Origin of the sequence: Campylobacter corcagiensis, assembly GCF_013201645.1 — a bacterium.
Classification (GTDB): Bacteria; Campylobacterota; Campylobacteria; order Campylobacterales; family Campylobacteraceae; genus Campylobacter_B; species Campylobacter_B corcagiensis.
Window position 1 is genome coordinate 803430 of sequence record NZ_CP053842.1, and the last position, 57671, is coordinate 861100.

The 57671-nt window shown below is 31.7% G+C and carries 49 protein-coding genes and 1 tRNA gene (2 of these 50 cut by a window edge); 24 read left to right on the forward strand and 26 right to left on the reverse strand.

Annotated features, from left to right (window positions below):
- The 4 genes in view from CCORG_RS04255 to CCORG_RS04270 are tightly spaced (each overlapping or abutting the next) and all read left to right on the forward strand, a layout consistent with a single transcriptional unit that may run on beyond the window.
- Positions 1-630, forward strand: partial view of an ABC transporter permease gene (locus CCORG_RS04255; protein WP_025803492.1) — the 3' portion only. 501 nt of this gene lie to the left of the window's left edge; 630 of the gene's 1131 nt are visible here — the last part of the coding sequence; its start codon lies beyond the left edge, outside the window; its stop codon occupies positions 628-630.
- Positions 631-1296, forward strand: coding sequence for an ABC transporter ATP-binding protein (locus CCORG_RS04260; protein ID WP_025803491.1), 666 nt, complete (start codon positions 631-633; stop codon positions 1294-1296).
- Positions 1280-1768 carry a TlpA family protein disulfide reductase gene (locus CCORG_RS04265; RefSeq protein WP_025803490.1) on the forward strand — a complete coding sequence of 163 codons (489 nt, stop codon included), beginning with the start codon at positions 1280-1282 and terminating at the stop codon, positions 1766-1768. Before CCORG_RS04260 ends, CCORG_RS04265 begins: the two co-directional genes overlap by 17 nt.
- Entirely contained in the window at positions 1729-2181 is a 453-nt protein-coding gene (locus tag CCORG_RS04270; protein WP_025803489.1) for a TlpA family protein disulfide reductase, read from the forward strand. The genes CCORG_RS04265 and CCORG_RS04270 overlap by 40 nt, the downstream gene beginning before the upstream one ends.
- A gap of 58 nt (positions 2182-2239) precedes the next feature.
- Here the strand turns inward: CCORG_RS04270 and CCORG_RS04275 are convergent, their stop codons facing one another.
- The 6 genes from CCORG_RS04275 to coaD are packed head-to-tail and all read right to left on the reverse strand — an operon-like array spanning position 2240 to position 8292.
- On the reverse strand, positions 2240-3415 hold the full coding sequence (locus CCORG_RS04275; RefSeq protein ID WP_034971553.1) for a pyridoxal phosphate-dependent aminotransferase: 1176 nt from the start codon (positions 3413-3415) through the stop codon (positions 2240-2242).
- Positions 3416-3466: 51 nt separating this feature from the next.
- A complete protein-coding gene (gene cysE, locus CCORG_RS04280; RefSeq protein WP_025803487.1) occupies positions 3467-4177 on the reverse strand; it encodes a serine O-acetyltransferase in 711 nt (236 codons plus the stop codon).
- A gap of 10 nt (positions 4178-4187) precedes the next feature.
- Positions 4188-6023 carry a biosynthetic arginine decarboxylase gene (gene speA / locus CCORG_RS04285; RefSeq protein ID WP_025803486.1) on the reverse strand — a complete coding sequence of 612 codons (1836 nt, stop codon included), beginning with the start codon at positions 6021-6023 and terminating at the stop codon, positions 4188-4190.
- Positions 6013-7248 carry a histidine--tRNA ligase gene (hisS, locus tag CCORG_RS04290; protein ID WP_025803485.1) on the reverse strand — a complete coding sequence of 412 codons (1236 nt, stop codon included), beginning with the start codon at positions 7246-7248 and terminating at the stop codon, positions 6013-6015. Before hisS ends, speA begins: the two co-directional genes overlap by 11 nt.
- Complete coding sequence (gene tmk, locus CCORG_RS04295) at positions 7245-7820, reverse strand: dTMP kinase (RefSeq protein WP_025803484.1); 576 nt, start codon at positions 7818-7820, stop codon at positions 7245-7247. Before tmk ends, hisS begins: the two co-directional genes overlap by 4 nt.
- The gene (gene coaD, locus CCORG_RS04300; protein WP_025803483.1) at positions 7804-8292 is read right to left on the reverse strand and encodes a pantetheine-phosphate adenylyltransferase; all 489 of its coding nucleotides are present in this window, start codon (positions 8290-8292) and stop codon (positions 7804-7806) included. The genes tmk and coaD overlap by 17 nt, the downstream gene beginning before the upstream one ends.
- A gap of 126 nt (positions 8293-8418) precedes the next feature.
- On the opposite strand from coaD, the gene CCORG_RS04305 reads away from it, so the two are divergent.
- The 3 genes from CCORG_RS04305 to CCORG_RS04315 are packed head-to-tail and all read left to right on the forward strand — an operon-like array spanning position 8419 to position 14702.
- On the forward strand, positions 8419-10506 hold the full coding sequence (locus CCORG_RS04305; RefSeq protein ID WP_025803482.1) for a type I restriction-modification system subunit M: 2088 nt from the start codon (positions 8419-8421) through the stop codon (positions 10504-10506).
- On the forward strand, positions 10507-11790 hold the full coding sequence (locus CCORG_RS04310) for a restriction endonuclease subunit S (protein ID WP_025803481.1): 1284 nt from the start codon (positions 10507-10509) through the stop codon (positions 11788-11790).
- Entirely contained in the window at positions 11787-14702 is a 2916-nt protein-coding gene (locus CCORG_RS04315) for a type I restriction endonuclease subunit R (RefSeq protein WP_034971550.1), read from the forward strand. The genes CCORG_RS04310 and CCORG_RS04315 overlap by 4 nt, the downstream gene beginning before the upstream one ends.
- Before the next feature lie 65 nt (positions 14703-14767).
- Here the strand turns inward: CCORG_RS04315 and CCORG_RS04320 are convergent, their stop codons facing one another.
- From CCORG_RS04320 to murA, 4 genes are all read right to left on the reverse strand, one after another.
- A complete protein-coding gene (locus CCORG_RS04320; protein WP_025803479.1) occupies positions 14768-15316 on the reverse strand; it encodes a UbiX family flavin prenyltransferase in 549 nt (182 codons plus the stop codon).
- A gap of 37 nt (positions 15317-15353) precedes the next feature.
- Positions 15354-15428, reverse strand: a tRNA-Gly gene (locus CCORG_RS04325).
- A 32-nt stretch (positions 15429-15460) separates the two neighbouring features.
- Positions 15461-16642 carry a molybdopterin molybdotransferase MoeA gene (locus CCORG_RS04330; protein ID WP_025803478.1) on the reverse strand — a complete coding sequence of 394 codons (1182 nt, stop codon included), beginning with the start codon at positions 16640-16642 and terminating at the stop codon, positions 15461-15463.
- A gap of 5 nt (positions 16643-16647) precedes the next feature.
- A complete protein-coding gene (gene murA, locus CCORG_RS04335) occupies positions 16648-17913 on the reverse strand; it encodes a UDP-N-acetylglucosamine 1-carboxyvinyltransferase (protein ID WP_025803477.1) in 1266 nt (421 codons plus the stop codon).
- A gap of 120 nt (positions 17914-18033) precedes the next feature.
- Here murA and CCORG_RS04340 point away from each other — a divergent pair, with 120 nt between their 5' ends.
- Positions 18034-18681: an NlpC/P60 family protein gene (locus CCORG_RS04340; RefSeq protein ID WP_034971548.1), complete on the forward strand. Its 648-nt coding sequence runs from the start codon at positions 18034-18036 to the stop codon at positions 18679-18681.
- Between the two features lie 5 nt (positions 18682-18686).
- The gene (locus tag CCORG_RS04345) at positions 18687-19238 is read left to right on the forward strand and encodes a rhomboid family intramembrane serine protease (RefSeq protein ID WP_025803475.1); all 552 of its coding nucleotides are present in this window, start codon (positions 18687-18689) and stop codon (positions 19236-19238) included.
- Between the two features lie 97 nt (positions 19239-19335).
- Here CCORG_RS04345 and CCORG_RS04350 read toward each other — a convergent pair whose 3' ends face one another.
- From CCORG_RS04350 to pbpC, 4 genes are all read right to left on the reverse strand, one after another.
- Complete coding sequence (locus CCORG_RS04350; protein WP_025803474.1) at positions 19336-20175, reverse strand: SEL1-like repeat protein; 840 nt, start codon at positions 20173-20175, stop codon at positions 19336-19338.
- A gap of 113 nt (positions 20176-20288) precedes the next feature.
- Positions 20289-22907, reverse strand: a complete 2619-nt coding sequence (locus CCORG_RS04355) for a valine--tRNA ligase (protein WP_025803473.1) — start codon at positions 22905-22907, stop codon at positions 20289-20291.
- Between the two features lie 73 nt (positions 22908-22980).
- Complete coding sequence (locus CCORG_RS04360) at positions 22981-27909, reverse strand: alpha-2-macroglobulin family protein (protein ID WP_025803472.1); 4929 nt, start codon at positions 27907-27909, stop codon at positions 22981-22983.
- The gene (pbpC, locus tag CCORG_RS04365; RefSeq protein WP_025803471.1) at positions 27909-30062 is read right to left on the reverse strand and encodes a penicillin-binding protein 1C; all 2154 of its coding nucleotides are present in this window, start codon (positions 30060-30062) and stop codon (positions 27909-27911) included. The genes CCORG_RS04360 and pbpC overlap by 1 nt, the downstream gene beginning before the upstream one ends.
- Before the next feature lie 133 nt (positions 30063-30195).
- On the opposite strand from pbpC, the gene CCORG_RS04370 reads away from it, so the two are divergent.
- The 9 genes from CCORG_RS04370 (at position 30196) to CCORG_RS04410 (ending at position 41243) form a co-directional block, all read left to right on the forward strand.
- Positions 30196-32220 (forward strand): ATP-dependent helicase, encoded by a 2025-nt coding sequence (locus CCORG_RS04370; protein WP_025803470.1) that lies wholly within the window; start codon positions 30196-30198, stop codon positions 32218-32220.
- A gap of 78 nt (positions 32221-32298) precedes the next feature.
- Entirely contained in the window at positions 32299-33690 is a 1392-nt protein-coding gene (fumC, locus tag CCORG_RS04375) for a class II fumarate hydratase (RefSeq protein ID WP_025803469.1), read from the forward strand.
- Between the two features lie 129 nt (positions 33691-33819).
- On the forward strand, positions 33820-35097 hold the full coding sequence (locus tag CCORG_RS04380; RefSeq protein WP_025803468.1) for a M20 family metallo-hydrolase: 1278 nt from the start codon (positions 33820-33822) through the stop codon (positions 35095-35097).
- A 180-nt stretch (positions 35098-35277) separates the two neighbouring features.
- A complete protein-coding gene (locus CCORG_RS04385; protein WP_025803467.1) occupies positions 35278-36594 on the forward strand; it encodes an amidohydrolase in 1317 nt (438 codons plus the stop codon).
- 9 nt (positions 36595-36603) lie between these two features.
- Complete coding sequence (gene pepE, locus CCORG_RS04390; RefSeq protein ID WP_025803466.1) at positions 36604-37305, forward strand: dipeptidase PepE; 702 nt, start codon at positions 36604-36606, stop codon at positions 37303-37305.
- Between the two features lie 9 nt (positions 37306-37314).
- Complete coding sequence (gene dcuC, locus CCORG_RS04395; RefSeq protein WP_025803465.1) at positions 37315-38670, forward strand: C4-dicarboxylate transporter DcuC; 1356 nt, start codon at positions 37315-37317, stop codon at positions 38668-38670.
- A gap of 61 nt (positions 38671-38731) precedes the next feature.
- Complete coding sequence (locus CCORG_RS04400; protein WP_025803464.1) at positions 38732-39520, forward strand: ferritin-like domain-containing protein; 789 nt, start codon at positions 38732-38734, stop codon at positions 39518-39520.
- Positions 39517-39993, forward strand: coding sequence for a SixA phosphatase family protein (locus tag CCORG_RS04405; protein WP_025803463.1), 477 nt, complete (start codon positions 39517-39519; stop codon positions 39991-39993). Before CCORG_RS04400 ends, CCORG_RS04405 begins: the two co-directional genes overlap by 4 nt.
- Positions 39994-39995: 2 nt before the next feature.
- Positions 39996-41243, forward strand: a complete 1248-nt coding sequence (locus tag CCORG_RS04410; protein ID WP_025803462.1) for an MFS transporter — start codon at positions 39996-39998, stop codon at positions 41241-41243.
- A 766-nt stretch (positions 41244-42009) separates the two neighbouring features.
- On the opposite strand, the gene hypA is transcribed toward CCORG_RS04410, so the two are convergent.
- The 12 genes from hypA to CCORG_RS04470 are packed head-to-tail and all read right to left on the reverse strand — an operon-like array spanning position 42010 to position 53509.
- Positions 42010-42351 carry a hydrogenase maturation nickel metallochaperone HypA gene (hypA, locus tag CCORG_RS04415; RefSeq protein WP_025803461.1) on the reverse strand — a complete coding sequence of 114 codons (342 nt, stop codon included), beginning with the start codon at positions 42349-42351 and terminating at the stop codon, positions 42010-42012.
- Between the two features lie 10 nt (positions 42352-42361).
- Entirely contained in the window at positions 42362-43357 is a 996-nt protein-coding gene (hypE, locus tag CCORG_RS04420; protein ID WP_025803460.1) for a hydrogenase expression/formation protein HypE, read from the reverse strand.
- A gap of 1 nt (position 43358) precedes the next feature.
- The gene (hypD, locus tag CCORG_RS04425; protein WP_025803459.1) at positions 43359-44447 is read right to left on the reverse strand and encodes a hydrogenase formation protein HypD; all 1089 of its coding nucleotides are present in this window, start codon (positions 44445-44447) and stop codon (positions 43359-43361) included.
- Positions 44448-44453: 6 nt separating this feature from the next.
- Positions 44454-44747: a HypC/HybG/HupF family hydrogenase formation chaperone gene (locus tag CCORG_RS04430; RefSeq protein WP_025803458.1), complete on the reverse strand. Its 294-nt coding sequence runs from the start codon at positions 44745-44747 to the stop codon at positions 44454-44456.
- Positions 44747-45442: a hydrogenase nickel incorporation protein HypB gene (hypB, locus tag CCORG_RS04435; RefSeq protein ID WP_025803457.1), complete on the reverse strand. Its 696-nt coding sequence runs from the start codon at positions 45440-45442 to the stop codon at positions 44747-44749. The genes CCORG_RS04430 and hypB overlap by 1 nt, the downstream gene beginning before the upstream one ends.
- A 30-nt stretch (positions 45443-45472) precedes the next feature.
- Entirely contained in the window at positions 45473-45874 is a 402-nt protein-coding gene (gene nikR / locus CCORG_RS04440) for a nickel-responsive transcriptional regulator NikR (RefSeq protein ID WP_025803456.1), read from the reverse strand.
- Positions 45867-48053: a carbamoyltransferase HypF gene (gene hypF / locus CCORG_RS04445; RefSeq protein ID WP_152534264.1), complete on the reverse strand. Its 2187-nt coding sequence runs from the start codon at positions 48051-48053 to the stop codon at positions 45867-45869. Before hypF ends, nikR begins: the two co-directional genes overlap by 8 nt.
- Positions 48043-49440, reverse strand: coding sequence for a hypothetical protein (locus CCORG_RS04450; RefSeq protein ID WP_025803454.1), 1398 nt, complete (start codon positions 49438-49440; stop codon positions 48043-48045). Before CCORG_RS04450 ends, hypF begins: the two co-directional genes overlap by 11 nt.
- The gene (locus CCORG_RS04455) at positions 49437-49976 is read right to left on the reverse strand and encodes a HyaD/HybD family hydrogenase maturation endopeptidase (protein ID WP_025803453.1); all 540 of its coding nucleotides are present in this window, start codon (positions 49974-49976) and stop codon (positions 49437-49439) included. Before CCORG_RS04455 ends, CCORG_RS04450 begins: the two co-directional genes overlap by 4 nt.
- Complete coding sequence (gene cybH, locus CCORG_RS04460) at positions 49976-50641, reverse strand: Ni/Fe-hydrogenase, b-type cytochrome subunit (protein WP_025803452.1); 666 nt, start codon at positions 50639-50641, stop codon at positions 49976-49978. The genes CCORG_RS04455 and cybH overlap by 1 nt, the downstream gene beginning before the upstream one ends.
- A gap of 10 nt (positions 50642-50651) precedes the next feature.
- Positions 50652-52364, reverse strand: a complete 1713-nt coding sequence (locus CCORG_RS04465) for a nickel-dependent hydrogenase large subunit (protein ID WP_025803451.1) — start codon at positions 52362-52364, stop codon at positions 50652-50654.
- 11 nt (positions 52365-52375) lie between these two features.
- Positions 52376-53509: a hydrogenase small subunit gene (locus tag CCORG_RS04470; RefSeq protein ID WP_025803450.1), complete on the reverse strand. Its 1134-nt coding sequence runs from the start codon at positions 53507-53509 to the stop codon at positions 52376-52378.
- A 251-nt stretch (positions 53510-53760) separates the two neighbouring features.
- Between CCORG_RS04470 and CCORG_RS04475 the strand changes: the two genes are divergently transcribed.
- The 6 genes in view from CCORG_RS04475 to CCORG_RS04500 are tightly spaced (each overlapping or abutting the next) and all read left to right on the forward strand, a layout consistent with a single transcriptional unit that may run on beyond the window.
- The gene (locus CCORG_RS04475; RefSeq protein WP_025803449.1) at positions 53761-54456 is read left to right on the forward strand and encodes a TVP38/TMEM64 family protein; all 696 of its coding nucleotides are present in this window, start codon (positions 53761-53763) and stop codon (positions 54454-54456) included.
- Positions 54422-55048: a TVP38/TMEM64 family protein gene (locus CCORG_RS04480; protein ID WP_025803448.1), complete on the forward strand. Its 627-nt coding sequence runs from the start codon at positions 54422-54424 to the stop codon at positions 55046-55048. Before CCORG_RS04475 ends, CCORG_RS04480 begins: the two co-directional genes overlap by 35 nt.
- Positions 55045-55680 (forward strand): YdjY domain-containing protein, encoded by a 636-nt coding sequence (locus tag CCORG_RS04485; RefSeq protein WP_025803447.1) that lies wholly within the window; start codon positions 55045-55047, stop codon positions 55678-55680. The genes CCORG_RS04480 and CCORG_RS04485 overlap by 4 nt, the downstream gene beginning before the upstream one ends.
- The gene (locus tag CCORG_RS04490) at positions 55677-56045 is read left to right on the forward strand and encodes a hypothetical protein (RefSeq protein ID WP_025803446.1); all 369 of its coding nucleotides are present in this window, start codon (positions 55677-55679) and stop codon (positions 56043-56045) included. The genes CCORG_RS04485 and CCORG_RS04490 overlap by 4 nt, the downstream gene beginning before the upstream one ends.
- Positions 56032-57432 carry an SLC5/6 family protein gene (locus CCORG_RS04495; protein ID WP_025803445.1) on the forward strand — a complete coding sequence of 467 codons (1401 nt, stop codon included), beginning with the start codon at positions 56032-56034 and terminating at the stop codon, positions 57430-57432. The genes CCORG_RS04490 and CCORG_RS04495 overlap by 14 nt, the downstream gene beginning before the upstream one ends.
- Positions 57429-57671, forward strand: the 5' end (the start) of a protein-coding gene (locus tag CCORG_RS04500) for a hypothetical protein (RefSeq protein WP_025803444.1). 585 nt of this gene lie beyond the right edge of the window; the window shows 243 of its 828 coding nt (coding positions 1-243); its start codon is at positions 57429-57431; its stop codon lies off the right edge, out of view. The genes CCORG_RS04495 and CCORG_RS04500 overlap by 4 nt, the downstream gene beginning before the upstream one ends.

Consider the following 57671-nt stretch of genomic DNA (forward strand, 5'->3'; position numbering starts at 1 on the left):
ATATCAAAAAATGTCATCGTAAAAGGGATATTTTATGGTGGCGATGAAAGCGATGAGCTTATGTTTGTTAATATTTCTTTAGCTCAAGAGCTAGAAGGAAAAAATATCATAAACTACGCAAATGCGGTTATAAATTTAGACTTTGATGCGATTTTAAATTTAAGTAAAAATTTAAGTAGTGATGAAATAAACGCAAAGCCGATCGCACAAATTTCGCTCTCAGAAGGTGCAGTACTTGAGAAAATAAAAGGGCTTATGGCTTTAATTGGCGTTGTAATTTTGATAATTAGCTCAACTAGCGTTAATACAACTCTTAGTTCTATAATTTTTTCTAGAAAAAAAGAAATTGCTTTAAATTTAGCTCTTGGTGCAACAAAAAAAGATATTATTAAGCTTTTTGGAAGTGAAATTGCAATTATTACTATTTTTAGTGCGATTCTTGGGGCATTTAGTGGGTATATTTTGGCTCAAATTTTAGGAATGATGATTTTTAAAGCAAGTATTGATTTTAGAGTTTTATCGGTTGTAATTGCTGTTTTAATCTCTTTGTTTTGTTCATTTGTGGCTGCTTTTTATCCAATAAAAAAAGCTATTAAAATTAATCTTGCAGATACACTTAGAGGAGAATAAATGGATAGTGTAATAAGTTTAAAAAACATTCATAAAGGTTTTAAAGATGTTTGTGCATTAGATAGCATTAGTTTTGAAGTGCCTAAAAATCAGTGGCTAAGTATAATGGGGCCAAGTGGGAGTGGAAAAACAACGCTAATAAATATCTTATCTTTAATGGATAATCCAACAAGTGGTGAGTATTTTTTACTAGGCAAAAATGTTGCCGATCTGTCTCAAAAAGAGCATTTAAAGATTAGAAGAGAAACAATTGGGCTTATTTTTCAACAATTTCATTTAATTCCATATTTAAGTGTTTTAGAAAATGTGATGCTTGCTCAGTATTATCACTCAAGCGTTGATTTAGAGGATGCTAAAGCGATGCTTGATATGGTTGGGTTAAGCCATAGATTTAGCCATCTTCCAAACCAGCTTAGTGGCGGCGAACAACAAAGAGTGTGCATAGCAAGGGCTTTGATAAATAATCCTGAGATTTTAATAGCTGATGAGCCAACTGGAAATTTAGACGAAAAAAATGAAGGTGTTGTATTAGAGCTTTTTCAAAAAATTAAGCAAAATGGCAAAACTATAATTTTAATCACACATAACCCAAAACTAGGCAAAAATGGCGATAGAATGATAACTTTATCACATGGAAAACTAATAAATGATGAAAAAATTTCTTAGAATTTTTATAAATTTACTAATATTTGGAGTGGTTTTTTTAGGCTGTAAGGAAGAATTTAAAGCTGAAATTGGTAGCATTGCTCCTGAAATTTCAGCTACAAATTTAAATGGCGAAAAGGTAAAAATTCAAAATGATAAAATTTCTATCATCGTATTTTGGCAATATGGCTGCTTAGGTTGTACTCAAATACTTCCAAATTTAGATGAGTTTTTAAAAGAAAATCCAGGCATTTTCAGAGTCTATGCGATAAATTCACTAAATGATGAAAAAATTATTAAAGATTATTTAAATGAAATGAGTTTTTCATCTATTTTAGTTTTAAAAGATGATTTAAAAATTAGCCTTGATAGATATGGCGTTACAACGCTTCCTAGCATTTTTATAGTTGATAAAAACGGCATTTTAAAAGATAAAATTTATGGAGATATAGGTTGGAAATATTTAAAAGCAAAATTATCATATTTTTTATAATACTATTTTTTTGTGGCTGTGATGATGGAATTTTAGCTATAAACTCAGAAAAGCCACTTTATTTTAGCACTCAAAATGGAAATTTAAAGCTAAATGGTAGCGATAAATTTGGACTTATTTTTATCACAAAAGAGTGCGGGGCTTGTAAAGAACAACTTATTTATTTAAAAGAGATAAATTTTAAATTTATAGCAGTTCTTGGTGATGCAAAAGATATGAGTGATGCTTTAAATGTCGCAAAAGAAATTAATTTTCCTGTTGTTTTTGATAAAGATAGCGTTATGTTTTTATCTAACGCAGTTGGCTGTATAAGTGGCGTTCCAGCGACTTTTTTATTTAACGATGATCTTAGTAAAAAATTCCTTGGTCTTACGCCAAAAAGTGTGATTGAAAAAGAGATTAAAAAACTATAAAATTCAAATTTTATATGGTTAAGTTAAAAAAGCTAGGGCGAAAATCGCCCTTTAAAATTTAGTAGTTTTTAACAAAGTCAGCTATTCTTGAAACTGCCTTTTTTATGCTATCAAGATCGGTTGCATATGAAGCTCTAAAATACCCATCCATTCCAAAACCAACGCCTGGAACAGTTGCGACATTTGCTTCTTGTAACATTCTTTGGCAAAATCTAAGTGAATCAGGGTCTACTTTTTTACAGTTTATAAAAAGATAAAATGCCCCATCAGGAGGGTTTGTAACGCTTAAGCCATCTATCTCACTTATAGCTTTAACAGCCCAGTCACGGCGTTTTTGATATTCAAGTCTCATCATCTCGATATCTCCATCAGTTTCGCCAAGAAGTGACGGTATAGCGCCAGCTTGAGTTATTGAGCAGATATTTGAAGTGCTTTGACTACTTAGTGCTTTGCATGCTTTTATAAGATCGTCATTTGCACTTGCCATATATCCAAATCTCCAGCCTGGCATCGCTCCGCACTTGCTAAGTCCGTTTATAGTTATAGTTCTTTTAAACAAATCCTGGCTTATGCTTGCAGTTGCTACAAATTTGCCCGTGAAATTTACCTTTTCATAAATTTCATCACTTGCGATCATTATGTTTGTTCCTTTTAAAATTTCACCAATAGCTTCAAGTTCAGCTTTTGAGTATATCGCTCCAGTTGGATTTGATGGAGAATTTAGCATTAAAAGCTTTGTTTTTGGTGTGATTGCATTTTTTAGCTGTTCTGGAGTGATTTTAAAATTCGTACTTTCATCTGTTTTTAAAATAATAGGTTTTCCGCCTGCATAAAGGACGATTTGAGGGTAGGTTACCCAATAAGGAGCTGGTATGATAACTTCATCGCCTGAGTCAATTAAAGCTTGAGTTATGTTAAAAAGCGAGTGTTTTGCGCCAACATTAGTTAAAATTTGGTTTGTTTTATACTCTAAGTTGTTCTCTTTTTTAAGTTTTGTTTGTATTGCTTTTAGCACTTCAGGTGTGCCTGTGACTGCTGTATATTTTGAACCGCCGTGATTCATAGCATAAATGGCTGCATCTTTTATAGCCTTTGGTGTATCAAAGTCAGGCTCTCCAGCACTTAGGCTTATGACATCAATGCCGTTGGCCTTCATCTCTTTTGCTTTTGCGGTAATAACTAATGTTATAGACTCTTCTAGTGACTTAACTCTTTTTGAAAGTTTTATTTCCATTTTTTCTCCTTAAAATTTGGTAATCTTACTATTTTTTATATAAAATTAAGTTTAACTATTTATGGATTTTATAAAATCTTGATAACATTTTGCTAGCTCTTCGTCTTTGTTTATTATGTTTTTATCTTCGTTTTTTACAGCATTTTCTAAAATTTCAATTCTTTTTAAACAATATGCAAAAAGCTCTTTATTTATATCTGGAAGTTTGTTATGAGCAAGTCTTTCTTTGTTTGTGTTTGGCTCTTTTGCTCCTAAAATTCTAGCTGGTATTCCAACTGCAGTTGAGTCATCAGGAACATCTTTTACCACGACAGAATTTGCACCAATTTTAGAGTTTTCTCCTATTGTGATATTGCCTAAAACCTTTGCACCAGCTCCTACAACTACGCCATTTTTGATAGTAGGGTGGCGTTTTCCTTTATCTAAGCTAACTCCGCCTAAAGTTACGCCTTGATAAAGAAGTACATTATCGCCTATTTCAGTTGTTTCTCCTATAACAATGCCTGTTGCGTGATCAAAAAATACATGTCTGCCAACTTTTGCTGCTGGATGAAGATCTACTCCTGTTAAAAATCTTGAAATTCCTGATATTGCTCTGCCAATTCTTTTAAAATTTTTACTGTAAAAAAAGTGTGCAAAGCGGTGATTTACCACAGCCCAAACTCCTGGATAGTTAAAAAATAGCTCTATCCAACTATGAAAGGCTGGATCTTGCCTTTTTGGTTCATTTAAATCTTCCTTAACAATACTCCAAAATCCCATAATACCACCCTTATTTTAGATAACAGTTATCATTTAAGAAAAGATATAGCTCTCCTAAAATGTGCTTTTTTTGCTTTTCATCAACTAAATTTGACTCTTCAATTCTAGAATTTAGTATCTCTTGAATATCACTAACATTATAATCCATATCCTCTAAGATATCAAGTACGCTTTGAGCTTCTATGATATCTTTTATCTCATATCCGCCATTTTCATTTAAAGTTATGGTAGCTTCTGTTGGATGAGTAAAGAGATTATGATCCATTCCAAGGACTTCTTGATAAGCACCAACTAAGAAAAATCCTAAAAAATAATCCTCTTTTTCAACATCAATATCGTGTAAAAATAGTGGATTTGTTCTCTCATCAAAACCTATCTCGCCATCACTATCACAGGTAATATCCCAAATAGAAGCAGACCTAGTAGGGCGTTCATCAAGTCTATCAAGTGGAACTATAGGAAAGTGCTGCTTTAGTCCCCAAAAATCAGGTAAAGATTGAAACATTGAGAAATTTACTAAATACCTTTCTTGAACTTCGTTTTGAATTTTTAAAATATCTCCAAAATTTTGCTTATTTCCAAGCATCGGAATACTTTTTTTCATTATCAAATGTACCAAAATTTCACCATTTGAGCGATCGGTTAAATCAACATATCCAAGATCAAATAGCGTTAAAACACTCTCCATATGAGCAATTGCATCGTGAAGATACTCTAAAGCATTTGCCGGTTTTAAATTTTTATACAAATCATAAAGCTCATCTATAATAGGTGGATTTTTCTCTTTTAGTAAAAGCTTGCTTTCAGCGTATTCTTGTGAGAAAAGCTCTATAACAGGAGCTATTAAAACAGCGTGACTTGCTGCTACATATCTACCACTTTCTATAAAGATATTTGGTTCGCTAACTTTTTTGTGATTTGCTATGCTTTTAAGTAAAAAAGTAACATCATTTGCATACTCTCTAAGGGTGTAATTTCGCTCTGAGTTTTCCTTTGTTTGAGAGTATTCTACAGCTAAACCACCACCTAAATTTATGGCTTTTAGGTTATTTGCTCCCATTTTTACAAGTTCAGCGTAGATATTTCCAGCTTCAGTTAATGCTTTTTTAAGTGGGTGAATTTCATTTATTTGTGAGCCAATATGAAAGTGGATCATAGTAAATTTATCGAGTAAATTTGCCTCTTTTAGTAAATTTATAGCTTCGATTAGCTCTGTTGAAGTTAGTCCAAATTTGGAATTTATTCCACCACTTTTTTGCCAAATTCCACTACCTGAACTATGAAGTCTTATTCTTAGTCCGATATTTGGCTTTGGAGTAAAACGCTCTTTTGCAGTTTCTATTATGGCTTCAAGTTCGCTTAAACCTTCAATGGTTAAAGTGATATCATGACCCATTTCAGATGCGATAAATCCTATATTAATAAGCTCTTTATCCTTAAAGCCATTTACTGTTATCGGTGCTCCTAGATTGTTATAAGCCATCGCTAAAAGTAGCTCTGCTTTTGATCCAGCTTCAAGTCCATAATTAAAGGGCTTACCAAGTTCGACTAGGTTTTTAACAAATCCTGGGTATTGATTTACTTTTAGTGGAAAAACAGCTTGAAAATTTCCACTATAATCAAATTCTTTCTTAGCTCTTTCAAAATTTGTGTAAATTTCAACGATTTGTTTTTTTATAAGATGAGGAAAACGAAGCAACAAAGGACCCATATATCCATCATTTCTAAGATCTTTTACGATATCAATAAGGGCTGGTTTAAAGTCTGTATTAAGGCAAATTTTGCCATCTTCAACCATAAAATTTGAGTTTCCCCAGATACTAAAACCATAAGAATTATTTAACATCTAATACTTCCTTTAACTCTTTAATTTTTATCTTTTTATCACTGCTTGTTGTTAGATTTTTATACCAAATTTCACCGTTTTTGTGCTCTTCTTCGCCTATACATAGAAAAATTTCAGCATTTAAATTATCAGCTGATTTTAGATGTTTTGCTGGATTTTTAGCTTCATAACTTATTTCAACTTTAAAATTTTTCCTTAATTTTAGTCCCAAAGAGTAAATTTCATCTATAAATTTATCATCTAACGCACAAAGATAAATTCCATCTCTAGGGTTTTTAAACTCTTTTGTTTTAATTATCTCCATAAGACGCTCAACACCTAAAGCAAAACCAACGCCATAAGTTGGCTTTCCACCTAAATACTCCACAAGCTTATCATATCTGCCACCGCCTAAAACCGCACTTTGAGAGCCTATCTCATCACTTACAAACTCAAAAGCGGTTTTACAGTAGTAATCAAGCCCACGAACAAGCTTAGGATCAACTTCAAAATTTATGCCATTTGATTTTAAAATTTCACCTAGCTTTTTAAACTCAGCTTCGCAAACATCGTTTAAATTTTCAGTTATTAATGGCGCAGTTTTTAGTAAATTTTGGCAATGTTCATTTTTACAATCAAGCACTCTTATTGGGTTTGTTTCAATTCTTCTAACGCAGTCATCGCAAAGACCGCTTTTTATATCATTTAGAAAATTTACTAGTTTTTGGCGATATTTTGGCATACATTCGCTATCGCCTAAAGAGTTTATTTTAAGTGTTGATTTTACTCCAAGACGGCGTAGAATTTCAGCTCCTATTAAGATAACGCTAGCATCTTCATAAACGCTTTCTTCGCCAAAACACTCTATGCCAAATTGATGAAATTCTCTTAAGCGTCCTTTTTGTGGGCGTTCGTAGCGAAACATTGAGCCATGATAAAAATACCTTCTTACCCCACCAGCTCTATCAAATTTATGCTCTATAAAAGCCCTTACAACCCCAGCAGTTCCTTCTGGTCTTAAACAAACTGAAGTGCCACTTTTATCTAAAAATTCATACATCTCTTTGCCGACGATATCACTACTTTCGCCAACGCTTCTTCTAAAGAGTGAAGTCTCTTCTAGCTTTGGGGTTTCTATAAAAGTGTAGCCAAAATTTAAAGCCACATTTTCGCAAGTTTTTATAATATGTTTATATAAATATCCATCATCAATGATATCTTTCATTCCTCTTAAAGCTTGTATCATTTTATAAACTCCTTTATTTTTTCATTTATAGCTAAAATTTCATCATCTGCTTTTACTGTAAGAACTTTGAATTTTAGATTTTTAAGAATCATCTCCATATAGTCTTGAACTCTTAAAAGATACTCCATACCCCTAGCTTCAATGCTATCTTTTTCTCTAGTGCTAAGGCGTGAGATCAAAGTGTCTTTATCGATTTTGAAAAAGATAAATTTATCACCAAAGTTGCCTTTTAAAGCAAATTTATTAAACATCAAAAGCTCTTCGATATCAAGATTTGGTTCATTTGCCATAGCATAAGCCATGCCTGAGATAAAGCCTCTATCACTTAAGATAAGGTTTTTTGAATTTGGAGCGATTACTTTTTCATAATGCTGGGCACGATCTGCTAAAAATAGTAAAATTTCAGCTCTAAATGATATATCACTACCATTTAAAACTATCTGCCTAATCTTTTTTCCAAATTCTGTTCCACCTGGCTCTTTTGTAATAATTGCATCTGGATAAGCTTTTTTTAAAAGCTCGATTTGTGTGCTTTTGCCAACACCATCAATTCCTTCAAATGTGACTAGCATTTATCTCCTTTAAATACCCTAAAATTTCCTTTGGCACAAGGTGTGATACATCACCACTGTGATAAGCTATAGATCTTACAACTGAGCTACTAATAAATGCGTTTTGCAAAGTTGGCATAAGATAAACAGTTTCAAATTTATCCCAAAGCGAAGAGTTTGCATAGCCCATTTGAAGTTCGTATTCAAAGTCGCTTACCGCTCTTAAACCTCTAATAACCGTTGCGATATTTTCTTTTTTTGCGAAATCAACCAGTAAAGTGTCAAAGCTTTTTACCTCTACATCGCCTAAATTTGAAGTAGCAAGACTTACCATCTCAAGCCTTTTATCTATGCTAAAAAAGGGCTTTTTAGCGTCATTTAACGCAATAGCAACTACAACTTTATCAAAAAATCTCAAAGCTCTTTTTATAACATCAATGTGACCATTTGTAATTGGATCAAAAGTTCCTGGATAAATACACGCTTTTCTCAAAATTTTGCTTACCTTTTTAATATAGTTAATAAAATGTAAGATTATACTATTATTCGTATAAATTTTTAGTAAAAACATAAATTTTTTAAGTTCCATATAGTATAATTAACCAAAAAAAGGTTATGTATGGATAGTTTAAAAAATATAAATCTCACCTACGAAGAAACACCTATAAATGTCACTTCAACAGTAAATTTCATCTGGTCTATTGCAAATAAACTTCGCGGTATTTATCAAAGCGATAAATATAAAGAAGTTATCATTCCTATGACGATTATTAGGCGTTTTGAGTGTGCTTTATCCATAACAAAAGATGAAGTTATAAAAGCTTACGATAAAAACAACTCACTTCCAGCTGCTATGCTTTGTAAGTTTTCTAAATTTGACTTTTATAATACAAGTAAATTTAACCTTGAAAATTTACTAAATGACCCAGACCAAATAGCACAAAATTTTAAAAGCTATATAAAGTCATTTTCGCCAAATGTAAAAGATATCATTAAAAATCTTGAGTTTGAAAAACAAATCGATAAAATGGCTAATCACGATATACTTTATCCAATTATCCAAGCTTTTAGCGAACTTGATTTAGACCCAAAAACAATTGATAATATGACTATGGGCTATATCTTTGAAGAGTTAATTAGAAAATTTTCAGAAAACGCTGAAGCAGGAGATCACTACACAGGTAGAGATATCATAAAGCTAATGGTTAGTGTGCTTTTATCTGAAAATTGTGAAGATGTTTTTGAGGAAAATAAAATCATAACTATACTAGACCAAGCAGCTGGAACGGGCGGTATGCTTAGTGTTGCGGCTGATTTTATCAAGCATCATAATCCATCGGCTTATATAAAGCTTTTCTCTCAAGAAAAAAACCCTGAGTCATACGCGATGTGTTTAGCTGAGATGTTAATAAGAGGGCAAGATGCTGATAATATAATGCTTGTTGATACTATGAAAAAAGACTGCTTTGAAGATCAAAAAATGAGATTTGTCATAGAAAATCCTCCATTTGGAACTCCGTGGGGCGGAAAAGATGCATCAGTAGGAAGCGAAGAAGCAGTTAGAAAAGAAGCTAATAAACCAAACTCACGCTTTTTCGCAGGACTTCCAGCAACTAGTGATTCTCAGCTTTTATTTATCCAATCAGCCATTCATAAACTAGATGATAACTTAGGTAGAGCTGCTATCATACAAAATGGCTCATCGCTTTTTAGCGGTGGAACTAGCTCAGGCGAGTCGCAAATTCGTAGGTATCTTTTAGAAAATGATCTTATCGAAGCAATTATTGCTTTAAATACAGATATGTTTTATAACACCGGAATTTCAACCTTTATCTGGATACTATCTAAAAATAAAAGAAAAATCAGAAAAGGTAAAATCCAACTCATCAACGCCGCTCATCTATCTCACAAACTAAGAAAAAGCCTAGGAAACAAAAAAAACGAAATCACAAAAGACGATAGAGAAGCTATAACCAAGCTTTATAAAGATTTTAAAGAAAATAAGCATTGTAAAATTTATGATAATACAGACTTTATCTATAAAGAGTATGCTATCTATCAGCCACTTCAAAGAAGTTATGCTATAAATGATGAAAGAGTAGAAAATTTACTACAAACAAATGCTTTATCAACTATCTTTGATAAGGCTAAATTTGATGAGTTAAACTCGCTTGAAAAGTTAAGTTCAAATGATAAAAAAACACTTACAAAATTTCAAAAAAATGAAAATTTATATAATGAAATTTTAAATACTCTAAACTCAAATAAAAGCGATAAAATTTATCTGCATATTGATGAGTTTAAGCCTGTTATAGAAAGCTTTTTGCCAGATGTTGATAAAAAGCTTATTGATAAAATTTGCGAGGGTTTATCTAAAATGGATAAAAACGCTAAAATTCAAAAAGATAAAAAAGGAAATATCATCTACGATAAATCCACCAAAGACACTGAAATCATACCTTTTAAGGCTAAAATAAATGAGTATATGAAAAACGAAGTTTTACCGCATATTCCTGATGCGAAGGCGTTTTTTGAAGAGAATTTAAACGCTAAAAAGCAAGTTTTAAAAACAGGCGCGGAGATACCTTTTACAAAGTGTTTTTATGAGTATGAAAAGCCTAAAAGCTCACAAATTTTAAAAGATGAGTTTATAAACCTTGAAAAATCTATAAATTCAGTCGTGGCTGAACTATTTGGAGAGTTTTAAATGAGGGATTTAAAAGATAGCGGTATCGAGTGGATCGGCGAAATTCCTAAGGAGTGGGAAATTTCAAAGATAAAATATGTAGGCGAATTTCGTAACGGCTTAACATACTCGCCAAATGATGTTACAGATAAAGAAAATGGAATTTTAGTTTTACGCTCATCAAATATACAAAATGGAAAAATTGATTTAAATGACAATGTTTATGTTTCAACTAAAATTAACTCAAATTTAATTGTAAAAAAAGGTGATATTTTAATTTGCTCTTGTAATGGTAGTAAGCAGTTGGTAGGAAAAAATGCAATAATAAATACTGACAAAATTGTAACTTTTGGTTCTTTCATGATGATATTTAGGACAAAAAATCCTAAATTTATGTACTATGTTTTAAATTCAGGGATTTTTACATATTATTTAGAAACTTTTTCAACTACAACAATAAACCAACTAACGAGTAAAAATTTTGGAAATATGAATTTTCCATTTCCGCCTTTGGAAAGTCAGATTAAAATCACTAATTTTTTAGATAAAAAGTGTAAGAAAATAGATCTTATAAAAGATAAAATTTTAACTCAAATATCAAATTTAAAAGAGTTTAAAAAATCTATCATAACAAAAGCTGTAACAAAAGGGCTTGATAAAAACGCTAAATTTAAAGATAGCGGTATCGAGTGGATCGGCGAAATTCCTAGCCATTGGAAAATTTCAAAAGTTAAATATACTGGCGAATATCGTAATGGTTTAACTTACTCACCAAATGATATGACAGATGAGAATAATGGAATTTTAGTTTTACGCTCATCAAATATACAAAATGGAAAAATTGATTTAAAAGATAATGTTTATGTTTCAACACAAATCAAATCAAATTTAATGATAAAAAAAGGCGATATTTTGATTTGTTCCAGAAATGGAAGTAAAAATTTAATAGGAAAAAATACAATAATAAATAGTAATATAACAGCTACTTTTGGTGCTTTTATGATGATATATAGAACAAAAAATAGTAAATTTATGTATTATGTTTTAAATTCAGATATTTTTTCATACTATTTAGAAACCTTTTTAACTTCAACAATAAATCAATTAACAACTACAAATTTTGGAAATATTAAATTTCCATTTCCACCCCTTAACGAACAGCAAGAAATCGCAAATTATTTAGATAAAAAGTGTGAGAAAATTGATGAGATTATAGAGTTAAAAAACAAAGAGTTAGAAATTTTAGATGAGTATAAAAAATCCTTAATTTATGAGTATGTCACAGGCAAAAAGGAAGTAAAATGATAAAAACTAGGATAGATGAAAGATATGAGTTTCAAAGTGAAATTTTAGACTATTTAAAAAAGCATAATGGATATTTTATAAGAAAAAATAAAAACTATGATAAAAACTTCGCTATGGATTTTAAAGTGCTTTTTAAATTTTTAGAAATTACTCAAAAAGATGAGTTAATAAAACTTAAAAAAATTCATGAAAAAGATCTTGCAAAAACTATAATCAAAAGCATAAATAAAAGCATATCTTCATCAAATTTACTTAGGACTTTAAAAAATGGAGTTGAAATTTCAGGTATAAAGCTAAATTTACTCTATACAAAACCAGCTTCAAATTTAAACTCCGATTTAGTTGAAAAATACGATCAAAATATCTTTTCTGTGATAGAAGAGGTTAAAATTTCAGATAAAGAAAGAGTTGATTTAGTTTTGTTTTTAAACGGTTTTGCGATCATGTGTATAGAGCTTAAAACTCTACCTAATACCTACGAAGATGCTATAAATCAGTATAAAACTCAAAGAGATATAAATAATAGAATTTTTGCTAATAAAACTGGCGTTTTGGTGGCTTTTGCTATGGATAGAAATGAGTGCTATATGACTACAAAGCTAGATAAAGAAAAGACCATTTTTTTGCCTTTTAATATGGGCAAAGGAAAGGGCATAGATCAGGGTGGCGGAAATCCTATCTTTAAAGATAGAGCAAGTGTGTCATATATGTGGGAAGATGTCTTTAAAAAAGAGTCTGTGATAGAGTTGATTAGTAAATTTATAATGGATGATAAAAATTTAGTATTTCCTAGGTTTCATCAAAGAGATGTTATTAAAAAAATCATAGCTGATGTGCTTAAAAATAAAACTTCTAAAAACTATCTTATACAACATAGTGCTGGAAGTGGAAAGACCAAAACCATAGCTTGGCTATCTCACAGACTTGCAACACTTCATAATGAAAATGATAAAGTGATATTTAATAAAGTCGTAGTTGTAACTGATAGAGTTGTAGTTGATAGACAACTTCAAAACGCCATAGAAGCCCTTGGTTTAAAAGCGGGTTTTGTAGAAACTATGGATGATAGTAAAAACTCAAGCGATTTAGCTGCGGCTTTAAACTCAAATACTAAAATAATAGTCACAACTATACAGAAATTTCCTTATATTTTAGATAGTATCAAAAAACTAAAAGATCAAAATTTCGCTGTTATTATAGATGAGGCACACTCATCAACAAGCGGTAAAAATATGAGTGCTTTAAATGTAGCTTTGGGTGGTGGCGACGCACAAGATCAACTAGAAAAAGAAATCTTATCATTTGGTAAGCAAGATAATGTTTCTATGTTTGCCTTTACAGCTACGCCAAAAAACTCAACGATAGAGCTTTTTGGTAATATAAATAAAAATGGTCAAAAAGAGGCTTTTCATCTATACTCTATGAAACAAGCCATAGAAGAGGGCTTTATACTTGATGTGCTTAGTAATTATATGACTTATAAGACATATTTTGATCTAGTTAAGACAGTAGCAAATGATCCAAAATGTAGTAAAACTAGTGTGAAAACTCTAGCAAAAAAACTTGTAGCACTTAATGAAAATAATATATCTGATAGAGTAGAGATAATAGTAGAGCATTTTAGGCAAAATGTTATGAGTGAATTAGGCGGTGATGCAAAAGCTATGATAATAACCTCATCAAGAGAAGCAGCTGTGAAATACTATAAAATTTTAAATGAGTATCTTACTAAAAATGGCTACTTTGATATGAAAACTTTGGTGGCTTTTTCAGGTAGTGTGATGGTTGATGGCACTGAATACAGCGAAACTATGCTTAACGCTATAAGTGAAAATTTACTAACAGCTAAGTTTGATGAAAAAGCATATAAATTCCTAGTAGTGGCAAATAAATACCAAACAGGATTTGACCAGCCAAAACTATGTGCTATGTATGTAGCAAAAAAGCTAGATGGGGTAAATGCAGTTCAAACTCTATCAAGGCTAAATAGAATTTATAAACCATATGATAAGAAAACTTTTGTGGTGGATTTTGAAAATAGTTATGACGATATAAAAGATGCTTTTTCTAGGTATTATACAACTACGATTTTATCAAGCTTTATTACAAAAAAAGCTATTTATGATCTTGAAGCTAGGATAGATGGATATTATATCTTTGATATGTTTGATATAGAAAAGTTAAATAATATAATTTATGATAAAACTCAATACAAAGAAGGAAATTTAAGCTTAAATGCTAAAAAAGCCATAGAAGCGATTTGCCAAAGAACAAAAAGGGCTTTTGATAGATTGGATATTGATGAAAAAAGGAATTTTGTAAAACTGCTAAGGGCTTTTGTTAAAATTTATGAATTTTTATCTTTAAATTTGCCTTTTGATGATGAAAAAATCCATAAAAAATATAAATTTATAACTACTATTTTGCCATATCTAATCACCAAAAAATCAAATAATAACTTTAAAATAGATGATAAGGTAAAAGCTATAAATTTTAGACAGGAAAAAACAGGCGAGTATAGTAGTAGGCTAAAATCAGATCCTTTAATAAGCCCAGTAAGTGTTACTACTTCTGGAAGTAGAGATGATAAAGAAGAAAGACTATCAGTTATAATAGATGAGATAAATATACTAAATGGTGGAAAATTAGATAAAGATTTAGCTATAAAATCAGTATATGGCGTAGTAAAAAGGGTTAAAAACTCACAAGAATTAAAAAATAGTGCTAATAATAACTCATTTGATGATTTTAAGCTTTTATATAGTAGTGTTATAGAAGAGGATTTAACAAATAATTATTATAAAAACGAAGAGTTTAATAGCGTGCTTTTAAATAATGAAGAGATGAAAAATAAAATTTTTAACATCTTTGCTAGTGATATCTATCAAGGTTTTAGAAATAGCGTGGTTTAAAATAGCTTTTATAAATAGCGTGGTTTTTAAATAGGTTTTAAAATATAGTAATTTAAACTAGTGATTTAACTCCACTTTTTATAAATTTCGTTTTTTATCTCAAGTAGGTCAAGCCACTTTCCAAGTATGAAATTTTCTATCTCATTAACACTTTTAAATCCTGCATAACTTCCTAAAATAGGCGGTGCGATAATAACTCCATAGCTTGATAACTCATGCATCTGTTTTAAAGAAATTGTTGATAATGGCATCTCTCTAACGCCTAAAATAAGCTTTTTTTGCTCTTTTAAAGAAACTGCTGCAGCTCTTGAGATTAAACTGTCACAAATGCCTGAGTGAATTTTAGCTAAGGTGTTGATACTACAAGGTGCGATAATTGTTTTATCTATGTCAAATGAGCCTGAGGCTGGACCTTCGTAGATATTTTCATCGTTAAAAAATATAGCGTTTGGATAGAGTTTTTCATCAAATTTCAGGCCATTTTCTTTTTCTAAAACAACTTTTGCATTTTTGCTTATTATTACAAAAAGTTCGTTTTCTTTAGCAATATGTGGAATTAGCTTTAAGCCTAAATTCACTAAACTAGCACCCGTTATGCAAAGTAAAATTCTCATTTTAAATTCTTTATAAGAGATAAATTTGGAGTTAAAGTGGAGCGGGAAACGAGATTCGAACTCGCGACCCCAACCTTGGCAAGGTTGTGCTCTACCCCTGAGCTATTCCCGCAACTAAAATAAAACTGTGATTTTATCATAAAGTTACACCTTTGTCAATAAAATTTCTAAAATTTGCTCGTTCTCAAGCTTGGTTTGGTTAAATTTTGATACAAGCATGGCGTTTGATTCTACTAATGGTCTTATCATTCCAGAGCCAAATTTAGTGTTTGTAGGTATAAATTCACCATTTTCATAAATTCCATAAACAATATTTGATCTATTTGGTTTTAACTGTAATGAACCTTTTAAATTTGCTCTTACTTTTTGATATAAAAAGTCCTTTTTTCCTAAAGCCCTAAATAGTACAGGTATGGTTATAAGATATGTCATTAAAAAAGCCGCCATTGGGTTTCCAGGTAGCACAAATGCAAGTTTTGAGCCTTTTTTATAGCACTTTGTTGGTCCACCGCCTGGGACGATTTTTATACCATTTAATGTCTGAGTAAAATCCAAACTACTAAGTGCTCTGTGCATAAAGTCTGCTTCGCCTTTGCTTGCACCGCCGCTTGTGATGATGACGTCAAAATTTTCGCTAGCATCTTTTAGTCTTTGTAAAGTTTGGTTGAAATCATCTTTTATAATGCCAATGTATTGGCTTTTGAAGCCAAATTTAGCTAAAACTGCTGAAATTCCAGTAGCGTTTGCGTTATAAATTTCACTCTCATCAGCTTCTTCCCATGGCTCTTTTATCTCATCGCCTGTTGAAAAAATCGCAATGCTAGGCTTTTTTGCTACTTCTATTTTCGTAATTCCTTGACTTGCTAGATACATGGCTAAAGCCGGTGTTAAAATTTCACCTTTTTTAAGTAAAATTTCACCTTTTTTTATCTCTTCTCCAGCATATCTTAGAGCGTTAAACTGCTTAGTATCGTTGTCAGGCACTAAAAATTCACCATCAAATTTAGCATCTTCTAGCCTTACAATAGTATCAGCGCCTTTTGGAAATATCGCTCCTGTCATTATTTTATAACACTGCCCACTTTTTATCTCATATACACTTTTATCTCCAGCTAAAATGGTGCCTAGTATTTTAAGTTTTTTACCTCTATCAGCGTAGTTATAAGCGTATCCATCAAGAGCTGTATTATCAAAACAAGGAAGACTTTTTTGAGCTATGATATCACTACTTAAAATTTCACCCAAACACTCATCTAAATTAACAGTAGTTGTTGTTAAAAAAGGCTCAAGCATATTAGAAATTTCATCCAATCCAACTTCATTCATATATCTCACTCATCACCCCTTAATATATCAGCACCAAGTGCCTTTAACTTTCCTTCTAAATTCTCATAACCTCTATCAAGATGATAAATTCTATGAACTTTTGTTGCGCCATTTGCCACTAAAGCAGCTAAAACCAGAGCCGAACTAGCCCTTAAATCAGTCGCCATAACATCAGCTCCATTTAAATTTTTTATGCCTTTTATGGTTGCGACATTTCCATTTAGCTTTATATCAGCACCCATTCTATTTAGCTCACTAGCGTGCATGAAGCGGTTTTCAAAAAGCCTTTCGTCTATCAAGCTTGTGCCATTTGCTACTGTGCAAATCGCCATAAATTGCGCTTGCATATCGGTTGGAAAACCAGGATATTCGCTTGTGATGATCTCTACTGGTTTTATTTTATCAGCTGGTAAAATCGTGATCTTATCACCTGAAATTTCAAACTCAAAGCCCATTTCTTGAAGTTTAGCAATAACTGCACCTAAGTGTTTTGGCTCGCAGTTTGTGATAGAAATTTTAGAATTTGTTATAGCTCCTGCGCATAGATAAGTACCTGCTTCTATTCTATCGGGGATAACTTTGATGCTATTTATGTCTAAAAGCTTGCCATTTGTTCCATGTATTACAAGCTCATCAGTACCAATACCATCTATTTTTACTCCATTACTATCTAAAATTTTACACAAAGCAACCACTTCTGGCTCTTTTGCAGCGTTTATTATGGTTGTTTTGCCATGAGCTAAAGATGCAGCCATGACTATATTTTCAGTTCCAGTAACTGTGATTTTATCAAAGCTTATCATAGCTCCTTTTAGTCCGTCTTTGGCATTAGCTATAACATAACCATCTTTTATTTCTATAGTTGCACCCATTTTTTCTAAAGCACTAAGATGTAAGTCAATTGGTCTAGCACCTATTGCGCACCCTCCAGGAAGAGATACTTCACAATGCCCAAACCTAGCAAGAAGCGGACCTAAAACAAGTATAGAAGCTCTCATTTTTCTAACGATATCATATGTAGCTTTGGTAGAATTTATGCAAGATGCGTTTATTTTGGCACAATGATTATCTTTAAATTCACAAGTTGCCCCTAAATTTTCTAAAAGTTTTATTAATGTTTTTATATCAACGACATTTGGTAAATTTGAAATTTCAACGCTATTTTTGCTTAAAATTGTAGCGGCTATTAATGGTAGGGCTGCGTTTTTTGCCCCTGAAATTTCTACATTTCCACTTAGTTTTTTACCACCTTTTATCTCTAAATACTGCACTTTTTTATCCTTAAATTTGCATTTAAACAAGAATTATACTAAAAATTTACTTACAAAGGGGTAATAGCGTTTACTAAAATTTAGTAAAATCCTAGCTTAGTTTGAAATTTAGGAATTTAGATGATTTATAAGGTTTTTTTAAAATTTACTATTTTTGCTATCATTTTAACAGGGTGTTCAACAAAGCAAAGTAACACTCCAAAAGCACCTGATTTTATGTTGAGTGATAATTATTTTGGCGAAATAGTTGAGTTTGATTATAATGAGAGTATTGGCGATCTTTTAAATAGTGTTTATAAATACGAAGGAAGTGGGGCAGGTGGGGATTGCTCTGGTTTTATAACTTTGCTTAACTCTAAAAATGATGAGATATACTTTAACCCAAATGAACTTCACAAACATATGACAAGCTATAGAAAAAGTGAAGGGATTTATAACCTTTACGCGGCAAATAAAGGTATATTTTATAAAGATCCAAAACCTGGTGATTTGATATTTTTCTACAATACCACAAGCAACACAAAAAACTCTAAGAAAAAGCATATTACTCACATTGGTGTAATTAGAGATGTGTATAAGGATGGCAGGGTGAGTTTTGTGCATAATACTAGAGGTAAAAACAAAATTGATTTTATGAATTTAAACCGTAAAAATGTAAATAAAACTGGCTCGATAACCCAAAATAGCTATATCGTAAGATGTCAAAGAGGTGATTCAAGATGTTTAACATCAAATAAATTTGCAGGTTATGGAAGAGTGGCTAGGTAGGATTTATGGTTTTAAATAAGAATTTATTTGTAACAGCTACCTTGATAGCTCTTAATTTTGTGGTCTTTTTTTTATCAGAATTTGTAGTAAATAAAGATGTATTTTTTGCATACTTTGGGCTTAATTATTTTATATTTAATGGCTTTTATTGGCAGGTTTTTACTACGATGTTTTTGCATGCAAATTTCTTACATATCGCTATGAATATGGCGGTTTTGTATCAGTTTGGCTCTATTTTAGAAAGATATCTTGGAGGTGTGAGATTTGCTCTTGTTTACATTATAGGCGGAATTATAACATCAGCTTTTAGCGTAATATACACATATATAATGATAACATATAACTCAACAGTTATAAATTTAGTAGGGGCAAGTGGAGCTATATCGGTACTTTTAGGGCTACTTGCTTATCTTGATCCACATAGTAGAAAAGGGCTAATAGCTGCTATTTTGATAATGAGTTTTGTGCCGATGCTTGCAGGTATAAAAATAGGCTGGTATGCTCACTTGATAGGCTTTGGTGTTGGGTATCTGTATGGAAAAATTTTTAAAAGATAGATTTGATAGTTGAGTTTTTAAGAAAAATACAAAAGACAGATAAAACTCTATCTTTTGTTTAAAATATTTATTTAAAAATCATAGCTTAAGATTAAATTTAATACCCCTGTTTGTTTAATTTAGCGTAATAATCGCAACCAATCTGTAATCCCAGATCGCAAGCCTTTTTAAAATACTCTTTTGCTGCGCTATAGTTTTGCCTTACACCTTTGGCGTTGTAGTATAAAACTCCAAGGTTAAAGCAGCCTTGTGGAGTTTTATTATCACAAGCTAATTTATAATATTTTAATGCTTCATCATAATTTTGCTGTATGCCTTGAGTATTTTCATATAAACTACCAAGGTTAAAGCATGCTCCAAAGTGCCCATTATCACAAGATAGTTTGTAATATTTAGCCGCTTTTTCATAATCTTGCTCTACACCTTTACCCATATCGTATAAAACTCCAAGATTAAAGCAGCCCGTTGCATTTTTGCCGTCGCAAGATAGTTTATAATACTTAAATGCCTCTTTGAAATCTTGCTTTATACCTTTGGCATTATCGTATAAAACTCCAAGATTAAAGCAGCCTTCTATATGCCCACCATCGCAAGATATTTTATAATATTTCGCTGCTTTTTTGCGATCTTGCTCTATACCTTGACCTTTTGAATAAAAAACACCGACATTATAACAACCACTTGCATGTCCGCCATCGCAAGCTAATTTATAATGTTTAAATGCCTCTTTGAAATCTTGCTCTACGCCTTTACCTGTATCGTATAAAATGCCAAGATTGAAACAATAGCTTGCATTTCCATCATCGCAAGAAAGTTTAGAGTATTTAAACGCGTTTTCAAAGTCACCTTTTGCAAAAGCTTCATCGGCTTTGATAAAATTATCATTGCCAAAAAGAGCACAAGTTACAAAACATGCAAAAATAATAGCTTTTTTCATTTCTTATCCTTTTGAATAAATTTGCTATTTTTTAAATTTACTTACAACTCTCCATATTAAATGTTACTTTTAGCATCTTTTATACTTTTGTAAAATTATAGTTTGATAAGCTTTCATTTTTCTAAATTTTTTATCTCACTTTCAACCTTGCTAAGTTGAGTTTTGGCACTTTCTAACCCTTCACGGTTTGTTTGGACGACATTTTCTGGGGCATTTTTAATGAAATTTTCATTATTTAGCATCGCACTAAGCTTTAAAATTTCTTTTTCAAGCTTTGATTTTTGAGCGTTAAGTCTTTTTAAAATTTCGCTTAAATCAACCCCACTTAAAGGCACAAAAACGCTTAAATTTTCACTCACATCAGCAACTGAATCGGCCACTTTTTCACTTACAAATTTTACATCATCGCATTTTGCAAGAAGTTTTATAAATTTAAGCTCGTTTTCTAAATCCAAATTTTCATTAAGCTTTATATAAGCAAGTGGAATTTTTGAATTTCCTAGATCAATTGTTGCTTTTGCCCGTCTAATGGCGATTATGCTTTCTATTATTATGTTAAATTTGCTTTCTATATTTTCGTTTTGCTCTTTGGTTTTTGGATACTTTTTTATCATAATTGAAGCGTTATTTTCTAAATTTGTGCCATTTAACTCATGCCATAAATACTCACTTAAAAACGGCATAAACGGGCTAAGTAACTTCATCGCCTCTTTAAAAATCGCTCCAAGTTCGCTTATAGCTTCTTTTTCAGCCTTACTTAACTCAATTCCCCAGTCGCAAAACTCATCCCATAAAAATTTATAAATAGTATTTGCAGCGTCGTTAAATCTATACTCATCAAGATTTTTTCTAGTTTCTTTAACGCACGCTAAAAATCTACTTTTCATATAAATTCCAAGTTCTGTTTTTAACTCTATTTCGTCTAAATTTTTAAAATTTTTCTCGTTTAAAAGTAGGAATTTATGAGCGTTATAAAGCTTATTTGTAAAGTTTCTAACTTGCACCAGTTTTTCTTCGCTAAGCCTGATATCACGCCCTTGAATGCATAAAAGTGCCAAAGTAAAACGCAAAATATCAGCACTGTATTCTTCAATCTTTTCTAATGGATCAATAACATTTCCGCTACTTTTACTCATTTTTTCGCCAGTTGCAGTTTTTACAAGAGCGTGGAGATAAATATCTTTAAATGGTAGTTTTTTTAACGCATTTTCGCTTTGAAACATCATCCTTGCAACCCAGAAAAACAAAATATCAAAGCCAGTTATTAACATCGTATTTGGATAAAACTCATCTAAATCAGTGCAAAACCACTTTTCGTTTTTGTAAATTTCACCGTTTCCCCAGCCAAGGGTAGAAAACGGCCAAAGTCCGCTAGAAAACCAAGTATCAAGCACATCTGGATCAGCGTGAAATTTCGTGCTTTTACACTTTGGACATCGTGGCGGATTTTCATCTTCATCAGCCCACTCATGTCCGCACTCATCGCAGTAAAATACAGGAATTTGATGTCCCCACCAAAGCTGCCTTGAAATGCACCAGTCCTTTAAATCTCTCATCCAAGCATTAAAGCTATTTATCCAGTGCGCTGGAAAAAACTGTGCTTCGCCTGAATTTACCGCCTTTATCGTATCATTTGCGATCTCTTTTTTCACAAACCACTGCTTTGAGATATAAGGCTCAACGACATTTTTACAGCGGTAGCAATATCCAACTTGATTTGTGTAATCTTCTATTTTTTCAACATTTCCAAGGCTTTGTAGTTTTTCTATAATTTTTTCTCTTGCTTCAAGCCTTTCAAGTCCTGCAAACTCGCCACACTCTTCATTTAAAATGCCCTTTTCATCAAAAATAGTAATAAATTCTAAATCGTGACGAAGTCCAACTTCGTAGTCGTTTTGATCGTGCGCTGGAGTTACTTTTACCACACCTGTTCCAAAACTCATATCAACATGCTCATCAGCAATTATCTCAATCTCGCGGTTTATGATAGGTAAAATCACCTTTTTGCCAAGCAAACTTTGATATCTTTCATCGTTTGGATTTACCATTACAGCGGTATCGCCGAAGTATGTCTCAGGTCTGGTGGTGGCAATTGTTACAAATTCATCACTACCACTTAAAAAATATTTTAAATAATAAAGCTTTCCTTTGTGCTCTTTGTGTTCAACCTCTACATCGCTTAAAGCCCCATCGTGCGTGCACCAATTTACCATATAATTTCCACGCTCAATTAGTCCAGCATCATATAAACTCACAAACGCCTTTCTAACCGCACTTTTAAGCCCTTCATCCATGGTAAATCTAAGCCTACTCCAAGCAGGAGTTATGCCTAGTTTTCGCATCTGTTTTAGGATCGTGCCGCCACTTTCTTCTTTCCATTTCCAAACTTCATCTATAAATTTCTCTCTTCCTAAACTCTCTTTTGTGATGCCGCTTTTTAAAAGCTTTTTTTCTACCACATTTTGAGTGGCGATTCCTGCGTGATCCATGCCTGGTTGATAAAGCGTTTTATAGCCATCCATTCTTTTATATCTTGTCATTATATCTTGCAAGGTAAAAGTTAAAGAGTGCCCAATATGAAGCACTCCTGTAACATTTGGTGGTGGCATCATAATGCAAAATTTTTTATCATTTTCTAAAATATCTTTGTTGCCATCAACTTCAAAATATCCACGCTCTTCGCAAATTTTATAATATTTTTCTTCAATCTCTTTTGGGTCGTAAAAATCCACTTTAATTTTCCTTTAATAAAAATAGCTTGATTTTAGCTAAATTTGGCTTAAAATCGGTGTAAATTTACAAATTTTATTTAACCTTTATAAATTTACGCTCCAAATCATAGTCATTAACCTTTTCATCATACATTCTCTCAGCCCTTGCTTCAGGCAAAATACAACTTCCTTTCAAGGTAGCTCTAAATGGCACATAAAAAGTAACTTCATCCACAAACGGCTCTAAAAAATGAGTAATAGAACTATCGCTAATGTCCACATAGCTAAAATTTATACTATCTTTAAAGTTATCACCAAGATTTTGAACCACTCTTTTGTTTATTATTTCAAGGCAACTAGGGGCTTTTTGATGGACTAAAATATCGCTATAATACGCCTTTGAATTTAGCCTTATCTTAGCAAAAACTATATCATTTAGTTTTATCTCGTCTAAATTTACTAAATTTCCATCTAAATCAACAAATTCTCTATATAAATTTATCGCTTTATCATTAAATTCATGCTTTAAAGGTAGATTCTCATAGCCATAAGCTACTAGTGAAAAATATGGCTTTGCGTTATTTGGACTTAAATTTATAGTATTACTAGTAAGATTTAGATCTAAAATTTCACCGTTTTTAACATAGTAAAAATTATTGCCATTTTTAGCAGTGATACTTGCGTTTTTATCGCTACTTAGCATCTCTAAAGCCATTATCACAAAGGCTCTATCTTGAGTTGAGCTTATGGTATCCTTTAAAGATAAAATTTTATCAAAAAGCTTTTCATTTTTACCGCCGAAATGCTTTTCATCCAAATACATCGCAAAGCTTAAATTCCTAATTTCTGATCCAAAACTATCAAAATCAGGACTAAAATTTTCAAATTTATAGTTTTTTATCTCATTTTTTACGATTTCTAGCTCTTTATCAAGCTTTGCATTTTTTAGCATAACCGCCATTAAATAGTGATTTAAAAAGCTTTTTTTATAGTATTTTTTATCATATAAAATATTTATCTTATCATCGCTTATTAAGTTTTGTTCACTTAGCAAATAAATAGCATAAATATCACTTAGTCTATCACTAACGCCTCTGTTTTTAAGAGCGTTTAAAGCTTTTTTAATAATCATATCAGGCACATCAAAGCCATTTTCTTTTAGGGTTAAAAGAGTATGGGTTGCATAAACTGATGAGTACCCATCTACCGCACCTTGCGCATCCCAGTATCTAAAATCTCCACTTTGCTTTTGCCTTGATATAATCTCATTTATACCACTTTGTATATACTCATCTTTGTGTCTTTGATCCGCATAAAGTAGGGCGATGAGCTTTGAGCTAATTTGCTCAGTGCAGCCATAAGGGTAGTTTATAAGCTTTTGTTTATCGTTAAAAAACATAGCTAATGGCGAATTTGAGACAGTTAGTTTTGCTGTTTTATAATCACCTTCTAAATTTATAGTTTTATTTGTATCTAAAATGCCATTTATTACTTTTGTATTTAAAGATGAGCTAGGAAGGATATTAAAATTTAAACTTTGATTTAGAATGCTGATATTAGCTTTGCCAACTTTAGTTGCACTTACTTCTAAATTTAGAGTTTCAAAGCTATTTGGCTTTAAATTTAGAGTTTGATTTATGCTATTTATCTTTAAATTTGATGAATGATTTATATCTAAATTTATAGTTTTATTCTCATCTGTGTTGTTAAAAATTCTAACTGGAAGTCTTAATTCATCGCCATCTAAAAGATATAAAATATTTGGCATTTTAGCTAATACATCATCTTTTATAATGATATCTTTACTAACGCTACTGATTTTTTGTTCATTTAGTGCTATAGCGTCTACTCTAACTTTGGTGTTTGTATCTACATTTAGCTTAAATTTAGCAGTTCCATTTTCATCACTTATAGCACTAAATTTTTTAATATACATCTTTTTTGACTGGACTGGATCAAGGTATTTTTGAAGACTTTTTAGCATCATCTCACTACCACTTCCAAATGATAAAATTTTACCATTTGCTCTAAAATGAGTTAGTTCGTTATATATGTCATAATCAGTTGATGATTTTTGTTTTATAGTATCAAAAAATTTAAAAACATCTGGGTTTTTTTGATTTATTATATTTAAAACTCCATAATCCACAGCAAAAAGATAAATTTTAGAATTTGGAGATGTTTTAACACTAACTTCTATATCTTGATTAGACGAACTAGTTTGTGCTAAATTTAGCTCTAAATCAAGTTTTTTATTAGAATTATCTTTTTTAACATAGGCTATATTGCTAGCTTTAAATGGTAAAAGATAGCTAGGAGTATCAGAAATTCTTAAAGCCTTAGCGCTTATGTAAAGTCCTTCAAAATCATCAGTGATTTTAAATTTAACCTGCGTAGAAAAGTTAGTTGTTTTTATGATTTTATAATCTAATACTTTTTTATCTTCTAAAGTTATTAAAAATAGAGCGTCTTTTAAAGGCGAGCTTATATTTGCTGTTATTGTATCGCCTTTTTTATAGAATTCTTTATTTAAATTTATCGTAGCAAGATTTAGGCTTTTAGTTGGAGCTAGGCTACTTCCTACGCTAAAAGTTATTGCCGATTCGTGAGTGCTATTTAGATCTTTTACTACTAATTTATAATCATTTTGGGCTAAATTTGATAAATCCAAGTAGCTGTTTTGTATATCAAACTCACCAATAAGCTCATCGCTACTAACCCAGCTTAGATAGCCTTTTTCGTTAAAATTATAGTTCCAGTTTTGTTTAAAAAGCTTAGCTTTTAGGGTTGAGTTTGCATCTTTTAGAGTTAGTGGATTTATGCTTATAAATTTAAAATTAGTGCCATCTTTTGAAATTCCAACTATGCTCGAAAATGGATAAATCACGCTATTTGCATAACTTGATGAGCTTTTTCCACCATCATTTACCATGAAATTTAAACTAACTTCAAGCTTTGAGTTAAGTTTTGTTTTAAACTCTGGTCTTATAGTGAAATTTGAACTTCCATTTTCATCTAGTAAAATAGGCGTATTGTGGCTAAAAATAGGGCTATTATAAATACTTTCATCATCAAATTTATAGCCATCTATCTTATCAAAAGTTGAGTTATTAATTAAGATATTTAAATTTCCGCTTACATTTGAAGCATTTTGTCCAAAAAGATAGTTTGCACTTAAATTTAGACTTAAATTCTCACTATTTTTGTATATATCTTTGCTAAATTTAGCGTTTGCTTTTAAATTTTGAGCTACAAAAGACTCTACGCTAAATTCCTTTGTGCTTAAAACTTTATCTTCAAAAATGGCTTTTAAAAGGTATTTTCCATTTAGTTTAAAAATATCTTTTATATCTAAATTTATAGTTCCAAATTCATCTAAAAGCATTGAATTATCATAAATTTTACTGTTTTGTGGGTCATAAATTTCTATTTTTATAGGTAGATTTTTTATGCTTTTAAAGTTTTCTTTAACTATTAAAACGCCGTTTAACTCTGTATTTGGGCTTATGATATCGCTGGCAAAATACACAAAAGCTTTTGGTTTTTGATACGATATGGAGCTTTCAAACTCGCTTGTTTTTTCGTTAAAAATTAAGAAATTTCTCTCGTTTTGAAATTCCACAAGCAAGGACTTTGGTTTATATTTTAAAAGATCTTTTTTATCAAAACTAAAAGTTCCATCATTTTTAGTTTCGCCTTGTAAAAGAATTTTGTTTTTATCGCTAAAAAGCGTTATTTTGGCTTTACTTACAGGCTCGTTATTTGATAAGCGGTTTACAAAGACAAAAATGCTTTCATCAAAGACTTTGGAATTTATGGCTAAATCACTAAAATAAAGGTGCTTTGTGATACTTTTTAAATCATCACCGTCTTTATAAAATATTTCAAATTTATAAATTCCATCTTCTAAATTTTCAAATTTTATCGTGCTGTTTATATCAACATTTGGGATAGAATCAAGTGTAAAATCTCTATTTTTATACTCACTAAAACTCTCATCTAAAGAATTAAAATTTAGAAAATACCTTAAATTCTCATCATCAACCCTTGATAGCATCGTTTTAATTTTACTAACATTTATGCTATTTATAAAAACACCGCCTTTGTTTGAAATATAGGGCTTTTCATCTATAAAATATACCTCTTTTTGATAATCTTTTGTGGTAAAAGTAAAGCTTATTTTTTTATCTAGTACTTTTGCCCACTCTCCATAAGTTGTTCCAAATCCTTCTAAAAGGGTGATTTTATACTCAGTTTTTGGTAAAAATTCCTTACTTACGATATCTGTATAATATCCAGTTTCATCATATCCACTATCAATTACAAAAAAGTTTTTTACTTTGTCATTTTGGATAAAAAGATTGTTAGGATTTAAATATCTATCAAAATATAATCTAAAACCAAGCATTTTTTTAGGATATGAGATAGGTTTTATTAAAGATGCATCTATGCTAAAATACTCTCTATGCTTTGCATCTACGCTATTTTGGTTAAATTTAGCATCTTTTTTAAGAGTTTTTCCATTTAAATTTGATAAATTTTTACTAATATAAATTTCATATTCTATACTGTTTGGATTATTTACTTCTATTATGAAGCTACTATCATCTACTCTAGAAACGCTAAATTTAAGCGTTTCATCGCTTAGCTTTATATGATTTTTGATTTCATCTACCAAGTCATTAAAAGATATGTAAAATTTATCTTTGCTTAAGTTTTCAAATTTTACAACCTTAAATTCATCGCTTTTAAAGTTAAGCTTAGTTCCATTTAAATCACACTTAAAACTTGTAGAAGTTGGTAAATTTTCATAAGAGTAAAAAACCAAAGAGTTATAATCTTCAAAGTGAAAAACACCATCTAGCTTTGGCTGGCAATCCATAAAGCTATCATCAACTATCAGTCCAGTTTGACTTTCACCACTTATATTAAATAAAATTTTATTTTTCATAACATTTACACTGTTTATCTCAAAGCCAAAAATACTCCCAAAAATCAAGATAAAAGCCAAAAAAAATCTCATCATAACTCCTCTAAAAATATCTCACTTGTAGCTAAATTTGAGTATTCATCAAGGCATTTTATAGTATGAAAACCACTACTTAAATTTAGCACAATCTCACTTCCACTTCTAAATTTCTCATACTTTTCATCATCAACTTTTATATAAACCTCATCACCTAAAAAACTTATACATTTTGTGTTTATTTTACCATAAAAAGATGACATTTTACTTCTGTTTGCTGGATATGCAATCAGTGGCTTTATATCTTTAAAATAACCAAAGCAAGGGCTTTGTTTTAAATCATCACTAGTTATAAAAGCATTTTTTAAAAGATAATTTATCTGTTCGTTTGTGATAAGTGTGCATTTATCAACTAAACTAACACCATCTATTACAAAATCTTTTTGTAAATTCTTACACTCCTTAAAAACAAAGCTATCTAGGCAGATATTTTTTTTAGATATACCTTCTGGTTTACTTATAAATTCTAAATTTTTTCTCTTATTTAAGTAGCGAAATATCTCAAAAACTATCTTTGCTGAGCTATCGCCGCCTGTTAAGCCACTTGTTGGTTTGGAGTTAAAATTTCCAAGCCAAACTCCAACCGTGTAGTTTTTATTAAAAGCGATCGTATGAAGGTCAATCCAGTTTGCACTTGTGCCTGTCTTAAAGGCAATTAGTGGCATATCAACTGTGCTTTGCCAAACAGAATTTAGATAGCTTCGTGGCGTTTGAAGAAGCATTTGACTAACTAAAAAGCTACTTTGTTTTGATAAAAGTGTAATTTTTTCACCTTTAATCTCGCCTGCAATCTCAAGTGGTAAAAGCTCACCTTCATTTGCGAAAATAGTATACAAATGAGTAAGTTCAAGTAGGTTTAAAGGCACTGACCCAAGTGCGATTGACTCGCCAAAAAAGCTTTTTTCTTTAACCTTTAAATTTGCTTTTTTCAGTAATTCATAAAGAGAATTTTCGCCCAAATTTGAGTTTAAAAAAACAGCTGGAGTATTTAGCGAAAAGATTAAAGCATCAGTAGCACTAATCTCTCCAAGAAAATCTTTTGTGTAGTTTTTTGGTGCGTAATCTCCTAGGTAAATTTCAGCATCAATTAAGTTTTGTTTTGGAGTTATGAGCCCATTTTCCAAGGCAAGTGCGTAAATAAATGGCTTTAATGTTGAACCAACACTTCTTTTTGCCATCACGCCATCATTAAAACCATCTTTACTTTTTAAATCATGACTTCCAACATAAGCAACAACTTCCATTTTAAGGTTATCAATAACCACCGCACTAGCATTAAATAGATCAAATTTATTAAAATTTATCATCTCTTTTTTTATAATATTTTCTATCTCGTTTTGTAAATTTAGGTCTAAATTTGAGCTAATTATGCCGTTTTTAAAGGCTAAATTTGAGTAGTGAAAAGCCCTATTTTTAGCGTCATATCTTTTTGGAGTAAAGCTCTCTTTTAAAGCCCTTTTATATGCACTTTCATCTATGATTTTATCATCTAAAAGCTCTTTTAAAACTCTATTTTTTAAAGCGTTTAAATTTTTATTTTTATCAAGACGGTTTTCGTTTGGATTTTTTGGAACGATTGAGAGTAGGGCAATTTGACTAATACTAAGCTCGTCTAAATCTTTATCAAAATAAAACTTACTAGCTGCTTTAATCCCAACGATATTTCCACCATATGGGGCTATATTGAAGTAAATATTTAAAATTTCATCTTTTGAGTAGTTTAACTCAAGCTGAAAAGCTCTAAAAATTTCAATTATTTTATTTTTATAACTTCGTTTTTTAGGCTCTATTATTCTTGCAACTTGCATTGTTATAGTTGATGCTCCGATTTTATTGTCGTGAGTAAGGTTGTGAAAAAACGCCCTTATTATAGAAAATGGATTTACTCCAAAATGGTTGTAAAAGTACTTATCTTCAAAATTTATAACGCTTTTTTTAATAAGGGGTGGAATTTCATCTGCACTATACTTCCAATACCCATCATCTGAGAGTTTCATGGATATAATCTCACCATTTTTATCATATAAAATTTTACTTTGCGAAACTGCTATTTTCTCAAGTGGAAATAAAGTGTTTAAAATAGCAAATGTAACTGCTAAAAGTAGTGTTAAAACAGTGATGCTAATAATGAATTTTTTAAAAATTTTCATACATAATTTTATCTAACTTTGATAAATTTTAACTCTTTAAAATCGTATAAATTTAGGTAGTTTTATACAATTCTAAGTCCTTTTTGGTATGATACTGGGTTTTTACTATGGATAAATGTTAAGGAGATGAAATTTGCCACTATCTAAGCTAAATACAGACCAGTATAAAGCCGCAACTGCACCACTTGGAAATAATCTAATCATAGCAAGTGCAGGCACAGGCAAGACTAGCACTATCGTTGCTAGGATAGCTCATCTTTTACAACAAGGCATAAAGCCAACTGAAATTTTGCTCTTAACTTTTACAAATAAAGCAGCCACAGAGATGATAGAACGCTTAGAGCGCTACTTTAAAAAAGCCATCATTGATGATATCACAGCTGGTACTTTTCACTCAGTATCTTATAAACTACTTAAAAAACTAGATAAAAGTGTGACTTTAAAGCAACCTAGCGAACTTAAGACTTTGCTTAGGTCTATTGCTGAGCGAAGAAGATTTGATCATATTAGCGATATTAAGCCTTATGGCGGGGCTTATCTGTTTGATATCTACTCGCTTTATTCAAACAAAGAGATAAATAAAAGCTTTTATGAGTGGTTTTGCCAAAACTACGATGAACAGGCAGTTTACGCTGAAATTTATGAAGATATAATAAAAGAATTTGAAAGTGAAAAGGCTAAATTTGGCTATGTTGGGTTTAATGATCTTCTTTTAAATATGCGTCGTGAGCTTAAAAAAGGAGCGCCTTTATACTTCACTGAAATTTTAGTAGATGAGTATCAAGATACAAATTCACTTCAAGGAAGTTTAATAGATGCATTTAATAAAAAAAGCCTTTTTTGCGTTGGTGATTTTGATCAAAGCATTTATGCGTTTAACGGTGCAAATATTGACATTATCGGTTCATTTGATAAGCACTATAAAAATGCTCAAATTTATGCTTTAAACACAAACTACCGCTCAAGTTCAACTATCTTAGCCTTAGCAAATAAAGTCATACAAAACAACCCCCGCCTTTATGAAAAAAAGCTAGTTGTTAGTAGGGAAGGGGTTTTTAAAGCTCCAACACTTTTAGTTTTTGATGAGTTATATACTCAGTACCAACATATCGCAAGTATGATTAAAGACTCTAAATTTGATAAAGAAAGTATCGCTGTTATATTTCGTAATAACTCATCAGCTGATGGCATAGAAGCAAGCTTAAAAGAGCAAGGAATCAGCTCTAAAAGAAAAGAAAGTGGCAGTTTTTTTGAAAGTCGTGAGATAAAAGCACTCATAAATTTAGTAGGAATTTTATTAAATCCAAAGGATGTAATGGCTTTTATGGGTGTTTTTGAGTATTCTAAAGGCGTAGGAAGTAGCGTTGCTAAAGAGGTTTATGAAGCTTTAAATTCTTTAGGAAATGGAAATATTTTAAAAGGTCTTTTAAGACCTGATAAATCAGCTAAAATTTATACTCCAAAGCGTAAAAGCTACCAGCTTGGGCTTTTTGATGAATTTGATACTTTAGGTGATACGGCGCGTTTTAGCGAGTTTGTAAGTCATGATTTCATAACTCATCCAGCTTTAAAATATGAAAAACTTAGTAGTGGCGGGGCTGTGATGCTTGATAGACTTTATGAAGTTTTTAGTACTATAAGTAGAAACCAAAACTCAACTATAGTACTTAAAAAGCTTTTAAATTCAAGAGCTTATGGAATAATCGCAAATGAGCTTGCCACAAAAAGAGCAACCATGAAAAATGGCAAAGTAAATCAAGATCTTCTTACTCAAGCAAAAACTAAAATTTATCAAAAAGCTCAAATACTTATAAATTTAACAAAAAACTATAGTTCACTTGAGAGTTTTTATAACTTTTTAACTCTTGGAAGTAGCGAGATGGGTGAAGGCAAGGGAGTAAATTTATTAAGCGTTCATGCGAGTAAAGGCTTAGAATTTGCACAAGTTTTTATAGTGGACTTAGCTCAAAATAGATTTCCAAATACAAAACTAATGGCAATGGGTGGTAGCGTAGAAGAAGAAAGAAGGCTTTTTTATGTAGCAGTTACAAGGGCTCGTGATGAGTTGGTTTTAAGTTATGCAAAGTATGATAAAATCCGCAAAGTATCATACGAACCAAGTCAGTTTTTAGTGGAGGCTGGCATGGTAAAGGTATAAAATAAATTTGCTCTTAAAGCTTAAATAATAAATTTAAAAATTTAGTTTAATATATGATAAAAATTTTAAGGAGATATAATGGAATTTCGTATAGAAAAAGACACAATGGGCGAGATAAAAGTCCCAAAAGATAGATACTGGGGGGCTCAAACTGAAAGGAGCTTTGAAAATTTTAAAATAGGCACAGATAAAATGCCAAAAGAGCTAATACACGCTTTTGCAGCTCTAAAAAGAAGCGTAGCAAAGGTAAATGCCAACCTTGAAAAGCTTGATAGCAAAAAAGCACAAGCTATTATAAAAGCTTGCGATGAGATAAGAGATGGTAAATTTGATGATGAATTTCCACTTGTTATCTACCAAACAGGAAGTGGCACTCAAACAAATATGAATGCAAATGAAGTTATAGCAAACAGAGCTACTGAAATTTTAGGTGGTGATTTTAGAAAAGAGAAATTAATCCATCCAAATGACGATGTAAACAAATCTCAAAGCTCAAATGACACCTTTCCTACGGCTATGCATATCACAGCTGTTTTAGAGCTTGAAAAAACACTTTTGCCAAGCCTTGAAAAGCTAAAAGATAGCTTTTTGAAAAAAGAGGATGAATTTAAAGATATAGTTAAAATAGGTAGAACTCACCTGCAAGATGCTACGCCTCTAACCTTAGGGCAAGAATTTAGTGGATATAGGTCTATGCTAGAGCACTCTTATGAGTATATAAAAAATAGCATCGAGCCACTAAGAGAGCTAGCCATAGGCGGTACTGCAGTTGGTACAGGACTAAATGCTCATCCAAAGTTAAGTGAAATGGTAAGTGAAGAACTTAGCACGCTTTTAGGTACAAAATTTGTATCATCTCCAAATAAATTCCATGCACTTACAAGTTATGATGCTTTTGTTTTTGCAAGTGGGGCTATTAAGAGTTTAGCAGCTAATCTTTTAAAAATAGCAAACGATATCAGATGGCTAGGAAGTGGGCCAAGATCAGGTTTAGGCGAGATAGAACTTCCTGAAAATGAACCAGGAAGTTCTATAATGCCAGGCAAGGTTAACCCAACTCAAGCTGAAGCTATAACAATGGTAATAGCTAGAGTTTTTGGAAATGATGCTACTATAGCATTTGGTGCTAGTCAGGGAAATTTTGAGCTAAATGTTTATAAGCCAATTATTTTATTTAGCTTTTATGAGTCAGTAAAGCTTTTAAGTAGCGCTATGGATAGCTTTAGAACTCACTGCGTAGATGGTATCAAAGCAAATTTAGAAAACATCAAAGCAAATTTAGAAAACTCACTAATGCTAGTAACTGCACTAAATCCATATATCGGATATGATAATGCCGCACTAATAGCTAAAACAGCCCACAAAAATGGCACCACGCTTAAAGAAGAGGCTGTAAATTTAGGAATTTTAAGTGCCGAGGAATTTGATAAGTATGTAGTTCCTTCACAAATGACAAAACCAAAGGCTTAAATTTATACGCTTAAAACATTAAAAAATTTAAATTTTAAGGGTGAATTTTCACCCTTTTATATTGATACTTCCATGATGCTTTTTCCTTTTAATTAAATTTAGCTATAATTTTCACTTAAAAGGAGTCATATGATAAACGAACAAAGATTTATAAAAAATTTTAACGAAATTTCAAAATTTGGTGCCTTAAAAGGTCAAAACTATCTACAAAATTCTAAGCCAACTGGTGGTCTTACAAGACTTGCTTTTAGCAATGAAGATAAAAACGCAAGAGAGTTTTTCATAAATTTAGTAAAAAGTTATGATTTAGATATTAGAGTTGATAGTGTTGGAAATATCTATGCTAGATTTAGCGATGTTTTAGAGCCAGATTTACCAGCAATTAGTGTTGGTTCTCACATAGATAGCGTGCCAAATGGTGGATTTTATGATGGAACTTTGGGTGTTATGGCTGGACTTGAAGCAATAGTGTCAATAAAAGAAATTCTTAAAACCAACAATGAAAAATTAAAACGCCCACTTGAGCTTATAGTTTTTGTAGCTGAAGAGTCAAGCCGTTTTAAAATGGCAACTATTGGCTCTAAAATTATATCTGGAAAACTCAGTGTTTCTAGGCTTAAAGAATTAGTTGATGATAGTGGAATTTCAGTATTTGATGCGATGAAAAATTTTGGATTAAATCCTGAAAATTTAGAAAAATCAATCCTAAAAGATAAAACCTACAAAAGCTACATTGAGCTTCATATAGAACAGGGTAGGGTTCTTGAAGAGATGGGCATAAGTGTGGGTGTTGTCACAGGTATAGCCGCTCCTATAAGATTTGAACTAACCATAAATGCAAGAGCTGATCATAGCGGTGCAACACCTATGAATATGCGATGTGACGCTCTTGTAGCAGCTAGTCATATTATATTAGCAGCTAGAAATTTTGCTAGTGAATTTAAAACAGCAGTTGCAACGGTTGGTTATACTAAGGTTATACCTGGAGCGTTAAATGTTGTTCCTGGAAAAGTTGTAATGGGTGTAGATATGCGTGATATTGATGAAAAAAATCTAAATACATTAAATCAAAATCTAAGAAATTACATAAACGATCTATCAAATGAATTTGGTTTTAGCTATGAGATCAAAGAACTAGCAGCTGATACGCCTGTAAAACTTGATGATAGTTTGATAAATTTGCTCTATAAAAATGCATTAGATCTAGATATAAAAGCTCATAAAATGCCAAGTGGTGCAGGGCATGATGCTATGCATATGAGTGGTATAGCTGATAAAGTCGGCATGATATTTATTCCTTGTAAAAATGGCATAAGTCACAATATTGATGAAGATATAGATTTTAAAGATGCTATCAAAGCTACAAATCTACTAACCAAAACTATGATGGGTTTAGCTAATTCATAAATTTCATCTTTATATCTTTAAAATTTAGATTAAGTATGTATAATAATACATAAAATTATACATACTTAGTACTGAAAATTTAAATAAATTCTTAAGATTATAATAAAACTAATATTAGCTTAAAATTTTTTAAGTATGTTTTTGCTAAAATTAAATATATCTAAATTCAAAGGAGTAGATATGAGTAATTTTTCAGATCAAGTAAGAGCTTTAAATGATGAGATGGTTAAAAATAGAAGATTTTTTCACTCTCATCCTGAGACAGGGTATTTTACATTTTTCACAACTGCTGTTATAGCTGATGAGTTAAAAAAGCTTGGATATGAGCTTAAAATGGGTAGAGAGATTATGGATCCTAGCTCAAGACAAGGCTTAGGAAGCAAAGAAGCGTGCGATGAAGCTTTAAAAAGAGCTAAAAATTTACTAAACGAATCTCAGCAAAAATATCTTGAAGTGATGGAAGATGGTTTAACAGGCGTAGTAGCTCAGATAGATACAGGTAGAAGTGGTAAAACAGTTGGTTTTAGGTTTGATATAGATGGCGTTGATGTTACAGAAAGCATTGATGAGAACCATAAACCTACAAAATGTAACTTTAGTTCCGATATAAAAGGTATAACTCACGCTTGTGGGCATGATACTCATATCACAATTGGACTAGCTTTAGCTAAGCTAATTAAAAATAATCTAGATAAATTCAGTGGCAAATTTAGATTTATATTTCAAACAGCAGAAGAGGGCACAAGAGGTGCGGTCGCTATGGAAAAAGCTGGAGTTTGCGAAGGGCTTGATTATCTGCTTGGTGGTCATATGGGATTTCAAGCTGATAAGATGGGTGGAATAATTTGCGGGACAAATAAACTTCTTGCAACTAGTAAATTTGATGTTAAATTAACTGGAGTATCAGCTCACGCAGCAGGAGCACCACAAGATGGAGCAAATGCACTTCTTGGCGGGGCTCAAATAGCTCTAAATATGCATGGTATCACAAGAAATGCAAAAGGTGTAACTCGTATAAATGTTGGAGTTTTAAGGGCTGGGGAAGGTAGGAATGTTATAGCACCAAATGCTCATTTGATGTGTGAAACAAGAGGTGAGACTACAGAATTAAATGAATTTATGTATGAAAAATGCATGGATATCATAGAAGGCGTTAGTAAAATTTATGGCCTTAAGTATGAAGTGATACGAACTGGTGGTACAGCAGGTGGAGATAGCGATAAAGAAGTTACTGAAATTTACTATCAATCAGCTAAAGAGTCGCCATTTATCAAAGATGAACTTATCGTTAAAGAGTTTGATTTTGGTGCGTGTGAGGATTTTGCTCACTTTATGCATACTGTTCAAAATAATGGTGGCAAGAGCGGGTATTTGATGGTTGGAACCGAGCTAAAAGCAGGGCATCATAACTCTAAATTTGATATAGATGAAAACTCCATGATGGCTGGAGTTGATGTTTTTCTTCGTTCAGCTTATAAAATAAATGGCATAAAATAAGGAAAAATCATGAAAAAAGCTCTACTTTTTAGTTCATCAAGTTATAAAGATACAGGCTATTTAAGGCATTGTAAAAACCCTATCAAAGAGTTTTTGGGTGATGATTATAAAGATGAAATTTTATTTATACCTTATGCTGGAGTAAGTCGCTCAAACGATGAGTATGAATCAAAAGTCACAGACCGTTTAAAAACAAAAACTATCAAAAGCATCCACAGATATGATGATAAAAAAGCTGCAATAAGAGGAGCTAAAACAATCGCTGTTGGAGGCGGAAATACCTTTATGCTACTTCATGAATTATATAAATTTGACCTAGTTGATGAGATAAAACAAGCAGTTTTAAACGGTGCTAAATACTTTGGCTGGTCAGCTGGAGCAAATATAGCTGGTGCTACGATGATGACTACAAATGATATGCCAATCATAATGCCTAAAAGCTTTGATAGTTTAGGAATTTTTCCTTATCAGATAAATCCGCATTTCATCAGTGGCAAAATTTCAGGTCATAATGGCGTAAGTAGGGAAGATAGATTAAATGAATTTCTAAAAGTTCATCCAAATGAGATTGTTTATGCTTTGCCAGAAGGAGCTTGGCTTGAGATAGATAATGGTGAGTGTAAAATTTGTGGGTTAGCAGATGAAATTTATAAATTTGAGTTTGAAAAAGATGTTGTCACGCTAAAAGTTGGAGAAAATTTTAAAATTTAAAGGAAAAAAATGCAAAATTTTTATATCTATTTAGCACTTGCTGGTATTTTAGTAGCTGTGGTGCTTCTTGTGATGAAAAAAGATACCAAAACGGTTCTTTTAGGCGTTGGTTTAGTGCTTTGTTTGCTAGCTTTAAAGCCGCTATCAGGTCTTGATGAGTTTGCTTCAGCTATGACAAAAGGAGCACTTATTATGGCGATTTGTTCAAGTATGGGTTTTGCTTATGTTATGAAGCTCACTGGATGTGATCAGCAACTTGTAAATGCCCTAACTAAGCCACTTGGAAATTTAGGTATATTTTTGATTCCGATTGCGGCTTTTGTGACATCTTTAGTAAATATAGCAATACCATCAGCAGCAGGGTGTGCAGCAGCTGTTGGGGCAACACTTATACCACTTATGATAGCAGCAGGAATAAAACCTGCCATGGCCGCAGCTGCGATTTTAGCTGGAACTTTTGGCTCTGTTTTAAGTCCTGGTCACTCTCATAATGCTTTTGTAGCAGATATGACTGGAAAAAGTATAGCTGATATGATTAGTGTTCAGTTTATGAATGCTATTTCAAGTGTGGTGATAATGCTTATATGTCTAACAATCGTTGCTGTTATCTTTAAAGATTATCAAAAAACTTCTGCTTCTAGTCAAAGCATAGATACAAAAGTAAACTATCTTCATGCCATAATGCCTATAGTTCCACTTGTTATACTACTTGGTGGCAACATTATAGGTGAGATACTAAATGGTGCTGTAGCAAATGGAGTTTTACTAAGTGAAGGAAAAATTTATACAACAACAGAAAATACCCCAGCTTTAATAGCTTTTTTAGTTAAATTTTCATGGCTTAATATGGGTGTAGCTCAAGCTATGCTACTTGGAGTTATCATCTCTTTAATAGTAACTTTAAGCAATCCTGAGAAAATATCAAAAGAATTTTTTAAAGGTATGGGCAATGCGTATGGCGATATAATGGGAATTATTATAGCAGCTACTGTTTTTGTTGCTGGGCTTAAGGCGTGCGGGGCGATTGATTATATTATTGATATATTAAAACACTCTGGCGATTATGTGAAATTTGGTGGAACATTTATTCCTTTTATAATGGGAATTATCACAGGTTCAGGAGATGCAGCGACTTTAGCCTTTAATGAAGCAATAACAACTCAAGCAGCTAAACTTGGCTTTGATCAAGCAACTCTTGGAATGGCTGCAAGCATAGCAGGCTCACTTGGTAGGACAATGTCACCAATAGCTGGTGTGACGATACTTTGTGCAGGTTTAGCAGGGGCAAATCCAGTTGATATTATAAAAAGAACAGCACTTGGCTCTATAGTTTCTGTTTGTTTTATAGCATTTTTCTTGCTATAAATTTATATGGATTATAGATTGTTTTGGTAAAATACTCTTATTTAAATTTAAGAGAATTTGGATGTTTTTTGAAGAGATTGAATTTGTTTTAAACCAGAGCGATATTGAGTTAAAAAGAGCTAAATTTAGTGAAATTTGGGCTAAATTTGATGAGTTTAGTTTTGATGTTAAATTTAAACCTAAGCCATTAATTAGCCCAAGTTATGCCGAGATTTGCGAAATTTTACCAGCAAAGGATCTGCCTAAATATAAAGGCAAGGATAAAATTCCAGCCTTTTTACACTCAATTGCTCATATTGAGTACTCAGCCATAGATATCGCTCTTGATGATTGCTATAGATTTACAAATTTACCAAAAGAGTATTATTTTGATTTTTTAGAACTAGCTAGCGATGAATTTAGGCATTTTTCAATGATAAGTGATGAGTTAGCTAAATTTGGTTATAAATACGGCGATTTTCCAGTTCATGATGGACTATTCTTTGCTCTTAAAAACACCCAAAACTCACTACTTGAGAGAATGGCTCTACTTCATAGGCATCAAGAAGCTGTTGGTCTTGATGCTAACTTTTTTATGCTAAAAAGACTCAAAAATGATAAAGAAAAAGCGTTTTTGTTACCACTTTTAGAAGTTATTTTAGATGAAGAGATTAGCCATGTAAGAAAAGGGGATAAATGGTTTAAGTGGGAGTGTGATGAAACAGGCAAAAGTTATGAGTGCTTTTTTGATATCTTAAATAAACATTTGCCAAAACTAAAAGATTTTAGGCGAGAGTTAAATGTTGAAGATAGGCTAAATGCAGGATATACTAAAGAAGAACTAGATAAATTACAAGGAAATTTTAATTGAAAAAGATCTATTTTATAAGGCATGCAAAGGCAAAAAAAGAGGCTAAGACAGATTTTTTAAGAAATTTAAACGATAGAGGTTTAAAAAATGCAAAAGAGCTTGGAATAAAGCTAAAAGAACTTGGAATTTTACCAGATATAATCTTTTCAAGCTCTGCAGTTAGAGCCATATCTACAGCAAACATTATAGCTGATAAATTAGGTGCAAAAGTAAAACAAAAAGATGAGCTTTATGATATAAGTACAGATGAGCTTTTAAGGTTTTTAAAAGCTATAAATTCAGAATTTAATACAGTTTTTATCGTTGGGCACAACCCCACAATGCTTGAAATTTCTGAATTTTTAAGTGACTCATCTATTGCTAAGATGCCAACTTGTGCGATATTTGGGATTAAATTTGATATACTTAAATTTAAAGACTTAAAAGAGCATAGTGGAGAAGTTATTTTGTATGATTATCCTATAAAGGAGTAAAAGTGATAGGTCAAGTTGTAGGAAGCGGGTTAATACACGCAAATGATGGAAATTATTATAGATTTAGTGATTTAGATTTTGCGGTTGGTCAAAATGTAGAATTTATACCAAATGATGGTGTGGCTACGCAGATAAAGATTTTTAAAGGCGAGATAAAAGAGGAAAAAAATATAAAAAATCCTTTTGAAAATTTTAACATAAGAGATAAAATAAAAAACTTAAAACTAATTAATAAAAGCGACACAAAAACTACACCAAAAAAATCAAAAAAAAGTTTGAATATTCCGAAATTTAAACTTAGTGCATTTAAAAAACCAGAATTTAAAAAACCCACAAACATTAATAGTACGCAAACAGAAAAGCCAATTTTTCAGATAAAAGAGTATAATAATATAGAAGAGAAAGAGCATAATAATGGTTTTTTTGAAGTACCAGTTTTTGATCTAAAGAAAAATGAGGTTTCAAGCCAAAATAAAGAATCCAACAATGCTAAAGTTAAAGAAAAAAATAGTGTAGAAATCTCAAATGATGAGATAAAACTACCGCCATTTAAGACTTTAAAAACAAATCAAGTAAAATCACCCAAAAAGTACTCAAAAGAGTTAAAAATTGCAAAAATCCTAGCTATAGGTGGGGTTTTAATGTTTATGGCTAGTTTTGTGATATTTGCCATATATAAAGATAAAGCGGTTAATCAAGCAACTTTTTGCTTTGCTCTTCTAGCTATTTTATATATTATTATGACATATAAATCACTTTTTATAGTTGGAGAAATGGCAAAAAGCAAAGATTTAGCTAGAAATTTCTTAAAGTCACTATTTTATCCAGCAATTCTAGCTTTTGTACTTGCATTTACAATAGGCTTTGGCTCGGCATTTTTAGACGAATTTAGCATAAAAGAGCAGTTTTACATCATAAGTTTAGCAACTTTGATAGCTATAATATGCTGGATTATATATTTTATAAGTATAAATAAAAAAGTCTATGTAACGCTATCAAGGATAACAAAAATTGAACTTTTTAGAGTTTATATGATACTTTATATTATAAGCAATATAACTATTTCACTGATTTTTATCATTACAAGCCATCCAGAATGGATAATCCTTATCTCACCAAATTTAATAAACATAATTTTAGGATTTACACTTATTATAAATTTAGCAATACTTGGAGTAACTATCGCAATGTATATAGTATACATAATAGCGTGGATAAAGGTAAAAGAGATAAGAAAAATTTGGTTATAAAAAAATTATGACGCCTTAAAAAAGTAGGGCGTCTATTTTAGTTGGGTCTGGATTAAAATAGTTTATTAATAGAAAAGTAGTTACAAAACAAAGTAAATATTTATTTTGATCATCTTTTTATTTATTAATTGAAAAATAAACAACAATAGGTCAAAACATTTGCGATTTGATTACATAGATACAAAGCTAAACATAAAATTCTTTTTCTAAATCTCCTTATTTAATAAATCTACAAAATTAAAAACTTCTTTAAGGCTATTTTTTAATACTACATAAAAGTTCAAAATTTCTATGAGACTAAAGTTATTTTTAAATTTTAAATAATTTTGTATACGCAAATAAAACATAAAAATTATGTGTAACATTATAGGTATAAAACTTTGATAAAATGTTAAATACAGACTTTTATTTATATTTTGTATTGAAAACTATAATTTTCAAACTTTTATTTAAAGCACTTTTAGTGCTATTAAAATTTAGTATTAAATCACGATATATAGTTATTTGAAGAGCTTTACTTTTTGTAAATTATGATTTTATCCATTAATTTTTACAGATAAATTTATGTAAAATTAAATTTTCAAAAACTATGTAAAATTATATTGATTTTTAAATGTAGATTTAAAATAATGTTAAAATTTAGATATTAATGTTTTTTGTAAAAATGTAAAAATAGATAGTTGGTTGGTTGGAGTATTTACCCTTCTTTGCTTTTGCTGAAAATAATAAATTTATAAAATTTTAAAAATAACGATTTAAAGTTTGATTAGCTCATTGTTAAGCTCATCAAATACATATCCTCTCCGTCTAATACCTCAAGGTCGTTTGAGCCACATTTTGGGCATAAAAACTCATTTTTTTTAAGAATACTTTCTTTTTCGCAGGAGTTACACTTCACAACGATATCTTGTAAATTTATGATAAGCTTTGCATTTTCACAGACGGTTTCTTTTTTATAAACATCGTAAGCACTTTTTAAAAGGTGTGGTTCAACACCGCTTAAACGCCCTATTTTTAGATGGACTTCTTCTATTTTTGATTTATTGTTTTTTCTTAAATTTTCCTCACAAAGTGCAACTAGGTCAATTACTATTGAAAGTTCGTGCATAAATTTCCTTTTAACAAATTCTTGGAAGCAGTTCGCCTTTTGGTGGCTCTAAAAATCTCTCAACACCATAAATCGTCTCTAAAATCACCCTATTTTTATCATCTTTAAAAGTTTCGCCTATAATATTTGCATTTTTATCAAATTTTTGTAAAATTTCAAGTGCTTTTAAAGCATCTTTTTCTTCCACAGCTAAAACAAAAGTCCCCTCATTTGCCAAATCACAGGGCTCAAAGCCTAAAATTTCACAAATTCCCATAACTTCATCGCTTATTTTAATACGAGCCTCTTTAACTTTTATGCTAACTTTACAAAACTTAGCCCACTCGTTTAAAACAGCACTAAGACCGCCTCTTGTAGCATCTCTCATCGCTAGTGGTGTAATGGTTTTTAGAATTTCTAAAACCACTTCATTTAGTGGCTTACAATCACTTTCTAACTCACTTTCAAAGCCAAGTTCGTCTCTTGCTTGCATTATCACGCTTCCATGCCTTGCGATATCGCCACTTACTAAAATTTTAGCTTTTTGTTGTGAGCCTAAATTTATGGTATTTATCTCTTTTATGACCTCTCCAACTCCGCTTGTATTTATAAAAATTTTATCACATTTGCCTTTTGGAACGACCTTTGTATCGCCACAAACTATAAAAACTCCTGCTTTTTTTGCAGTTTTACTCATAGAGTTTAAAATTTGCTTAAACTCATCAATACTAAAACCCTCTTCTATGATAAAACTACAACTTAAATAAAGCGGTTTTGCACCAACCATCAAAAGATCATTTACCGTTCCACAAATTGCTATTTTACCGATATCTCCACCGCTAAAAAATAGCGGAGTTACCACAAAACTATCAGTTGTAAAGGCTAAATTTGTGGAATTTAGCCTTAAAAGTGCAGCGTCATTTGCGCTTTTTAAAATTTCATTATCAAAAGCTTTAAAAATGATATCATTTATCAAAGCATTCATCTCTTCGCCACCACCACCATGACTTAAAAGAATTTTTTCCAAACTAACTTCCCCTTTTATATTTATAATACGCCGCACAAGCCCCCTCGCTTGAAACCATGCATGACCCTAGTGGATTTTGTGGGTTACAAACCTTGCCAAAGACCTTGCAATCAGGCGGATTTTTACGCCCTTTTAAAATTTCCCCACAAATACAGGCTTTGTTTTCAGGTTTGCTTTCCACGCTACAATCAAATACTTTTCTTGCATTTATAGCGTCAAACTCGCCCTTTAAATCAAGCCCACTTTTTGGTATAAGCCCTAGCCCACGCCATGAAAAATCAACCTCTTTAAAATATTTTTTAATTAAATTTAGAGCCTTTTCATTTCCATTTGGTTTAACAACTCTATCATACTCGTTATAAACTTCAAATTTGTTTTCGTTAAACTGATTTACTAAATTTAGGATGGAATCCATCATATCAAGGGGTTCAAAACCACTTATGGCGATTGGTTTTTTATAAGTTTTAGCTATTTTTTCATATGGTTTTGAACCAATTATCACGCTAACATGACTTGGCCCTAAAAATGCATCTATTTTTACATTTTCATCATCTAAAAGTGCCATAACAGGGGCTGGAACGGTTACATGATTTATATGAAAAAAAAGATTTTTAAGGTTTAAATTTAGAGCTTTTTCCACCACAACCGCACTCATTGGCGTTGTTGTTTCAAAACCTATGGCAAAAAATATCACATTTTTTTTAGGATTTTCAAGTGCGATATTTATTGCATCAAGTGGAGAGTAAAGAGCTCTTATATCGCACCCTTTTGCTCTTTGTTTTTGAAGTGTTGAAAAGCTTCCTGGAACTCTTAACATATCAGCTAGAGTTGTAAAAATGGTATTTGGCATCGAGGATAGCTTTATAGCTTCATCGATATTATGCCTTGGCATCACGCAAACTGGACATCCTGGTCCGTGGATAAATTTAATATTTTCTCCAACTAATTTATCAATTCCAAATTTCATAATCGAATGCGTATGTCCGCCACAAATTTCCATTATATTAAGTGGCTTGTTTGAGGCTTTTTTAATCAACTTTGATAAATTTAAAATATGAGTTTTATCTCTAAAATCGTTTATTAAATCCATTAAATTTTAGCCTTTTTCGTTGGAATTCATCTTAGATAATCCCATATCGCCCTCATCTTGGCTAATCGTTCCGTCATTCATCTCTTTTGCTATTTTTTTATAAAACTCTAAGCTTTCAAGGGCTGCTTTTGTGTCGATTTTTTCCATTGCAAAGCCAACGTGGATTAAAACATACTCGCCAACTTTAACAGGCTCACCTATCAAATCCAAACTAACGCCCCTTTTAACGCCTAAGGTTTCAACGGTGGCAAAATTATTCTCATCAATTTCAACAACTTTTGAAGGTATGCTAAGGCACATTATCTAAGCTCCATTTTAAATTTCAAGTAACCTAGCCACTTATCAAAGCCCTCGCCTGTTACGCTGTCAAGCTCGATAATATCGGCTTTTGGATTAAGTTTTCTAACGGCATCTATAACTTCATTTGTATCAAAATTAAAGTGCTTTTTAACGCTTGATTTTGTGATTATCACTAAATCAGCCGCCCTAAACATCACAGGATATTTTTCTACTTTATCGCTTCCCTCAGGCGTGCTTAAAAGCACAACATTTATATGTGATCCAACATCATAACTAGCCGGGCATACTAAATTTCCAACATTTTCAACAAAGACTAAATTTAGCTTTTCAAGTGGGAGATGATGAAGTCCTTTATGCACCATAATCGCATCTAAATGACACCCCTGCCCTGTTGTGATCTGATACGCATAAGCCCCTGCTTTTATAATCCTATCAGCGTCGCGGTTGGTTTCTAAATCCCCCTCAACAACGCCGATTTTAAAATCACTTTTTTTAATGGTATTTTCTAAAAGCGTGGTTTTACCAGCACCTGGACTGCTCATCAAATTTATACAAAATATCCCTTTTTCATCAAGGTGGGCTCTGTTATGGTCTGCTTCTTTGTCGTTTTTAGATAGTATTTTTGAAACAACTTCTACTGTTTTGCTATTTTCGCTGCTACTTTCATGAGTTTCACAACCGCAATCTTTACACATAATTTTCTCCTTTAATTTTTATTGTTAATTTTAAATTACTGCTGTTTTTGTTAATGAGGCAAAATTTACGCCTTTTAAACCTGAAATTTGATTACAAAAATGCTCTATTTTATCACCATCTCCTTTAATAACAAGAACTTCAAGGCAGTTGTGATGATCTATATGGACATGTGTGGTACAAAATATATCAATATCTGCATCGTGTTCAAGGTTCATCTTTTTAAAGACTAAATCACTTTGATGATGATCATAAATAATGGTTAAAACTCCCATTAAAACGCTATTTTTATTATTCCAAGCTTCATTTACAAGGCGTTCTTTTATAAGATCTCTTATAAATTCGCTCCTAGTTGAAGTTTGAGCCACCCTTTCATCTACTGCTTTTAGCAAATTTTCAGGCAAAGTTATACTACATCTTACTATTTCATCCATTTTTAGCTCCATTTTTTAAATACCAAATAAGCTGACCTATCGCCACCCCACTATCGTTTGTAGGAATTTCGTGGTTAAAATGATATATGATACCATTTTTTTTAAATTTTTGACTTAGAATTTCAACTAAAGTTTGATTTTGAAAGACCCCACCACTTAAAACAGGTTCTAAATTTGCATCTTTTGTTATTTTAACTATTAAATTTGCTAAGCCATTTATAAATTTAGAACAAGATGTTTTTTTATCATCTTTTAAAGCACCTAAAAAAGCATCTTTATAGATTATAACACCATTTTCTATATTAAATTCATAAGCATCATTTATATTTTTATCATAGAATTTTTCAACTAGCATTCCAGCTTCTCCATCATAACTTACTTTACTAAGGTTAAAAACCACAGCAGCAAAAGCATCAAATATTCGCCCAAGTGAACTTGTTTTTAAAGAATTTATCTCTTTTTCATAGATTAAATCAAGAATTTTATTACTTTGTTGTGAAATGTTATATTTTTTAAAAATAGCGTATTTAAGCCTTGAAATATCCTTTATACTAGCTTCACCACCAAGTAGCAAAAACTCATCAAAATGATAAATTCTCTTAAAACCATGATAATTGAAATTTAGCACCTCCCCACCCCAAATTTTAGCGTCTTTAGCGTATCCTGTTCCATCAAATGAAAATCCTATATAGTTTTTTTGTGGAAGGCTGTTTTCAAATAAATTTGAGATTAGATGAGCGTAGTGGTGCTGGACTTTTTCTACTTTAAATCCTTGCTTTTTAAAGTAGTTTGTATGGATAAAATTTGGGTGTAAATCAGCAATGATTTTATCAAATTTGATATCATAGCCTTTTGTAAAAATATCTAAAATTTCCAAAAATCTATCAAAATTTGCTCGATTTTTAAGATCTCCTATATAAGGAGAGATGATGATAAGACCATCTTTATAGATGGCAAATTGATTTTTCATCTCAGCTCCGAGTGCTAAAAATGAGCCTTTTATTTTATATTTGCTTAAAAATATCTTAGGATTTATCCCCCTACTCGTCCTTAGAAAATGAGCTTTTTTATCAGCCACAAAAGCCACTGAATCATCACTTGGTGTAATAATATCACGATTATTATCAATGTAAAAATCAATCACGCCACTAAGTTTTTTAAGTAAAGTATCTTCATCGTAAATGATCGTTTCGCCACCTAAATTTGCACTCGTTGCAATGATTGGGTTTTGAAAATACTCAAACAGTAAAAGATGAAGCCCTGTTGGAGCGATAAAAAGACCAATTTTATCTGTATTAAAAGCAATACTTTGTGGCATTTTGCCTTTGCTTTTAAGTAGGACAATTGGAGAAATTTTACTACTCATTAGATTTTGTTCATCTGATGAAATTTCAGCATAATCTTTAGCCATTTTGATATCTTTAACCATAACGGCAAATGGCTTTGTAGGGCGGTTTTTACGAATTCTTAAATTTTTTATAGCCTCAGGGTTTAGAGCATCACACATAAGGTGAAATCCTCCAAGCCCTTTTATGGCTAGAATTTTACCATCATTTAAAAGATTTGTGGCACTTTTAATAGCGTCTTCATTTATATTTAAAATTTCCTTATCTAAATTCTTTAGATAAAGCGTCACGCCGCATTTATTACACGATGTTGGTTCAGCGTGAAAACGGCGATTTAGCGGGTTTTCATACTCATTTTCACACTCTTTACACATTTTAAATTTAGCCATTGAAGTGTTTTTTCTATCATAAGGCAGGTTTTTTATCACTGAAAGTCTAGGACCGCAATTTGTGCAGTTTATAAAAGCATAGTGATAAAATCTTGAGTTTTTATCATAAAATTCGCTTTTGCACTCATCGCATATCGCATAATCAGGCAAAATTGGGCTAAATTTAGATGTATTTTTAGACTCTGTAATGCTAAAACGACTATAAATTTTAGAGTTAGTTTCAAAAACTAAAATTTTATCAATTCTTGCAAGAGGGGCTAGTTTTGGTAGGTTTTTATAAATTTCATCTATTAAATTTTGAGCATTCTCGTCTTTGTTTAGTATGATTTTAACGCCCTGGCTATCGTTATAAACTTCGCCTTTTATCCCTAAATCTGTTGCTAGTTTATAGATAAATGGACGAAATCCTACTCCTTGAACCGCTCCAAAAATGCTAATCATCATTTAATGGGCTTTTATACCTAACATCTAACGATTTAGAAAGTATTTTTTTAGCACACTTTGCTCCAGCTTTTTGAGTAAAAATTTCACCCTTTAAAAGAACGCTTTTGATGTCCAGTTCGTCTTTGATATCACCTATAAAATCATCAAAAAAGTGCATCAAACTCTCAATATATCCATAGCTTAATAATCTATCATCTACACCTGCTAGTTTAAAACTCATGCCACTTCTTATAAATTTAACCGTGTCAAATTTTAGCTCATTTATAAAGCAATCAATCCTCGGTCCTTTTTGCCCTAAAAAGTCGCTTGCCATTTCAAAAAGATAGTCTCTATTCTTGCCAAAAAGTACTAAACTTGCCATATCTAAAAGTAATAAAAAATCTGTAGAGTCTTTAATGCTACCACTTGGAAATCTGAAATTTTTACTAAAATTATTAAAAAGCCTAAGCCCTGTATCATCAGCTTTTATCATATTTTCTAACTCATCAAAGCTTAAAATTTCACTAAATTTAACTAAACTTTTAGCTCCTTTATAATAAACATTATCACTTATTTCTACATCGCAGCTTTTATTTTCAAAACTAAAATTTCCACCATTTATAACTAAAATTTCATCATCTTGAACTAAAATTTTAAAGCCTTTATGCTCTGTTTTAACACTTATAAAGAAAATTTCATCTTTATTTAGAGCGTTTAGTAGGCTAAAAATAAAAAAGTCACTTGCACCTTTTACATCAAAAAACATTGGAGCATTTTTGTGATTATCTCTAAAAATGGAATTTAGTTTAAGAGTAATAATTGGCTTTTCAAAACTAGCTAAGCAAATGAGAGTTTTTTCATCAGCTACAAATGCTTTATTTATATTTAAAAAGCTTGTTGGCATTATAAAATTTGAGCTAAAATTTAGTCCATTTTCCATAATAAACTCGCCATTTTTATCTTTAAATTTTAAAGGTTGATTGTGAGTTAAATTTAGCTTACAAAACTCTAAAATTTCACTAAAATTTTCCTCATTTACTAGTGTAAATTTACTATCTTTAAAAACAGAAACTTCACTAAAGATACCGTACTCATTTGACTTAGAATTTTTAATCATAAATGGTGTAATAGAGCTAAATTTAGTATCAGGAATTTTAACATCAAAGCTAGGCATTTGATCTGTTACTTCAACGCTACTTTTTGATAAAAATATAGAATTTGGTATTAAATTCATACTCTCATCGCTAAATTTTAAAAGCTCATCTTCACTAGCATCAACATATAAAATAATTTCACTGTTTTTAAAAGTAATTGTGTATTTAAGGTTTGATTTTTTAGCATAATAATCTAGAAAATATGCTAAATAAGGAATTTTGTGAGTATACTCAAATTTATAAGCTAAAATCATAGCTCTCCTTTTTCGTGTTTAAATGCTATATCTTGAAGGGTAATATTTCCTACTTTTTCATAGCTAAAACCTAAATTTTCTAAAAATTTAAGAGCGGTAATTTCTAACTTTGGCACTGCATTTAAAATTTCTAAACTCTGCTTAAATGTCATAGGCTCTATTCTTTTTGGTACAATGCCTAAAATTTGAGTATCTGGTAGATCTCCTAAAAACTCCATCGAATTTAGAGTTTGAAGCATTTCAACTTCATGAGCAGACCCACTCCATTTAATGCGGTTTGGCATATCAAGATAGTTAAAGTAATAAACATCGCCCACATTAGCATCATCAGCATCTATACAATCAATCATTAAAACCTTATCAAAGCTTGATATTATAGGCGTTAGAGCCATAGCAAGAGTTCCACCATCAACAAATTCTAGCTCATGCTCTTTAGAGTAAAATTTGTAGTTAAGCTTAAGGTAGTTGGCGAAGTGAACGCCAACTCCTTCATCGCCAAATAACACATTTCCAATACCTAAAATTAGGACTTTCATTAATGCTCTTCTGGGAATTTGTAACCACTTATTACAGCATCCATTCCGCCATTTTTACCTTTTACTGCGTTAAATACCGCCATATACACATGAGCTACTACAAATATTATAATAATATCCATACAGATATGATGAATCACTCTAACATTTGCAAGACCCCCCATAAGTACTTCAAAAGGTCTACATATAGGATATAAAAGTCCACCAAGTCCTTCATGGTAGACATGAACATATAAAATAAGCCCTGTTAGAATGATAAAAAACGCCACAATATAAAACATCAAATATGACGCAAACTGAAGTGGATTATAAACCCCTTTCATGTGTGGATGTTCGCCTAGAAATAGATAGTATTTTATCTGAGCTATCCAAATTTTAGGATTTAGTGCATCTTTTATACTTACAAGTTCCTTTTTGCTTAGTGGGTCAAAAAAGAAAAGATAAGTTTTAAAAATAATAGCTGCTATCATTACAAAACCAGCTACAATATGGACAAATCTCCACTTAGCATGTAAAAAAAGCACCGGCTCATCACTAACTACTGGTGCTTGAAATACATAAGCAAGATAAAGTCCACTAATTATTAGGATAAATATCGCAAAAAAGCGTATCCAATGCGATGCTCTATATCCTATACTAAATTCATATTCAGCTACTCTTTTCATATTCGCCTCCTTAAATGCTTACCTTATAGTTACCGAGTTTGTTGCCCTTTGTATCCATAACATGAACTGCACAAGCAATACAAGGATCATATGAGTGTATTTTTCTAATTATCTCAAGTGGTCTAGTTGGATCAGCTACTTTTAAGCCGATAAGACACGCTTCATAGCTTCCCATTATACCATCTTTATCTTTTGGACTTGCGTTTAATGTGCTTGGAACAACCGCTTGCCAATTTTCTACTACACCATTTTTTATTCTTGTCCAGTGACTTAAAGCTCCTCTTGGAACATGCCCTATGTATCTGCCTTTATACTCTTTATTTTTGTCTATTTTATACTTAGCAGCTGTAGTTGTATCTCCGCTTTTTATATTTTCTGCTAGGCTGTTAAGTGCCATTAGACCATTATCAGCTATAACTTTTGCCTCTATCATACGACAAGCTGTTCTACCAAGTGTACTTAGAACCGCACTTAATGGAAGACCAGTGTCAGCTAAGAATTTATCTACAACTGGAACTACATATTTATTACCTTTTGCATAATTTACTACGATATTTGCCAAAGGTCCAACTTGAAGTGGCTTACCATCATACCTTGGAGCTTTTATCCAGCTATATTTACCTTTTGTATCAAAAACTTTTGTATCAACCATTTCGCCTTGCGCATTTATGGTTTTCTCATCTTTAAAACCAGTATAATTTGGCTCTTGTTCACCATCGTATGGATGAAGTGCTTTATCATTTTTATACCAAGCATGAGTTGCCTCTTCTGTAAGCTTACTCTCATCTAAATCTAAGACTTTGCTTAGATCTCCATTCATTATAATACCACTTTCAAATAAAAACTCATTTTTACTAACTTGAAATTCTTGATGAGTCCATAAATTTGCAACCCCTACATCATTTAATACGCTAGGTTCGTTTGCGTAAGCCTTTCCAGCCATAACAAGATCAGCATAGTATGCTCGGTTTATAAAGTCAGCAACTTCTTGGAATTTAGTCATGTACTCACCGAGTCTTACTGGGTTTAAGATATCCATTACACATGTTACTCCACCAACACAAAGGCTTTGTGGGTGAGGTTGTTTAGCACCAAAGACAGCCATCATCTGAGCTGCTACTCTTTGAATTCTCAAGCACTCAAGATAGTGACTAAGAGCAATCAGATTTTGTTCAGGTGTGAAGTGATATGTTGAGTGACCATAATATGCATTAGCAAATGGTCCAAGATTTCCTTTGTCTACAAAAGCTTTTACTTTAGCTTGAACGCCTTTTAGATGGTCTGCACCACAAGCATAAGGAAAATCTGTATATTTAAATGCTTCATCTTGAGCCTTAAATGGATCTGCACTTAATGCGCTTACAATATCTACAAAATCAAGTGCGTGGAGTTGATAAAAGTGAACTGGGTGGTCATGCATAAACAGAGCACAACTCATAAGGGTTCTTGTAAGTGTAGCATTAAGTGGTGGGGTTATACCAAGAGCATTTTCAACTGCAATTGTTCCAGCTTTGTAGTGTGAAAAAGTACAAACACCACAAATTCTTTGCATTAGAAGTGGAACATCTCTTGGATCTCGTCCTTTTGCAATGGTTTCTAAACCTCTCCATAAAGTTGAGCCTGTATAAGCATCAGTTACAATGCCATTATCATCAATAATAACCTCTACTCTTAAGTGACCCTCTATTCTAGTGATAGGATCTACTACTATTCTTTGTGACATATATTATCTCCTTATTTTTTTGCAGCACCGATTGCTGCGTGAGCTGCGATAGCAACACCTGCGATAGCTAAAACACCTATACTTATTCTATCAGCAGTTGCATCTGCTCCTAAACCACCAAAAACGCTTTTATAAAGTCTATTTGTAAGTGGCTCTTGAAGTGGACCCATTGTATCCCAAAAATCAGGTTCGCTACATCCTATACAGCCATGACCTGCTTGAACTGGCCAACTAGTGTGCTGGTTAAATCTCTCTTTTGAGCAGTTATTAAATGTATATGGACCTTTACAGCCTACCTTATATAGACAATAACCATCTTTTGCACCTTCATCACCAAAACTCTCTACGAACTCACCCGCATCAAAGCGACCTCTTCTTTCGCAAAGATCGTGAATTCTTAGTCCATATGCCCATTTTGGTCTATTGTAGTTATCAAGAGCAGGAAGTGTACCAAATAAAATATAGTGAAGAACATTTCCTATGATATTTCTCTCACTTGGCGGACAGCCTGGAACATTTATAACAGGCTTGCTAGTTATCTTACTAAGAGGTTGAGAGTTGGTTGGGTTTGGATATGCTGCTTGAACACCACCAAAACTAGAACAGGTTCCTATGGCAAAAATAGCAGCAGCATTTTGTGAAGCAATTCTACAATGTTCTGCCCCTGTTGTGCCGTGTGGTCCTACAGTTAGATAAAACTCACTCGATCCAGCAGGAATTCCACCTTCTACCATTAAGATATACTGACCTTTATACTTCTCAATAGCATTTTCAAGGTTTTCTTCAGCTTGCCAACCACTTGCTGACATAATTGTTTCATGATACTCTAAACTTATATAGTCAAATATCAAACTATCAATAGAAGGAGTATCTACTCTTAGTAAACTCTCACTACATCCTGTACATTCTGCCATATGTAGCCATATAACAGGAAGTCTATCAGCTAGTTCAGCTGCTCTTGCCACGCTTGGTGCAAACACACTTGGCAACCCTATAGCAGCTGTCATAGCTCCAGCCCATTTCATAAAATCTCTTCTTGTAAAACCCTTTTCTATAAGAGCGTCTTTTATAGAACCATTTTTTAAGCTAGGTAGTTTTTCTAAACTATCTAGTCTTGCAATGATTTTTTCTTTTAATTTAACCATTACAACTCCTTTTAATTACTTTGCTAAATTAGCAGATTTATGAGATTATATCTTAAATTTAAGTAAAAGATTCTTAAATTTGCATAAATTTTTTGAGTAATATTTTATCTTATTTTATAATATATTAAGAATTAATTTAATCTTATGTTGAAAATTTATATTTTATTTTTCAAGTTAAATTTATATATTTTTAAGTATAATTTGATTTATTTTAGGAGATAGTCTATCTCATTAACATTTTAAGGATTTTTATGAAAAAAGCACTGATTACTCTTGGGGTAATTATTCTATGTTTTTTGGTATATCTTTTTGTTCCTAGTGTAAATAGCTGGGTAAATCAAAGTCTAAAAGTTTTAACCACTTTTGGTCCTGATACTATTGATAATGTCATTGAATATCTAAGAAGCTATGGCAAACTAACAGCAGTTGTAAGTTTTGCTCTTATGGTTTTAGCAGCAGTTCTTGCTCCAATACCACAGTTTCTTATAACTTTATCAAATGCAGCTATTTTTGGCTGGATAGGTGGAGCAGCACTATCTTGGATATCATCCATGGTAGGAGCAACACTTTGCTTTTATATCGCTAGACTCTTAGGAAGGGATGCGGTTGAGAAATTTGTAAGTCCATCTATGCTTGACTCAGGCGATCAGTATTTTGAAAGATATGGAAAACATACTATCTTAGTTTGTCGTTTACTTCCATTTATAAGCTTTGATTTTATTAGTTATCTTGCAGGGCTTACAAATATGAGATTTATTAGCTTTTTTGTAGCAACTGGTATAGGACAACTTCCTGCTACGCTTGTATATAGCTACTTTGGTGGAAATTTTAGCGGCGGGGCTAAGTTAATATTTATCTCGCTAATGTGTCTATTTGCTATATCAATCATAATCTATATAGCAAAAAGCATCTATGATAAAAAATATAGCAAAAATAGCTCTAACTAGTGCTATTTTAACCATCGGTGCTATTGTTTTACTAAATGTAGATTCTGAGAATTTAAGAGATTTTGTTGAAAAATCAGGCATTTTTGCAAATTTAACTTTTATTTTGAGCTTTGCAATTTTGCCAATTTTTTTCTTTCCTGTATCTATTTTAGCAATTATTAGTGGAGTATTTTTTGGGCTTTTTTGGGGAAGTATTTACACTATGGTTGGAGCTATGATAAATTGTGCTTTAATGTATTATCTTTCAAATTTATTAGGTAAAGATGTTAAATTTCCAAAATTTATAACAGACTTAAATAAATTTGATGATAGAAAGCTATTTATCGCTTTTTGTGTACTTCGTTTCCTGCCTATAGTGCCATATAATGCTCTAAATTATGCACCTATTGTATGCAGAATAAATTTTAAAAGCTATATATTAAGCTCATTTTTAGGCTTTATTCCATGGACGCCGATTTTTGTAAATATCGGTGTTAACTCAGGTGATAAAAATGGCTTAATAATCTCGGTTTTAATAGCAGTATTTGCTATCTTACTATCCATAATCGCTACAAAATGGATACAAAAAAACTATATAAAGGATAAAATTTGAAAAAATTACTATTAATATTTGCTGCTTTGTTTATTGTGGGTTGTTCTAATCCAAGGAGCGATCTATCTAATGTAAATATTGAAGGCGTTAGTTTGGATAATCCACTACTTGTAAATTCAGATGAGAGAAGTGTAACTGTGTTTGGAAGTGTAAATGAAAAATATTTAGGTCAATCAACTCGCCATGCTGTGGTATTTGATGAGGGTAAATTTGGAAATAAAGCTATTTTTTATGGATATGCAAATCAGCTTGATTTTTATAAAGCTTTAATTGATTTAGGGGCAAAAGCTGGAAATAACATGTTTAAACCAACCGCTTCAAAGACTAATGTTGAAGGCGATAAGATAAAAGTAGAAGTAAAATGGGAAGGTGCTAATAGATGGTATGATATTAACGAAGTTATCATTGATAGCAACTCTAAGCCGATTGATATGAGATTTGGCGGAAACCAAAAAGCATCATCACAGCTTCAAACAGGCTGTATTGCTTGTCTTGATAGTTGCCCTGTAGGAATTATATCAAATCATACCTATACTTACGAAGCTGTTGAAAAGAGAAAAGAGGTAGAATTTAGAGGAAATCCAGAGCTTTTATCAAGTGGTGGGGTTGCTATTAAATTTAGCGTGATATGAATTTAATTATCAAGGCAATTTTCTACGCACTTTGTGGATCTATTTTTGGGCTGATATTAGACGCTGTTGGTTCACTTAGTGTGTGGTTTGAGATGAGAGTTCATATATGGCAAATTTTGTTTTTTAGCATTTTTATTTGGGTTTTAGCTGGAGTTTTTATTATTAAAATTTATCCATCTATTTTGTATATTTTAGAAATTTTATTTGTTATAGTATGTGCTATATTTGATAGATTTCATACAATATATTTTGACATAAAAGAGATAGTAGATTTTGGTTTTAGTTTTGAGATATTTTATTTAGCAATTGCTACTGCAACTATTGCTATAAATTTGACTATTTGGAGATATTATGGAAGGAAATAGCTTTTTAGTTGGAATTTTATTTTGGGGATTTTTAGTTGTTTATAGTGTGATAATGTATATTATGTCACCAAAAACTAGAACTATTGAGAGTTTTTTTAAAGGCACAGATGAGAAAGGAAATCCAGTAAGTCCTACTCTTTTAATAGTTAGTATATTTATAAGCTGGATATTTGCAAAATCAGTTACAAATGCTGCGAATTTAGGAGCTGAGTTTGGTATCGTAGGTGGTCTTGCTTATGCAACTTATTGGCTTTGTATTCCTGTGGCTGGATTTGCTATTTATAGACTTAGAGTTAAATACGGTGCAACTGGACTTATAGAATTTCTCAACTCAAACTACGGAAGACTTGCGACTTTTGCTTTTAGTGTTGCTATTTTGATCCGTTTGTTTAACGAAGTTTGGAGCAATACTTCAGTTGTTGGTGGATATTATGGTGCAAGTGGAAGCAACTCTTTTATTGCCGCAGCCTTGCTTTTTACACTTGCTACTCTTATCTATTCGCTAAAAGGTGGGCTTCGTGGAAGTATAGTTACAGATCTAGTTCAAACAGGAGTTTTTGTTATGGGTCTTGTTTGGGTGCTGTTTTTTATACTACCACAACATGATATTAGCGAGTTTACAAGCAGTGGTAGTTGGAAGTTAAGCACTGGAGTTGACCTGCTTTTAGTAACTTGCCTTCAAATTTTAAGCTATCCATTTCACGATCCAGTTTTAACTGATAGAGGCTTTATATGTAAAGAAAAAGTTATGCTAAAAGCCTTTATAATCTCTGGGCTTTTAGGTTTTATAACCATACTTCTTTTTAGCTTTATCGGTATTCATGCACAGCTTATTGGAATGGTAAATGATGGAAATATTCCTGCGACACTAGCTAAAACAATGGGCGTTGGAGCTATGTTTTTGATGAGTATAGTTATGATGAGTGCGGCTGGATCAACGCTTGATTCAACATTTGCTAGTCTTTCAAAGCTTATTGGGTATGATTTAGCTTTAGTAATTGATAAAAAACTCATTTCAAAAAGCGTAAATATCGGAATTGCTTCTATGATAATTTTTGCGCTAATTGGAAATTTGCCGATGATTTATGGCACAGATATCTTAAAAGCAACTACAATTAGCGGAACGATGGTTATGGGATTAGCACCGATTTTCTTGCTTCATGGCGTAGTAAGACCAAATGCTTTATCGTTTCACTTATCATTTTGGATTGGGATATTTTTTGGATTTTTAGAGACTTTAAAGATAACTCCATCGTGGATGGAGATAGGAAGTGGCAAATACGCTACCTTGCTTGGTGTAAATTTTTATGGTTTAGTTTTATGTACTATTTTATTTTTAGTAGGTCCAAAAATAAGCGATAATTTTTGTAAAAAAGGCTCTTTTTGATAGCTTGTTCTACTTTGAAATTTAGCCCACCTAAAGCTAGTTTTGATGAAATTTACTGTGCAGGTGGGCTATATGGAAATCCATATGCACTTTTTGAAATTTTAAATTTTATTGGCGATGCAAAGTGCGTTTTTAACGGTGATTATCACTGGTTTGATGCTGATAAATTCTGGTTTAGTAAAAATGAGAGAAATTTACAAAATCAAATTTTACTTAATGGCAATGTAGAACTTGAACTT

Coding starts and splice junctions, on each gene's coding strand:
- CCORG_RS04260 (WP_025803491.1), top strand. CDS start 631: ATGGATAGTGTAATAAGTTTAAAAAACATTCATAAAGGTTTTAAAGAT.
- CCORG_RS04265 (WP_025803490.1), top strand. CDS start 1,280: ATGAAAAAATTTCTTAGAATTTTTATAAATTTACTAATATTTGGAGTG.
- CCORG_RS04275 (WP_034971553.1), bottom strand. CDS start 3,415: ATGGAAATAAAACTTTCAAAAAGAGTTAAGTCACTAGAAGAGTCTATA.
- cysE (WP_025803487.1), bottom strand. CDS start 4,177: ATGGGATTTTGGAGTATTGTTAAGGAAGATTTAAATGAACCAAAAAGG.
- speA (WP_025803486.1), bottom strand. CDS start 6,023: ATGTTAAATAATTCTTATGGTTTTAGTATCTGGGGAAACTCAAATTTT.
- hisS (WP_025803485.1), bottom strand. CDS start 7,248: ATGATACAAGCTTTAAGAGGAATGAAAGATATCATTGATGATGGATAT.
- tmk (WP_025803484.1), bottom strand. CDS start 7,820: ATGCTAGTCACATTTGAAGGAATTGATGGTGTTGGCAAAAGCACACAA.
- CCORG_RS04305 (WP_025803482.1), top strand. CDS start 8,419: ATGGATAGTTTAAAAAATATAAATCTCACCTACGAAGAAACACCTATA.
- CCORG_RS04310 (WP_025803481.1), top strand. CDS start 10,507: ATGAGGGATTTAAAAGATAGCGGTATCGAGTGGATCGGCGAAATTCCT.
- CCORG_RS04315 (WP_034971550.1), top strand. CDS start 11,787: ATGATAAAAACTAGGATAGATGAAAGATATGAGTTTCAAAGTGAAATT.
- CCORG_RS04320 (WP_025803479.1), bottom strand. CDS start 15,316: ATGAGAATTTTACTTTGCATAACGGGTGCTAGTTTAGTGAATTTAGGC.
- CCORG_RS04330 (WP_025803478.1), bottom strand. CDS start 16,642: ATGAATGAAGTTGGATTGGATGAAATTTCTAATATGCTTGAGCCTTTT.
- CCORG_RS04340 (WP_034971548.1), top strand. CDS start 18,034: ATGATTTATAAGGTTTTTTTAAAATTTACTATTTTTGCTATCATTTTA.
- CCORG_RS04345 (WP_025803475.1), top strand. CDS start 18,687: ATGGTTTTAAATAAGAATTTATTTGTAACAGCTACCTTGATAGCTCTT.
- CCORG_RS04350 (WP_025803474.1), bottom strand. CDS start 20,175: ATGAAAAAAGCTATTATTTTTGCATGTTTTGTAACTTGTGCTCTTTTT.
- CCORG_RS04360 (WP_025803472.1), bottom strand. CDS start 27,909: ATGAGATTTTTTTTGGCTTTTATCTTGATTTTTGGGAGTATTTTTGGC.
- pbpC (WP_025803471.1), bottom strand. CDS start 30,062: ATGAAAATTTTTAAAAAATTCATTATTAGCATCACTGTTTTAACACTA.
- fumC (WP_025803469.1), top strand. CDS start 32,299: ATGGAATTTCGTATAGAAAAAGACACAATGGGCGAGATAAAAGTCCCA.
- CCORG_RS04380 (WP_025803468.1), top strand. CDS start 33,820: ATGATAAACGAACAAAGATTTATAAAAAATTTTAACGAAATTTCAAAA.
- CCORG_RS04385 (WP_025803467.1), top strand. CDS start 35,278: ATGAGTAATTTTTCAGATCAAGTAAGAGCTTTAAATGATGAGATGGTT.
- pepE (WP_025803466.1), top strand. CDS start 36,604: ATGAAAAAAGCTCTACTTTTTAGTTCATCAAGTTATAAAGATACAGGC.
- dcuC (WP_025803465.1), top strand. CDS start 37,315: ATGCAAAATTTTTATATCTATTTAGCACTTGCTGGTATTTTAGTAGCT.
- CCORG_RS04400 (WP_025803464.1), top strand. CDS start 38,732: ATGTTTTTTGAAGAGATTGAATTTGTTTTAAACCAGAGCGATATTGAG.
- hypA (WP_025803461.1), bottom strand. CDS start 42,351: ATGCACGAACTTTCAATAGTAATTGACCTAGTTGCACTTTGTGAGGAA.
- hypD (WP_025803459.1), bottom strand. CDS start 44,447: ATGGATTTAATAAACGATTTTAGAGATAAAACTCATATTTTAAATTTA.
- CCORG_RS04430 (WP_025803458.1), bottom strand. CDS start 44,747: ATGTGCCTTAGCATACCTTCAAAAGTTGTTGAAATTGATGAGAATAAT.
- hypB (WP_025803457.1), bottom strand. CDS start 45,442: ATGTGTAAAGATTGCGGTTGTGAAACTCATGAAAGTAGCAGCGAAAAT.
- nikR (WP_025803456.1), bottom strand. CDS start 45,874: ATGGATGAAATAGTAAGATGTAGTATAACTTTGCCTGAAAATTTGCTA.
- hypF (WP_152534264.1), bottom strand. CDS start 48,053: ATGATGATTAGCATTTTTGGAGCGGTTCAAGGAGTAGGATTTCGTCCA.
- CCORG_RS04450 (WP_025803454.1), bottom strand. CDS start 49,440: ATGATTTTAGCTTATAAATTTGAGTATACTCACAAAATTCCTTATTTA.
- CCORG_RS04455 (WP_025803453.1), bottom strand. CDS start 49,976: ATGAAAGTCCTAATTTTAGGTATTGGAAATGTGTTATTTGGCGATGAA.
- cybH (WP_025803452.1), bottom strand. CDS start 50,641: ATGAAAAGAGTAGCTGAATATGAATTTAGTATAGGATATAGAGCATCG.
- CCORG_RS04465 (WP_025803451.1), bottom strand. CDS start 52,364: ATGTCACAAAGAATAGTAGTAGATCCTATCACTAGAATAGAGGGTCAC.
- CCORG_RS04470 (WP_025803450.1), bottom strand. CDS start 53,509: ATGGTTAAATTAAAAGAAAAAATCATTGCAAGACTAGATAGTTTAGAA.
- CCORG_RS04475 (WP_025803449.1), top strand. CDS start 53,761: ATGAAAAAAGCACTGATTACTCTTGGGGTAATTATTCTATGTTTTTTG.
- CCORG_RS04480 (WP_025803448.1), top strand. CDS start 54,422: ATGATAAAAAATATAGCAAAAATAGCTCTAACTAGTGCTATTTTAACC.
- CCORG_RS04490 (WP_025803446.1), top strand. CDS start 55,677: ATGAATTTAATTATCAAGGCAATTTTCTACGCACTTTGTGGATCTATT.
- CCORG_RS04495 (WP_025803445.1), top strand. CDS start 56,032: ATGGAAGGAAATAGCTTTTTAGTTGGAATTTTATTTTGGGGATTTTTA.